Annotated in this window: 43 protein-coding genes (2 of these 43 only partly in view); 12 read left to right on the top strand and 31 right to left on the bottom strand. The window is 62.3% G+C overall.

The features are described from left to right. The 10 genes from AC3WTO_RS26415 to AC3WTO_RS26370 form a co-directional block, all read right to left on the bottom strand. Positions 1-1,413, bottom strand: partial view of a chromosome segregation protein SMC gene (locus tag AC3WTO_RS26415; RefSeq protein ID WP_492463911.1) — the 5' portion only. The gene continues 447 nt to the left of window position 1, outside the view; only the first 1,413 of its 1,860 coding nucleotides appear in the window; its start codon is at positions 1,411-1,413; its stop codon lies beyond the left edge, outside the window. A 106-nt stretch (positions 1,414-1,519) separates the two neighbouring features. Next, entirely contained in the window at positions 1,520-6,337 is a 4,818-nt protein-coding gene (locus AC3WTO_RS26410; RefSeq protein ID WP_492463910.1) for an Eco57I restriction-modification methylase domain-containing protein, read from the bottom strand. After that, on the bottom strand, positions 6,337-9,123 hold the full coding sequence (locus tag AC3WTO_RS26405; RefSeq protein WP_492463909.1) for a DEAD/DEAH box helicase: 2,787 nt from the start codon (positions 9,121-9,123) through the stop codon (positions 6,337-6,339). The genes AC3WTO_RS26410 and AC3WTO_RS26405 overlap by 1 nt, the downstream gene beginning before the upstream one ends. Beyond that, the gene (locus tag AC3WTO_RS26400) at positions 9,123-14,270 is read right to left on the bottom strand and encodes a DEAD/DEAH box helicase (protein WP_492463908.1); all 5,148 of its coding nucleotides are present in this window, start codon (positions 14,268-14,270) and stop codon (positions 9,123-9,125) included. Before AC3WTO_RS26400 ends, AC3WTO_RS26405 begins: the two co-directional genes overlap by 1 nt. Positions 14,271-14,310: 40 nt before the next feature. After that, positions 14,311-15,195 (bottom strand): nucleotidyl transferase AbiEii/AbiGii toxin family protein, encoded by an 885-nt coding sequence (locus tag AC3WTO_RS26395; RefSeq protein ID WP_492463907.1) that lies wholly within the window; start codon positions 15,193-15,195, stop codon positions 14,311-14,313. Further along, positions 15,188-15,805 (bottom strand): type IV toxin-antitoxin system AbiEi family antitoxin domain-containing protein, encoded by a 618-nt coding sequence (locus AC3WTO_RS26390; RefSeq protein ID WP_492463906.1) that lies wholly within the window; start codon positions 15,803-15,805, stop codon positions 15,188-15,190. Before AC3WTO_RS26390 ends, AC3WTO_RS26395 begins: the two co-directional genes overlap by 8 nt. Before the next feature lie 45 nt (positions 15,806-15,850). After that, a complete protein-coding gene (locus AC3WTO_RS26385) occupies positions 15,851-18,943 on the bottom strand; it encodes a helicase-related protein (protein WP_492463905.1) in 3,093 nt (1,030 codons plus the stop codon). Continuing rightward, entirely contained in the window at positions 18,940-20,790 is a 1,851-nt protein-coding gene (locus AC3WTO_RS26380) for a hypothetical protein (RefSeq protein ID WP_492558444.1), read from the bottom strand. The genes AC3WTO_RS26385 and AC3WTO_RS26380 overlap by 4 nt, the downstream gene beginning before the upstream one ends. Beyond that, positions 20,787-22,016, bottom strand: a complete 1,230-nt coding sequence (locus tag AC3WTO_RS26375; protein WP_492463903.1) for a DUF6361 family protein — start codon at positions 22,014-22,016, stop codon at positions 20,787-20,789. Before AC3WTO_RS26375 ends, AC3WTO_RS26380 begins: the two co-directional genes overlap by 4 nt. Before the next feature lie 95 nt (positions 22,017-22,111). Next, positions 22,112-22,705, bottom strand: a complete 594-nt coding sequence (locus AC3WTO_RS26370) for a DUF6088 family protein (RefSeq protein ID WP_492463925.1) — start codon at positions 22,703-22,705, stop codon at positions 22,112-22,114. Positions 22,706-23,030: 325 nt separating this feature from the next. Here AC3WTO_RS26370 and AC3WTO_RS26365 point away from each other — a divergent pair, with 325 nt between their 5' ends. Further along, positions 23,031-23,666: a DUF6088 family protein gene (locus AC3WTO_RS26365; RefSeq protein WP_492463902.1), complete on the top strand. Its 636-nt coding sequence runs from the start codon at positions 23,031-23,033 to the stop codon at positions 23,664-23,666. Positions 23,667-24,094: 428 nt separating this feature from the next. Here AC3WTO_RS26365 and guaA read toward each other — a convergent pair whose 3' ends face one another. Continuing rightward, positions 24,095-25,651: a glutamine-hydrolyzing GMP synthase gene (guaA, locus tag AC3WTO_RS26360; protein WP_492463901.1), complete on the bottom strand. Its 1,557-nt coding sequence runs from the start codon at positions 25,649-25,651 to the stop codon at positions 24,095-24,097. Positions 25,652-25,705: 54 nt separating this feature from the next. After that, a complete protein-coding gene (locus tag AC3WTO_RS26355) occupies positions 25,706-26,356 on the bottom strand; it encodes a 5'-methylthioadenosine/S-adenosylhomocysteine nucleosidase (protein WP_492463900.1) in 651 nt (216 codons plus the stop codon). 513 nt (positions 26,357-26,869) lie between these two features. Here AC3WTO_RS26355 and tdh point away from each other — a divergent pair. From tdh to AC3WTO_RS26335, 4 genes are read left to right on the top strand one after another with little or no spacing between them, the layout of a single operon-like run. Beyond that, entirely contained in the window at positions 26,870-27,952 is a 1,083-nt protein-coding gene (tdh, locus tag AC3WTO_RS26350; RefSeq protein ID WP_492463899.1) for an L-threonine 3-dehydrogenase, read from the top strand. A 2-nt stretch (positions 27,953-27,954) separates the two neighbouring features. Beyond that, positions 27,955-29,040: a GNAT family N-acetyltransferase gene (locus tag AC3WTO_RS26345; RefSeq protein WP_492463898.1), complete on the top strand. Its 1,086-nt coding sequence runs from the start codon at positions 27,955-27,957 to the stop codon at positions 29,038-29,040. Between the two features lie 42 nt (positions 29,041-29,082). After that, the gene (locus tag AC3WTO_RS26340; protein WP_492463897.1) at positions 29,083-30,120 is read left to right on the top strand and encodes a methyltransferase; all 1,038 of its coding nucleotides are present in this window, start codon (positions 29,083-29,085) and stop codon (positions 30,118-30,120) included. Continuing rightward, positions 30,117-31,556: an FAD-binding oxidoreductase gene (locus tag AC3WTO_RS26335; RefSeq protein ID WP_492463896.1), complete on the top strand. Its 1,440-nt coding sequence runs from the start codon at positions 30,117-30,119 to the stop codon at positions 31,554-31,556. Before AC3WTO_RS26340 ends, AC3WTO_RS26335 begins: the two co-directional genes overlap by 4 nt. A 25-nt stretch (positions 31,557-31,581) precedes the next feature. Here AC3WTO_RS26335 and AC3WTO_RS26330 read toward each other — a convergent pair whose 3' ends face one another. Further along, positions 31,582-32,040 (bottom strand): PaaI family thioesterase, encoded by a 459-nt coding sequence (locus AC3WTO_RS26330; RefSeq protein WP_239364530.1) that lies wholly within the window; start codon positions 32,038-32,040, stop codon positions 31,582-31,584. A gap of 312 nt (positions 32,041-32,352) precedes the next feature. Further along, positions 32,353-33,642, bottom strand: a complete 1,290-nt coding sequence (locus AC3WTO_RS26325) for an RsmB/NOP family class I SAM-dependent RNA methyltransferase (RefSeq protein ID WP_492463895.1) — start codon at positions 33,640-33,642, stop codon at positions 32,353-32,355. Between the two features lie 176 nt (positions 33,643-33,818). Here AC3WTO_RS26325 and AC3WTO_RS26320 point away from each other — a divergent pair, with 176 nt between their 5' ends. Continuing rightward, positions 33,819-34,496, top strand: coding sequence for an MIP family channel protein (locus AC3WTO_RS26320; RefSeq protein WP_492463894.1), 678 nt, complete (start codon positions 33,819-33,821; stop codon positions 34,494-34,496). Positions 34,497-34,634: 138 nt separating this feature from the next. On the opposite strand, the gene katG is transcribed toward AC3WTO_RS26320, so the two are convergent. Then, the gene (gene katG, locus AC3WTO_RS26315) at positions 34,635-36,818 is read right to left on the bottom strand and encodes a catalase/peroxidase HPI (RefSeq protein WP_492463893.1); all 2,184 of its coding nucleotides are present in this window, start codon (positions 36,816-36,818) and stop codon (positions 34,635-34,637) included. Between the two features lie 230 nt (positions 36,819-37,048). Between katG and AC3WTO_RS26310 the strand changes: the two genes are divergently transcribed. Further along, positions 37,049-37,960: a hydrogen peroxide-inducible genes activator gene (locus AC3WTO_RS26310; protein ID WP_492463892.1), complete on the top strand. Its 912-nt coding sequence runs from the start codon at positions 37,049-37,051 to the stop codon at positions 37,958-37,960. A gap of 75 nt (positions 37,961-38,035) precedes the next feature. On the opposite strand, the gene AC3WTO_RS26305 is transcribed toward AC3WTO_RS26310, so the two are convergent. From AC3WTO_RS26305 to rocF, 3 genes are all read right to left on the bottom strand, one after another. Continuing rightward, entirely contained in the window at positions 38,036-38,428 is a 393-nt protein-coding gene (locus tag AC3WTO_RS26305) for a RidA family protein (RefSeq protein WP_492463891.1), read from the bottom strand. Positions 38,429-38,548: 120 nt separating this feature from the next. Further along, on the bottom strand, positions 38,549-39,610 hold the full coding sequence (gene ocd / locus AC3WTO_RS26300) for an ornithine cyclodeaminase (protein ID WP_492463890.1): 1,062 nt from the start codon (positions 39,608-39,610) through the stop codon (positions 38,549-38,551). Positions 39,611-39,612: 2 nt separating this feature from the next. After that, a complete protein-coding gene (rocF, locus tag AC3WTO_RS26295; RefSeq protein ID WP_492463889.1) occupies positions 39,613-40,533 on the bottom strand; it encodes an arginase in 921 nt (306 codons plus the stop codon). A 181-nt stretch (positions 40,534-40,714) separates the two neighbouring features. Here rocF and AC3WTO_RS26290 point away from each other — a divergent pair, with 181 nt between their 5' ends. Beyond that, entirely contained in the window at positions 40,715-41,152 is a 438-nt protein-coding gene (locus AC3WTO_RS26290) for an Lrp/AsnC family transcriptional regulator (RefSeq protein WP_492463888.1), read from the top strand. 4 nt (positions 41,153-41,156) lie between these two features. On the opposite strand, the gene AC3WTO_RS26285 is transcribed toward AC3WTO_RS26290, so the two are convergent. The 5 genes from AC3WTO_RS26285 to hisS form a co-directional block, all read right to left on the bottom strand. Further along, positions 41,157-42,908: an AMP-binding protein gene (locus tag AC3WTO_RS26285; protein ID WP_492463887.1), complete on the bottom strand. Its 1,752-nt coding sequence runs from the start codon at positions 42,906-42,908 to the stop codon at positions 41,157-41,159. 89 nt (positions 42,909-42,997) lie between these two features. Continuing rightward, entirely contained in the window at positions 42,998-43,699 is a 702-nt protein-coding gene (hisG, locus tag AC3WTO_RS26280; RefSeq protein ID WP_492463886.1) for an ATP phosphoribosyltransferase, read from the bottom strand. Next, positions 43,696-44,820: an ATP phosphoribosyltransferase regulatory subunit gene (locus AC3WTO_RS26275; RefSeq protein ID WP_492463885.1), complete on the bottom strand. Its 1,125-nt coding sequence runs from the start codon at positions 44,818-44,820 to the stop codon at positions 43,696-43,698. The genes hisG and AC3WTO_RS26275 overlap by 4 nt, the downstream gene beginning before the upstream one ends. Then, positions 44,817-45,185 carry a VOC family protein gene (locus AC3WTO_RS26270; RefSeq protein WP_492463884.1) on the bottom strand — a complete coding sequence of 123 codons (369 nt, stop codon included), beginning with the start codon at positions 45,183-45,185 and terminating at the stop codon, positions 44,817-44,819. The genes AC3WTO_RS26275 and AC3WTO_RS26270 overlap by 4 nt, the downstream gene beginning before the upstream one ends. Then, a complete protein-coding gene (hisS, locus tag AC3WTO_RS26265; RefSeq protein WP_492463883.1) occupies positions 45,182-46,681 on the bottom strand; it encodes a histidine--tRNA ligase in 1,500 nt (499 codons plus the stop codon). The genes AC3WTO_RS26270 and hisS overlap by 4 nt, the downstream gene beginning before the upstream one ends. 300 nt (positions 46,682-46,981) lie before the next feature. On the opposite strand from hisS, the gene AC3WTO_RS26260 reads away from it, so the two are divergent. Then, positions 46,982-47,227, top strand: a complete 246-nt coding sequence (locus AC3WTO_RS26260) for a hypothetical protein (protein WP_492463882.1) — start codon at positions 46,982-46,984, stop codon at positions 47,225-47,227. Positions 47,228-47,442: 215 nt separating this feature from the next. Here the strand turns inward: AC3WTO_RS26260 and AC3WTO_RS26255 are convergent, their stop codons facing one another. Continuing rightward, entirely contained in the window at positions 47,443-48,078 is a 636-nt protein-coding gene (locus AC3WTO_RS26255; RefSeq protein ID WP_492463881.1) for a DNA-3-methyladenine glycosylase I, read from the bottom strand. Positions 48,079-48,311: 233 nt separating this feature from the next. On the opposite strand from AC3WTO_RS26255, the gene AC3WTO_RS26250 reads away from it, so the two are divergent. After that, complete coding sequence (locus tag AC3WTO_RS26250) at positions 48,312-49,136, top strand: L,D-transpeptidase (RefSeq protein ID WP_492463880.1); 825 nt, start codon at positions 48,312-48,314, stop codon at positions 49,134-49,136. 296 nt (positions 49,137-49,432) lie between these two features. Continuing rightward, positions 49,433-50,359 carry a bifunctional 5,10-methylenetetrahydrofolate dehydrogenase/5,10-methenyltetrahydrofolate cyclohydrolase gene (locus AC3WTO_RS26245; RefSeq protein ID WP_492463879.1) on the top strand — a complete coding sequence of 309 codons (927 nt, stop codon included), beginning with the start codon at positions 49,433-49,435 and terminating at the stop codon, positions 50,357-50,359. A 106-nt stretch (positions 50,360-50,465) separates the two neighbouring features. Here the strand turns inward: AC3WTO_RS26245 and AC3WTO_RS26240 are convergent, their stop codons facing one another. Continuing rightward, entirely contained in the window at positions 50,466-50,789 is a 324-nt protein-coding gene (locus AC3WTO_RS26240; RefSeq protein ID WP_492463878.1) for a putative quinol monooxygenase, read from the bottom strand. Positions 50,790-50,886: 97 nt separating this feature from the next. Further along, complete coding sequence (locus tag AC3WTO_RS26235; RefSeq protein WP_492463877.1) at positions 50,887-51,450, bottom strand: TetR/AcrR family transcriptional regulator; 564 nt, start codon at positions 51,448-51,450, stop codon at positions 50,887-50,889. An 81-nt stretch (positions 51,451-51,531) separates the two neighbouring features. Here AC3WTO_RS26235 and AC3WTO_RS26230 point away from each other — a divergent pair, with 81 nt between their 5' ends. Next, positions 51,532-52,452 (top strand): SDR family oxidoreductase, encoded by a 921-nt coding sequence (locus AC3WTO_RS26230; RefSeq protein WP_492463876.1) that lies wholly within the window; start codon positions 51,532-51,534, stop codon positions 52,450-52,452. 7 nt (positions 52,453-52,459) lie between these two features. On the opposite strand, the gene glcF is transcribed toward AC3WTO_RS26230, so the two are convergent. The 5 genes from glcF to AC3WTO_RS26205 form a co-directional block, all read right to left on the bottom strand. Continuing rightward, positions 52,460-53,779: a glycolate oxidase subunit GlcF gene (gene glcF, locus AC3WTO_RS26225; RefSeq protein WP_492463875.1), complete on the bottom strand. Its 1,320-nt coding sequence runs from the start codon at positions 53,777-53,779 to the stop codon at positions 52,460-52,462. Between the two features lies 1 nt (position 53,780). After that, the gene (gene glcE, locus AC3WTO_RS26220) at positions 53,781-54,983 is read right to left on the bottom strand and encodes a glycolate oxidase subunit GlcE (RefSeq protein ID WP_492463874.1); all 1,203 of its coding nucleotides are present in this window, start codon (positions 54,981-54,983) and stop codon (positions 53,781-53,783) included. After that, positions 54,980-55,564: an ASCH domain-containing protein gene (locus AC3WTO_RS26215; RefSeq protein ID WP_492463873.1), complete on the bottom strand. Its 585-nt coding sequence runs from the start codon at positions 55,562-55,564 to the stop codon at positions 54,980-54,982. The genes glcE and AC3WTO_RS26215 overlap by 4 nt, the downstream gene beginning before the upstream one ends. A 2-nt stretch (positions 55,565-55,566) precedes the next feature. After that, positions 55,567-57,063: an FAD-linked oxidase C-terminal domain-containing protein gene (locus AC3WTO_RS26210; RefSeq protein WP_492463872.1), complete on the bottom strand. Its 1,497-nt coding sequence runs from the start codon at positions 57,061-57,063 to the stop codon at positions 55,567-55,569. A gap of 160 nt (positions 57,064-57,223) precedes the next feature. Further along, positions 57,224-57,671 carry the 3' portion of a DUF3422 family protein gene (locus tag AC3WTO_RS26205; RefSeq protein WP_492463871.1) on the bottom strand. It continues 875 nt past the right edge of the window, so only the last 448 of its 1,323 coding nucleotides appear in the window; its start codon lies off the right edge, out of view — the gene reads right to left on this strand; the stop codon is at positions 57,224-57,226.

The following is a 57,671-nucleotide window of genomic DNA, read 5'->3' as shown; positions in this document are numbered from 1 at the left end:
TTGTTTGTCACGAAACGCGCCTAGCCGCTCCCTCTCGGTCTCGAGTTTTGTACCCAATTCGCGCAGACGCTTGATACCCGCCTCCTGCGTCTCGAAGAGTTCGGCAAGGCGCTCAACATCATCCTGGAGCCTGCGGGCGCCGTACCAAGTGGACTCTCGGGCATCGCGGGCTTTCTCGATGTTCGTGACGTGATCGACGGATCGATCAAAGCGCTGCTTGGCCAGAGCAATCTGGGGCAAGAGCTGCGTCTGCTCTTGCCGCAGATCCCCAACTCGCTTCGCTTGGGCGTCGTGATCCGCCTGTCGTTGATTCCAACGCTGCCGGCAGGCGTCTGCATCAGGAATTTTGTGCGAGAGCTTGCATCCCTCTGCTAAGGCCCGGTCGATGGGGACTTCACATATTGGGCAGATCGGGCTTTCGGCCTCGACTTTCGAATAGGAAAGTCCCGGCAACTCCCCGCGTATCATCGCCAATGTGCGTTCTTCAGCGGGTATCAGAGCGCTGATCCGGATACGTTCGCCGTCGAGGCGCGCCCATTCATTTCTCGCGGACTCTCGTTGCTCGCGTGCTGCGACGAGCTCAGCGTCGCCGCCAGTTGGAACCTTGCTTGCCGATGCCAAGCGCGCGCTGGCGGACCTGCGCATGACGTCAATGAGCAATGGCATCTCGGGGAGCGACTGACTCTCAAGGTCGAGACCCGTAACGAGCCGCGTTTGCGTGCGTTCGATTTCCCACCGGCGATGGCCAATCTCTTGGTCCAGGACCCGGCGCTGTTCGCTGAGGCTATTCACTTCACCACGCGTGGCTTGTTCCTCAGGCGTGATCGCCATCAGAAATGAACGGAGCGCCTCAAGCCTTGGTCCCTTCTCCTGCCCGCTGGCGGGCATTGGTGAGTCGGAGTCCGACGTCGGCGACCGCCAGTCCAGGACATCGTCAAATCGACACTCCTGGTCCCGCGTGAGCCAAGCGAGCGCGATCGGCCAAATCGCTCCGCTCGCCTGCGGGCGAACCAACTGGGCAAGGGCAGTAGTAATGATTTGCTGGTCTATCGCTTCGATGAACGGCTCCATTCCCGTTGAAGCGCCTTCACCAGCGGCGATCTCGTCGAGATTTCCACCCGGAACAGCCATATGTCTGCGGCGCAGGCCGAGCGGGCGCACGATTGCCCAGCAGACTCCATCAAGCACGACCTCGGCACCTACGATACCATTCAGGAATGCAGTGCCGATCCGATCACGCTGTGGCTCGGTGGCGAAGCGATCCTCGCCAAGGCAATAGCGGATAAGCCGGCAGAAAAGCGTTTTGCCACTACCATGCCCGACGGCATTTGTTTGACCCGCCAAAGCGGCATCATCTGCTCCATCAGGTGACCAAACGATGTTCAGGCCGGGGCGAAGCTCGATGTCCCGCACCTTCTCCCCACCGGGCTCTTTCCATATGACAAGTCGTCGAACCCAAAGCCGCGGCCCTTCCGACCCTTCAGCGGGGCTTACCGTCAGAAGCTGCGGGTCGAGAAGGTCAGGCTGCTGCGGCATTGATCACCCACTGCTGTATGTCAGCGGGCAGCGAATCCACCGCCGCGTCTAGGTTGATGTTCTCCAGAGCACCGAACACGAAGCCTGCACGACCGTCAGGCCATCCGGAAGTGTCGATGGCGTCCAAACCGGGGCCAGATGCCCATGTCCCGTGCTGGAGATCCTCAACCAGTCGTCCGTTGCCGCGGTGGTTTCGCAGAGCGGCGCCCCACGCTGTGTTGTTCCTCGCGACGAATGTCGCGACATTGCCGGCAAGGGGATTGGCTTCCGCCCCTACCAGGCGCTGCCATTCCGCCGCCTTGGCAGTCGACAGGAGCGGAGCAAGTAGGCGCGGCTCGATGGCGAAAGCGGCGACAAGACGTACATCACGGATTGGCTTAGGACCGCCCATTGTCTTTAGAATCGCAGCCAAGACGGCGCCAACATCGCCTGGCTGCGATTGCGCCGTCCGAGCCCAGGCGTTGTCGGGTAAGGTATCTACAAGCAGCCTTGCACGAGATGTTCGAAGCTCGATCGGATTCGCCACTAAATGCGCATTAGACAGCCGATCGTAGGCGTCAAGCACGAGACGCTGAGTACGAAATTCGTTAAAGCAACGCTCTTCATTGGCTTTAAGCACACGAAAAGTCTCTGAGGGATAATCTCTACCCTTCGCGTCGCCTGGATCGAGCACATACCTCAGTTCGTCTCGAGAGAGGCCGTATTTAAGCGCATAGAAAGCATCGAGCTCTGCTCGCAAATCCATGCGGCGATCTTCATGCCAACCGAACGCCGGTCCATCATACCCGAGATCCTCGGCCCAAGGACGCATCGCATGACTTGTATACGAGAGTTCCAATACCCGTTGAGCCACAAAGTCCACGTGCTGGGATGAGAACGACGAGGGCGGAAGGACTGGAAACTGCTGAACGAAGTAGAAGCTAAGATTAGTTCCACCGACTTTCTGCCTTGCTGCGAAGTCCGCTGTTAAGGACGAGGCGTTGGCTAACAATACAGCGGCCACCTTCGGATCGGCGACAACCGTGTTCCATAGAAAGATACTATCGCCTACGCCGACCTTGGGCAGGACGCTCGGTATCCACGTTCTCTCGTCCGCAGTCCTGGCATTTCTGCGCCATCCCATGAGCCAACGTGGCTGTTTGCGAGTAAGTAGCGCAGCGGCAAGAGCGAGCGGATCACGCGAACCGTGACTCAGGAACTCGATATCTTCGGCAGTCAGCGGCGTTTCTCGCTGCATCTCCCTTCCGTTCCCAATCGTTTTTATTTCCATTGCGAAGCGATCGGCAGAGCTTCCTAAGATTGATCGCCAACTGTGGTGACCCAATATCCGCGCTAGCTCGGATTCATGGAGTCTCTCCCCACTCGCGGCCCAATATCCCACCAACCATTCTGTAAGGCTCTTAAGGACGCGATCCGCATTACCCTCCCGAAAGCCTCGCTTGAGGCTCGCAGGAACCCGAGCCAGGCCAACCCTCACATGCTCCTCTGGTACCCAATAACGTGGCGTGGTCTCGAAGTTTGGATTCTGTTTCTCAGCCGGCGTACAATCCCGGGCCCCCTCCTCGTCATCAACCGATCCGCCGGCATAGGTTGCCCAGCGGTGATCGAAAAGATGAGTCATCTTAGCTTCGTAGAGCGGAACACGACGTTCGCTTGGAGGGCCGCCGCGGCGAATCCAATCCGCTCCGTCGCGAATCCAACCTTCAGCTTCCAAGGCCTGCGCGGTCGCAAATAGATGCGAGTCGTTGGACATATGGAATAGCGTTTGGAACGTGATCCCCCATGGGTTCGCATCGCCGCCGCTCTCTTCACTCCGTTGTTCGATTAGCACCGGCGCTCGAACATAGAGCTTTGCCGTTATGTCTGCATCCGCACGCGACCGAAATACAGGTGCCGTCCTTGTGTTCGGATTTATACGAGCGATCTGACTAGATGTGAGTTTGAAACTCCGTCGAGGGTCATCGATGTCTTCAATATTCTCGATATCAAAGCAAAAGTCGGCGGCTCCCTCAGCCTCACCGATCATCAAGATACAGAACGCCTTCCGATCGTCTGTACCTTTGAACCAGCGCCGAATCTCGTAGAAGCTCAGAAGTTTCACCAAGCGGGAGCGCTCGACAAGCTCACCAAAGAAGGCCGAAGTCGAGAGATCAGTCGCAATGCCCGTAGGCACTATGACGCCGGCGAAGCCGCGCGCGTTGGTCAATTGAAAGAAAAGCTCAGCAAAAAGCGCATAAGTGTTGACATCGCCTTTCCCCGTGAGGGGATACCTGCCGGCCGTCCGAACAAACTCGCTGCTTGCCTCTGCTGTACGCTTGGCAAACTGAAAGTCGGCCCAAAGTTGGCCGTCAGGCGAATCTGGTTCAGCCTTCTCCAACTTCTTGATGAGCTTCTCACGCTCAGCCTTATTGCGAGCACCAGCGATGTCTGGTGAACGGGCTGCAAAGAACTCTTGCTCCTGTAGCTTTATGCGCTCCCAAGGCGGATTACCGATAACAACGTCAAACCCACGGCGGCCAGGGTCTGGGGCGTTGAAGATTCTTGGAAACTCGATGTGCCAGTGAAACGCGCGCACCACGTCAGAGGTCTTCCTCGCGCCATCCACTAGATGCTGGGGCACGTCCCGGCCTCCCGCCGCATTCCACACGTGTCCGGTGATTGGCAGATCGTCGAAACTCGACGCAGCTGAGGATTTGCGAGCAAAGTACGCAGCTGTATAAAGATAAGCTGCCACATAAAGATCGCTCGCCGACTTCAGTCGCTGCCAATCGAGCGATGCGCGCAATTCGTCAAATCCACGACTTTTCGCTTCTACCTGTCTCAGATCGTCCTCTGGTAGAGCGTGAAGTCTTTGGTCGGCGCGGGACAGGCTTTCCGGAGGCCGTAGTTCGGACAGCAAGCCAGTCGCGCCTTTGCCATCTCGCTGCTGCTTATTGTACCGTCCGTATGCTCTGGCGGTTTCCTTGTCATCGCCCGTAAGTGGCTTGTACGCCTCGTCAGGAACCCCTCTCTTCAACATTTCGATGTCAAAGACGCCGATAAGGCTGTCTCCACAGCGAATATTACTGTCGAGGAAAGTAAGCGGCTTACCGGGCTCTACGCTTTCGATCCACATGGCGACCTTAGCCAACTCCACGGCCATTGGATTGCGATCCACCCCGTGGATGCAGTGGCTAGCGACATCGCGCATGGCTGCTGGGTAGTCTGGCGCTTCACTGCTCCGCAGGAGCGCAACACGGCTTGCCATTCTGCGCGCCGCCCCAAGAAGAAAATGGCCGGAACCGCATGCTGGATCGATCACGGAAAGAGCGAGGATCGCCTCTGCACCGCCTTCGGCCTCGGCGCGTTCGAGAGCCGGATCGAGCACGCCATCAAGTAATGTCTGGACCAGGCCATCTGGCGTGTAATAGCTACCGCTCGTCTTTCGCGCGTTTCCGCGGGCCTCTGCACCGCCTACAAAGGAAAAACGACGACCGTTGTCTTCCCGGGTAGGCACCAGTTCAAGAAGACCCTCATAAACCGATCCCAACTCCTCCGTCGCCATGTCGCGCCAGTTGATGCGGAGGCGCCGGCCGTCCTCAACCAGCCAGCTCAGCTGGAATATCGCGCGCAGAAATGCTCGATTTGGCAGCTTCAAATTATCTAAGTCGGATGTTCGCCCTTGAGCAAAAAGCGCCCCGAGAGGCGGCAAGCCCAAGAGTTGCTCCCCCCGCTGCAATCCTCGGAAGACGATCTTGGCTGCTTCCCACGCATCATGATGATGGTCGTGCGCCGATCGCCGAGTAGAACGTTCCCTCATGTGATTGAAGCTGTAGGCAGAGGTGTACAGTTCTCGCGATGAGACCGATGCGTCGGGCGCATGAAGCAGATCACGATCCTCCGCCACAGCGAGAAAGATCAATCTATATACAATCCGCAAAAGCTGTTCGAACCACCCGTGGATGTCGAGAACACCATCATCCAATTTGCTGCGGAGCTCAGGGTTGGCATCGAGAAAGCCTTGCCCAAAGGCTAGCAACGCCTCCTCAACGTTCTCTCTAAGTCTCTCACGCGCGGCGGTGCCCGCTTTAAGTCCGCTTTCACGCCACCTTTCTAAGGCGCAGTCTACCGAAGAAGCCCCCTCGGCTCCAAAACGCGTTGCATGGATGAGTAGCCACGTTGCGGTGAAATCCGAGAACATCTCATCGCGGAAAATCGCGCCCAGGTCCGCTTCGATGTAGGTTGGGCGGGTGAAGCTGGCATTGTCCCGCATCAGACGGAGGCGGTCGCCAGCAAAGACCAGACCCCATAAGAACTCGGAGTTCGCGTTGAGCCAGTCTTGGAGCAACACGCTCGGCGAACGCCTCGGGATCGTGCCGCCATGATCGTCGCCAAGGTGCGGAAGCGATTTAGTGAACGCATCTGCTTCAGACAGAGGTGCGGCCACGACGACGGGCACCCTGCCGCCCTTTGCCTCAAGGGTGATACGATAAGTATGACCATCCTGCTGGTGAAGATTTGGGCCGTGAAGGCCTTCAAACCCGAACGCCTCCTCAAGCAGGCTCTTAACAAAGGCGGTGGTCTGAATCTCGGTCGGCGCTGCTAATCTGGCATATGCCTGCCAATGCGCTTGGCCGATCCTGAAATAACGCGTGATCTCATCACGCAGGTTCGTTCCTTTGGGGCAGCCGTATTCCGCGGCCGCTTTCTGGTCTGGAGCAGTGGCGGCGATCACTGCAACCTGATCGGGAGAGATCAATCCTCCCTCGATCGAGACGGCAGTGAGCCCGATATTGGCAGCGCGCTTGAGATGCCGGGCCATCACTCGCCCTCCGGTAGGAGGACATAGAGACCTATGACGTCCGCTGGCAAAACAGGAACGACCTCGACCGTCGCCCCGCCGCGCGCGGCTTCCGTCAGCCGAAGATGGTCGGCAGAAAGCGCCGCTCCGCGTTCGGCTGCGAAGGCCTCTATCGCCGATTGGTAGCTCACCAGTCGTTCGTGAGCTCTCTGGAGCTGACGCGCGGCGGCGAGTTCATCAAGATTTCCGGCCGCCTCCGCCTCGAGAAGCTCAAGGGCAGAATGTCCGTCGAGAATCGGCGCCGGAGCCAATCCGCCGAACGCGATCCCCGTCGCTTCCTCAGCCAACAGCAGGCGGTTTGTACGGCCGCTGGTGATGAGCTTGAAACGAAGGCGCAACAGCATCAGTGTTGTCATCTGGGCGACGGCGCGGGTACGCCAGGCGCCGCACCGGCCAAGAGGACGGAATGCTGCCCCTTCCGGATCTAGCGCCCCCTCGGCCAAGCTTTCTGCCAAACTTGCAACCAGGGCGTGGACACGCCCGAGGTGCGTCACCCCCGGCGCCGGATCATCCTCAAAGCCAACCCTTCGCGTCCCACGCAGACCGCGCGCTTCCAAGCGTTCCTTGATGGCGTCAGGCATCGCATCCAGATGCACTAGATGATGTTGACCGGCCTCCTGCAGTGGCGCACCGGCGCGCTTCAAAGCACGTTCCGTGAAGCGCGCCACTTCGGTAGGGCCGCCGTTCAGCGCGCGCATCTGCCGCCACTCCGGCAGCACCTCATCGGGTTTCAGCGCACCTTGCGCATAGCGCGCGCGGCTTGCTTTCGCGTTTTCCTCAGCGTCGCGCCATTTGCTGTCGAGGCGCTCGCTCGAAAGGCCGAAATCGAAAGCCAACTGCTTTCGGTGTCCGCCGGCGCGAAGCAAGAGTGCTTGCATGAGCGCGGAGGTCACGCCTTCGCTGTCTTCGGGCATCGGAACCGAAATGCCCGTCGCCTTACGAATGGCGTCCGCTTTCCGCAAGATGACCTGCAAGACTGCGCCATCGATCGCACTGTTGTCGCCGAAGATCGTCACGGAGCGGACGACCGGCGAACGCTGACCAAATCGATCTACACGCCCTTCGCGCTGCTGATGACGGGTCGGATTCCAGCTCAGATCGTAATGTACGACGGCATCGAACAGCGCTTGCAAATTGATGCCCTCGGACAGGCAGTCCGTCGCGACCAGGATTCGGCTCTCGGAGTTTTCAAGCCGATCGATGCGAGTCCGCCGCTCTTCAGGCGGCAGGCGTCCTGTCACGACTGCCACGTCAGCCTTTGGCCAGGCGCGCTTGATCTCTTCGCCCAGCGCCTCCGCCGTTGCGATGAACCGGCAGAAGATGACCGATTTGGCTCCTTCCTGAAGCAGCCCTTTTAGAACCTTCAGCAGCCGTGCCACCTTGGGATCCTCGCCACGGCGGCGATCAAGGGTCTCTGCGATCGCGATCAGCTCGGCGAGTTCACCACGCTCTTCGGCGCTCGCGCTGGCCGTGCCGGGCTCCACGTCGCCTTGGTCGAGCAGGCCTTCATCTTCGTCGAAGACAACGGGCTGCATCGCCTCTTCGTCCGCCACTCCGGACAGGCGATTGCGCAGTGCATTTATTGCAGCCGCCGGCGAGGAGCCGACACATCGCATGAGCGCGAGCGTCCCCCAGAAAGCGAGCCGTCGACTGCGCTGGTCAGCACCAGCGCGCTGCGTAACAGCGAGACAATAATCCAGAACGCGATCATGGAAGGCGCCGAACTCGCCGCTGAGACTGAAAGGCTCATCCTTCACCTGGTGAACAGGGAAAGTCCGTTTCTCGTGCCAACCGGACTCCGTGATATCGGGTCGGCGCCGCTGGACATAATGTTGAGCGAGGCGGCGTGCATATCGCATGCGCGCATTCTCATCGCCTTGGGGACCTCCCGCGAAGTCCAGGCTAATGAGGCCCAGCAGACGATCGAACGCCGCTTCATCACCACTGTGCGGCGTTGCCGTCAGCAGCAGCATGTGGCGTTCCTCATCGGAGGCGAGGCGTTCGAGAAGCTCGAAACGCTGATGTCTGCCGCGATCTCCGCCGATGCAGGCATGCGCTTCATCAACGATCACAAGGGACGGGCACGCCCGGGCAAATTCGTCGCGGCGGCTATCAGCCTTGATATAGTCGAGGCTGACGACAGTGTGCGGATAGGCTTCAAATAGGCTTTGAGCCGCAGGAAGACCACGCTCTAGGCTGCGCGCCCTGGCCGAGGTCACGGCCACGGCGTCAATGTCGAACTTCTCTGCAAGCTCACTCACCCATTGCTCGACGAGATGGGGCGGACACAGCACGGAGAAGCGGTCGATCAGGCCACGGTCGAGCATCTCGCGAACGATCAATCCCGCCTCGATCGTCTTGCCGATCCCCACATCGTCGGCGATCAGCAACCGCACCACCGGCAGCTTCAAAGCCATCATCAGCGGCACGAGCTGATAGGCGCGCGGCTCCACGCCGAGATGCGCAGCGCTCCGGAACGGGCCTGCGCCTCGGCGAAGCGACAGACGCAGCGCATCCGCTAGCAACCGCGCACCGTCCTGGGTGTCTCGCCGCTCGGGTGTTGGTGGTGCAAATCGCGCAGGCCTGACGGGATTGACTTCAAGCGCTAGCGCAATCCGTTGCGCATCGGCCTCCGAACCCGACAAGGGCCGCACATTGAGGATGTCATCATCCGGGGACGGAAGGACGACCCACTCGCGTCCCCGCGCCTCGACAAGATCTCCCGGTGAAAATTTGACCGCTTCCACTACGCCGCCCCCAACAACTCAACCAATTCCCTCGGCGCAGCCTCGCCAGGCACCTCCGGAAGCTCGACGACATCCACCCCCAAATCGGCGCATGCCGCAGCAAGCCTGTCCGGTACACGACCTGACACCGCGAGCACCTGAAAGCTTGGCCAATAGAGCTCGTATAAAGTGCCGTCGACCTTGCGCGGGGATGGTGCTGGTAATCCCCAACGGCCTATCGCACTAAGCCAGCCGCTTGCGGCCTCCACTGGCTCTGCCTGCACGGCCTCAGGCTCTGCAAGCTGGCAGAGGAAGGCCGTGACCTCCGCGTCGCGACGATCGATCAGATTATGGTCGGGCTGGTTGAAGTAGGAGAGCAGGCAGCGGTAACAGCCAGCGACACAAGCATCCGACCGCTCCTTGAGGCCAGTCCCATCCGGCGCGAATTCATAGTGCATGAGATCCAGCGCCTGACGGGCAATCTCCGCCGTTCGGCGCGGATCGGAGACAAGGCGGTTCAGAACACCTGCTCCCCCCTCGGTCGCCTCGTAAAGCAGGATTGCCTTGCGGTCCTCGCGCGCAGGCAACGGCTCGCCTAAGAGTTCGCCTTCTTCAAGCTCGGCAACAATCTGAATGCCTCGCAGAAGAGCGTGCTGCAGGGTTGCCATCTGCCGCTCGTCAAAATTTGCAAGCGGCCGTACCAGAAGCGCGTTCTTATGGTCCTCGACGATCGGCACGATCCGCTGCGACTTCGGAATCGTGACATCCATGTCATCATCATCCCCACCGTTGAGCGTATCCTTTACCCATCGGCCTGACGTCGGATCGATGCAGAACCCGTTTATCGACTTGGACTTCCGACGGCGAAGTCCCTTGTTGACGCGCGATAGCTTCGCGCGCGCGCCATAATCGAGAAGCAGCAACGGCCCTGCTTCCGAACGCAAGGTGAGCGTGCGGATATCGGGAACGCCCTTTTCGAATTGCCACTGGAAAACGGTCTGGATCTCAAAGCCTCGCCTTTGCCGGTCTTCATCATTCGCCGTGATCCGAGACGACGGCGCGGTTTCGACATTGTCGATCCGATAGACATTGTCGAGCCGATCCACACCGGCCAACGACGCGCCGCACGCGTGGCATCGCTCGAGCTTGTCATCAGTGTGAGCCGCTCCGCACTCGCCGCACAGGATGAGGCTGGTGGTTGCCAGCTTGCCATCGTCGAGGCGACCGTGCGCCGGCAGCTTCGCTCGGACAACCCGGTAGGCGCGCCCCTCGTGATAAATCAGGCTGTTGGGACCGAACTCGGAAATGGCGAGAAAACGCGGCCTTTGCAGCACGGCCGCACGTTTGGTCGCAGGGATGAAAGCATAGAGCGGGAGACGCGGGAAGTTGTATCCCGGCAGAAATCCCTCGGTCGCCAGATATCGATAAGTGTAAAAATCGGAGCCGTTCGAAGCCTGTCCGCGCTCGAGCATGTCAAGTTCTTCAGTCGCCCGGAAATGACGGCGCGCAGCCTCTTTGCGTTCGCCCGGTTTGAAGGACGTCTTCTGCTGGATTTGATGCGCCTCATCCTGCTCTCGGCGTGCGCTTCGATAGAGTTCACGCCACCGATTGAAGCTGCCTGCGAAATTCTGCGCAGCTTCACGGTTGGTTTCATCGACGAAGGCGTCGATATCGGCCAGCCACGGCGCGTCGGCCAACTCGACCGCGCTGACAGTCTGATCAAGAAGGCGGCGCATCGTAGGCTTTGCGGCTCCGCTTGCGGCAAGCTTTTCGAACGCCGCTTGGATTGGATCGGAGATCGGCATCTCCGGTGTTGCCATGTTCAAGTTTTCAGGGATGGCTGGCTTCAGCGGCACCACGGCTGCCGCCAGCCATTCCGCATAGAGGTGGCTCCGCAGCAGATCGCGATTGGCAAGATCGAGGGCTGGCGGTTTCACCACGCCCGCGACAAGTCCCTGCCGATTGTTGAAGTAATATTGGTCGTGAGGGGACTGCGCAGCACAATAGGTGACGACCAGCGCTGCTTGACCACTGCGGCCAGCACGGCCGGCTCGCTGCACGTAATTTGCCGGTGTTGGCGGTGCATTCCGGAGAAAGACAGCGTTCAGCGCACTGATATCGACGCCGAGTTCCATGGTCGGAGAACAGAAGAGCGCCGGAAGGAAACTGGCGGGTTCGCCTTCCTGGCGCATTTCGTCCCGATTCTGGGCGATCCTTTCGATATCTGACTTCCCGAACCGAAACCGATCTTCGCGCCAAGCACGAACTTTTTGATCGACTTGGGCAGTGTGCTCCCGAGCCTCGAAGGCGAAGGGCAAGTTACCTTCCTGCCCAAGCATCTCGGCGACATCCTCGTAGAGCGCACGGAAAAATGGATTTTCGCGTTTCCCGTCGGCCCTCTTGATGGCTGGAAAGAGGCGCAAGGCGGTCGACGACAGGCGCCACGCAGGAGCTTCTCCGCCGGTGACCACCCGCCGGACGACCTGGTGGTTTTCGGCCGCACGCAGGAGCGTGGCGATCACATCGTCATACTCTTTGACTGGAAGCGGCTCCCCCCACAGATCCTTGCTGCGCAGGGCCTTACCCAACGCCGTCCGCCAGCCGGCTCGTACAATCAGTACATCTTCCGCCGCGCTGATCTCCGCCTTGCTCGGCGGATCAATCATCAGGAATCCGGCCTGCCGCAGTTCCTGTTCTTCGTTTTGATCGATCAGCCAGGGATCGCGCAGGTGATTTCTGGACGTCTCGGCGACCTGCAATATTCGCTGGCGATCCAACGCTTCGGTGGCAATCGCAAGGCCGCGACGCATATAGTCGAAAAGCAGCGTGAAGAGCCGGGCTCGCAATTGGGGCGTGCTGGCCGCCAGCCGCTGATTACCAGCGAACTCTTCGTCGTCGCCCGCCAGTTCACCCAGTCCGGGAAACCGCACCTCCACGAGGCCTGCTTCTTCGAGATTAGGATTTGTGAAGCGCCAACCCTTCCGAAGATCCGCCCATACACGATGTGCCAAGATCGACGTCAGCACTTCCTCGGCGGCCTGCCGGTTGTGGAATCCCTTTACGCGCGGATCGGCCATCCAATCGGAGAGCCGCTCGGACTCCTCCAAATCGAAACCAAGCGCCTTGCGAACAGCCTCCCCGAACCGAACGTCGGCGAGGCCCTTCTCACCTGCGTCCCGCACGGCACGTAAGATACCGCCACGGAGCAAGCTGACGAAAATGAAGTCGTTGAAATGCCCCGCCTGCAGGGCCGCATCTTGCCGATTGTCTGTGAAGCCCAGCAGCTTGCGGGTGCTTTCCTCAAGCGTTCCGTCGGCCTCCATCCAAGCCAGGATTGTCGAGACGATCAGCGTCGTCGCCGAACTACGGCCTTCAGCCGACAGGCCCGCAAGCTTGTTGATGTCGCGTGCCTGTTGAGGCGGCTGATGGCGGCAATGGGGGCAGAAACGATATTTGCCGCTGAAGAACCAGGCTGGCACCCCATCATCGCCGAGCGATCCATCAGGCTTCACAAAAAGAATTTGCCCCTCATGCTTGCCGCGGTGCCCTCCTTTAAGGCGTTCCTGGCCTGCCGGCGTGGTCTCCTGCCAATCGTCCGGATAGTCAGCGACAGCGCCGCCGAACTGAAAGTCGGCATTGACCGCGGGAATTAGGAAGCCGGTTCGCGAGCCGTCTGGTTCTGGGTCTTCACTCGCCGGCTCGTCGATAGCCCGCGCAAGAACCCGGAAACCATCGAGCGCATTATCAATGCGGACGCTATGATGTTCTTGGCCACATTCTCGGCAAAAGAAGACCGGATATAAGCGCGCATTCGGATCGGAGGGATGAAAGACCTGCCCCTCCAACACGACACGCCGGCCGTTGGCAGATTCGATCGTTGCGTAGGCATGCCCCGCTCCGGAAATAAAGCGATGAAGCTTGAACGCCAGAAATGCACGATCGCTGATGCCGCCGCGAAGGTCTTCGCGACGCCCCATCAAAGACAGCATCCCGGCAAGAGCGTTCCTGCATTCCCCAGAGGGAATCTTCGTCTGGGCTGCTAGTTTGGAGGTCGCGTCGCTCAACGTCATCGGGGGGCGACGACGCAGTTTTTCGCCTTCAGCAAGTCCAATCTCGGTCTCGATCCAGCAGGCGAGCGGATTGCTGTACAACTCCTTGTCGCTGAGGCCTGTGGGAATTGGCGCCCGGACGGCATCTACCAGTGACGCTCCTAGACTCGTACTGTTGATACGAGGATCCGTCGCCCGGGCAAGATTTTCGTCGATGATCGAGGCCGGGCTCAGTTCTTCCCCGAAAATGAGCTTGCCGACACGAGCAACGGCACTTGCTCGCTCGACCTCATCCTGCGCGCTCGACATCGTCGCCGAGGTGCCGATGCAGAGCAGCTTGCCCTCTTTGACGAGGCGGTCCTTGACGCGCCGCACTAGCATCGCAACGTCTGCGCCCTGTCGGCCGCGATAGGTGTGTAATTCGTCAAGCACCAGGAAATCCAAGCCGCCTGCATTGGCGATGACAGCGCGATCGAGCTCGTCCTGACGCGTCATGAGCAGTTCGAGCATCATGAAGTTCGTGAGCAAGATATCGGGCTTGGCCTTGGCGATGGCCTGTCGCTCCGCATCGCTTTCCTGGCCCGTGTAGCGACCAAAGGTCGGGCGTAATTCCTCTTCGAGTCCCGAGCCGCCGATGAACTTTTCAAGCTCTTCAAGTTGGCTGTTGGCCAACGCGTTCATGGGATAAATGATAATCGCGCGCGTCCGCTGCGCCTCGCCTGCGCGCCGCGCGCGCACGACTGCATTCACGATCGGCAGGAAGAAGCAGAGCGATTTTCCGGACCCTGTACCGGTTGTAACGATGAAACTCTCACCATTGCGCGCTTTCGCGACAGCACGCTCCTGGTGGCGGTGAAGCTTGATCGGCGCCCGGTCAGGACCGCTGGCGAATATCTTGCTGAGAGCCGGATCCAACACACCTTGAGCGACAAGCTGATCGATAGAATGACCGGCCTCGAAATGCGGATTGATGGTAATGAGGGGCTCTGGCCAAAAACGCTGTTCATTATATGCAGCATCGACCTGAGCGCGAATTTCCGGCGCATGGATCTCCGAAAAGGAGCGCGCGAACGATTCGTATCGCTCTATCAACGCCTGATCGAGATCGAATATATCCACGACGCCCCCTCTTCAGTCATCTCCAAAAGAGATATCCGAATTACAACTTTGAACCATTATTATTTGAAGAGCGCGCTTGTATAGCGTGCGGCATCAGAAAATCAGCCAAGCTGGTCACGACATCTTCCAAGCTTCCTGGATTAGCGGAAACATCCCTGACAAAGGCGTTCCACTGTCGCTGTTTTTGTTCATCGTTGGCGAAAGCCGGCGTTAGCGCATCGGGCAAATCGACAGGGATCGCTGTTTCGCGCCGGGCGAATGTTGCAGCGATTGCGCGAGCGAGCCTGTCGCCGGAAAAATCGAACGACTTGCTGAGGATCCAGATGTCGTAAAAATCCTTCATGCGACTGTTCGCCCGTCCAAGTGCGACCATCGCCTGAAACTTCTCAGCAATAACAGTTTCGCGCGCGTAGGCACGCAGACGCGGTGCGGGAAACGCTAACATGGAGGGATAGTCGAGCATCTCCGCACCGGGTTCCATCGCATCGCCGAAGCCAATGTCGATCGTCAGATTGATCCTGGCGCCGCTGATCGAGGCGGTTGTCCGCAGCCTCAGCCCGCCATATTCGAGCTCTTCGCGGATGCGATCGACGCGAAGAGCATCGACGTCAAATTCCACACCATCATCATCGTTGACCGCCAGGATGTCCCGAAATGTCGCGAGCATCGCCTCAGGTTCAGGGTCGCCAAACCCCAACAGATCGAGGTCACGCGTGCCGCGATGTGGATCCTCAAACCAACTCATCATCAGCATCGCGCCTTTCAGAACGAAGCGGTCCGCATGCGGTGATTGGCTGAGCCGGAAGAGGAGTCGTTCGAGCGCAAAGCGCGTTAGGACAAGATCAAAGCTCTGGCCGCTTGCCTTGGCGACCTGCAGGAGGCGGGCGCGCACCGAAGCGCCGATATTCTTGAGCTCCTTAGCCATTGGCGGTCAGCGCCTCGAGATAGGGTCGAATGACCGTCGCGATCGCTCCTCGCTCGGCTTGCCTGACGATTTCGCCAGGGGTTGTCTTGCGTTGACGCAGCGCCTCCTGGAGGCCCTCAATCGCCACCGACAGGCCGATCTTGTTGCGATACCGGAAGCAGTCGGCGACCGTCTTGGCGACCCCAAAAACCTTTACGGACACCCCTTCGACGGCGTGGGATTCGACGCCTTCCATAAGGAGGCGATCCGTGAAGCGCACGAGCCGAACTGATGCCCCATCACCCTTGGGAGCCCAATCCTTTTGGCCGATGGCGATCCACACCTGCCTTGGGAGCTGATCGGTAAGTTGATGGAACGCGAGGGCCGAGACGAGGCAGACCACACCCTTGGGCACCCGTTTCGCTGCCTCGGCCAGACTGTGATGAGCATCGAGCGGCGCATCGGGGAGTTGATAAAGTCCTCGCGCAAGTCGGAGCACCTCGCCATCCCGCTCCATGCGGCTCATAGTTGCCGCGGTCACTCCCGCGGCCCGCAGCTCGGCAAGACGCGCAATACCGCGCGCTTTCAGCACGGAGCGAGCAATGTGGCGCTGGGACGCGGCTTCGGGCACGATACGTAGGCTCGGAGTGTGGTGTCTATTATCCGAGGATTTGTATCACCCCACTTGTTCCAGGGGAAGGGGGAACCGTGAGGCACCGCGACAATCCGGGTCGGCCGGTTCGGGTGCCTGACGTAGCCCCATAGCGGAGAGATCCAGCACAAGCGGGCTCAGCAATACGCGGGTTGCCTCGCCGCCGCGCGCAAGAATCTCGATGAAATCCTCCTGGTTGGGCTGGCCCAACGCCAATCGGTAGATCATGCGCTGCTCGCGAAGCTGGGCGAAGCGGCTTATATCCCGGCCAAATGGACGTTCGAAAACGTGGCGGCTGATCTCAGCATTCTCAAGCACCCACCAAGGTCGAAGGCCGCTCACATCAACCAGCTTCTCCGCCTGACGCTGCAGGTGATGCCAAGCAGAGCCCCCCGACACAACCGCGTGTCCAAGAGCTTCTTCGCCCAACATATTCGAAAGTCGCCGCCTCACCGCCAGCCCGGCATAGCGCTGAACGCGACCTTCGCGCTGCTCAAGGTCGAGCGGGTTGGCGGACAAATCCCAATGCACGACATGCGAACACCAGGGATGGAAATCCAGACCTTCCTGTCCGACCGACGTCGTTGCCAGCACGTGCGGCCAGAACGGCGTATTGAAACTCCGGCGGACTTCGTCCGGCCGCGCTGGCGCGGATGGCGCGAGTGCTCCATTCACCTTGCCGGCTGGTTCCGCCTCGGCGTCGCCGAACGGGACAGCGACATGGGACCGTACCGGTATCTTGTGCGCTGGACCGCCAACACTGTGAAAGCTGAAACTACCCGCCCGCAGGCCGAGCGAAGATTGCAAATCCTTGGCGAGGCCCGCCGCTCCCTCTGGAAGATTCTGCGCGCGAAGCCAGAAATGCTCGTCGAGGACACTTTCGAAACCGCCATCGACGACGGCGCCCATCACCTGATCGACCGCGTTCTTGCCCGGCAGGGACGACAGGATCACCGGATTGTCGAGATACGCGCGCAAGCCCTGCCAGCTCAATTGAACGAGTTCACCATAGCGCGCCGGATCAAGGACTGTTGGGTCATGCCGCAATAGCGCCCGGCCAAGCACCACGCCCGGCGCGCCAATGGCATAGTCGACGAGATCATCGAGTTCGGCCGGCGAGAGGCGCTCGATCGTCGGCGTCTGTCGCCATTTAAAGACAGCGGACCGGGCGGCGCGATCCGCACCGACGGCGCTGCTCCAAGCAGCGGCAGACTGTTCCGACAGCCCGGCCGCCCGCTCTATCGCGGCCAAGGTCCGGCCGATGGATCGGTGCCGTCGACGGGCCTTCACCGTGTCCTTCTCGATGATCCCCTTGGGAAGTGCCGCGAGAATCTGCCGTCTCACCTGCTTGCGGATAGCACCGACCGTCTCTCCCGCCTTCGCGAGCGGATCCGTATGCCGGATGAGCCATGGAGACGGATGAAAGGCGGCCATGACCGGTCCGGGAACGGCCGCCAGTTTGAAGCGACGCCGCCGATAGGCCTTCTCGTAGCCGCCGCGCTGTTGGGGAAGGCATGACGCTTCGACGCCGAAACTCAGGAGCGCCGCCACGCTCGGCGGAGTCGCCCGAAACCGGCTGAACATCAGCAGTTTAGGGTCGGCGATCATACCCTTCCAGCCGCCGGCAAGCGGCCACCACGGTAGGGACGGCGCGACCCACGGCAGGGATAGAAGTTTCGCCGGTGCTGCGGCGCTGAGCGCCCTGAGCTTCGCGTCAGGCCACCTCGCTGGCGCATCCAGCTTGTTGCGGCGCTCCCGTGTCATCTTCGTGAGCCTCGGCGCGGCCTTGATGGTTGCGCGCTTCCAAGCCGCGTACCGAGGCCCCAGGGATTGGGCCGGCAGTGGGACAGACGACCAATAGGGCAGCGCTTCGTATCGCACGTCCTCAGGAAAGCTGTCCGCCAGATGCCGATAGATTTGAAAGTCCTCGGCTATCGGCTCCGCCGCGAGGAACTGCGTTCCAGCCAGCGGATCGCCTGAGGCGACGCTGTCCCGCTCTGTCCTGGACATGACTGGTGTCAGCAGTGCGCGAAGAGCATCCCTGAGTCCGGCAGCCTCGTTGATCTCGATCTCCAGGCTGGGATCGGTCGCCTCCGCATGCACCGCGATGTCCCGCAACTTGTCGCCGAAATCAGAAAACAGAGTCTTTGCGCGGTCACGGACATCGCGGCCGGCGAGGAACTCGATCAACTCCAGCAATTCGGCGTGCGCGAGTGCGCCCTGGGCTTCCTCCCATCGCGTACTGAGCAGCCGGTAGGGTGTCGCGCTGAGCAGCAGGATGGCTGGCCGAGCCACTGACCCGTGCGGCTCCAGCAGCGCCTTGAGGAGCGGATCGGCGTCCTTTTCGTCCAATAGCTGCCTGTAGCGCTGAAACTCATCCAGAATGACCAAATCGGGCGGCTGGTGACGTAGTGTCGCCAGCGCCAGAGCGCGGCGAAGATGACCGACGAAGGTGGTCGGCTTGAGCGGCTTTATCTTTCGCTCCCCGTCACCACACAGAACTTGCTCGAGCCTTTCGCGCACGGGCTCTCCAAATTCAGCCGCCAGCGCCTCGCGAAACCGCCGTGTCAGATGCGGTGGCGCCGCGGCGAGCTTCCTCTCGGCATCCTCGACCAGCCAATCCCAGGAATCGCCAACGCTCAGGCGCAATATGGCCGGATCGAGATCGCGAGCGAACGCCGGGTAAGCCCGGTCCAGCAGCACCTTGAGAAATGCCCGCTCCTCTTTTCTTCCGCCGGTCAGGCGAGCACGCGCGCCGGGGAAGGACGTCGCCGGCGTCAGCGCATAGATCAGAACCGGCTTATCGGGCCGCTTCGAGACCGCGATCAGGGAAAGGCGATCCGGCGTCGCAACGGCCGCCTTACGTTCCGGCTCGTCGAGGAAGCTGACGACGCGCCCCTTGTTCTGGTGGGAGACCGCATGGCCGTTGGCGACGTAATAGATAACGAGAGGCCGCTCGCCGTCTTCCGACATACGGCGCGCGACTTCCTTCGCGACGATAGTCTTTCCCAGACCGACTTCATCGGCCACCAGAAAGCGTCGGCGCCCGCCTTGATTAGCAAAGGCCGACAGCGCGGCATCGACGGCCGCTGCCTGGAACGGCTTGGGGGCGCTCACCGACGCTTCCCTTTGCGCTCTTCGCCGAGGCCGATCCGCAGCTTGCCCCACAGCTCCTCGAAGCGCCGCAGCATCGCAGCGGTTTGCGGGTCTTCCTGGCCGGCCTGTTCCAGCACGGCCGGCAGGTATTCTGAAACGCGGCGTTCGATTTCGCGAAACTTGTTCTGATCGCGCGACCAGGCCGCGAGCATCTCCTCCAGCGTCGGCAGTGCTGGATCAAGCGCTGGATTTACACCGGGCGCTGCACGATCCTGTTGCTTCTCGATCGTCCAGTCATCCTCCCGATCGCGGCCGTCATCAGCCAACAGTCCTGCCAGCCAGAGAAGGAAGCCCCTCGCTCCCAGAAATCGCACGAAGGCCGCACGATCGCGCTCTTCGCCGAAAGGCGGGTCGGCAGGGGCGCGCTGCAGCCAGGAAAGCCCCTTCTCACCGCGGCTGACACGCAAGCGCACGAACTCGCTTCGTTCGGCAGGAAGCGTCGGCCCAAGTGCCACCATCGTCTGTCGCCGCGGCCATGCTTTGAGTTCGCCGTGCAAGGCGCCGACTTCAAGCAGGATGTCGGCTTCCTCGGGATGCGGTCCATCGGGATAGAGATCGGAACCATGGACAAGACGGATCTCATCCCCGTCGATGCTGAGCGTGCTCGCCCACCGCGCTGCAACCTGCGCCCGAGCCCGCTCGAGCGCTTCTTCTTCCAGCGCCGCCACGTCGGGTTGATATTCGGTGTCCGGCGCCTCGACGATCCGCGCCGAGTCGAGCAATGCCTTCAGACCTTTCTCCAGAGCCTCGGTGACATGCAGCTCGGCTGTGACCTCGGCGTTGCGGCCCGTCCACGCCCGCATGGTGGCGTTGGCGCTTCCGAGCCATAAGGTCCGCTTCCGTCCCGCGCGCACGAACAGCAATTTGGCGTGGAGGCCTCGGCCGATCTCTTCCTCCTCGTCGTTCGCAGTATCTGCCTCGGATGCTGAGACGGGGTGCGCCTGCTTCGGCTCCAGATCGCCGATGGGATAGTCCGGCGCATCCAGCGCCAGCAAATCATCGAACGACGAGAGCGACGGGCCGATCCGCTCGATCTCGCGCATGGTCGTTAGCAGCACGCGCTTTGCCGGCGTCGGCCCCTTCGATACTTGTCCGGCCAGGAAGTTCTTGTCGATGAACGGGCTAACGACGACGACTTCATCGGCCCCTGCCGGTGGGACTGGAGCTTGCAGGCCTCCTGTCCCTGTAGACCAGCGAATCCGCTCGACGCGCACGCCGGCCGGCGCACGCCACGGGATCTTCGTAACCGCGGTCGCGAGGGAAGCAGGCCGGACTCCCTTCAGCTCGGCACGTTCGGCCAACGCACGCGCCAGATCACCTGCCCCTGTGATCGGGCCTCCGCCGCTCTCTCCCGAAACAAGGAGAAGGCCGATGTCGCGATTGACGCACTCGGTGAGATTTCGGCTTCCGATCCAGAGCCGCCAGCCGGTCTCGCCGCCTTCGCTCCGTGTCCGTACCAACGCAGCCTTGGGATGCCAGCTATGGGCAGCTTCGTCGAACTCGACCTCCCGCACGAATTGGTCCAGCACCGCCGCGATCCGCGGCGTTCGCCGCATCTTCGCAAGCCGGCCGCGCTGGATGATGATCCGCACCTTCCCGCGCAAACGCTCAACGGCATCGGCGAAATCGGAAGGACTGCCTCCCCCTGCCTCATTGTCCTTGCCGGCGAGGGCGAGCAAAGCAGCGCCGATCGATCCAAGGTCTGCCGAATAAGACGCCAGCAACGCCAATTCGACATTCCCGTCAGGGCCGGGGCGCAGGCCTTCCAGAAACGAAAGAGCTGGCCAACTGTCGACCGCGCCGCTCATTCGGCATCCGCCAGGTCATCGAGAAGTGTACTGACCTGTTGCCAACGGTAATGCAGGGGCCCGGCCAAGCCGTGCTCGTCGCTCGACCACTCAAGTCGCCGGGCTCGTCCATTGGGGGTCGGCGCAAGCCGCGCGCGCGGTCCCTTGCGCGCCTCTGCCGCGGTATAAACGTCAGAAAGCGCGACCGGATTCCCCGATCCCGCAGCGATCCAGTCTCTCGTCGTCGTTACCACGGCAAGTAATTTCGCCGGCAGAGACCCGATGTCCGCTTCGAGCGCCGCTACATCGAGCCCGGCTGCGATCGGACCATGCTCCGCGAGGGTAACCTCGAGATGCTCGCGGTGACGGGCTGAGATTTCTCGCTTGTCGTCGATCTCGATGATCCGCTCCAGCAGCGCGTCGTAGACGGCGCGGCCAATGCCCGCGAGACTGGCTGCCTGCCGCGCGCGGACGAGCGGGCCCCGATCGGCGCCGGCGATGGCGTATGTTTCGTCGGCCCACATCTCGGCAGGAGCAGCTGCCTCGGTTCTGACCAGCCTTGCCAGCAGCGACAGTTCACGGCCGCCATTGCCGCGTAGCTGCGCCAGGCGCTCGCGCAGGAACCCGGCCTCCGCCTTCTTCAGACGAAGCGAGATGCCTCCGCTCTGCCAATTGTTCGGACGATCGGGAAGCCGCACGAAAGGTGGCTCGAAGCTCAAGAGAGGCTGACCATCGTCGTCGGTGGGCGAGCCAACGGTCTTCAGCAAACGATGCGCCTGTCCACGAGAAATCGTCCGACCGTCCAGCCGCGGACGCAAGATCCCCCAAACCGCAAGCGCGTTCCAATAGACGGTGGACGGCGGTTGGCTTGAGGCCTTCGGAAAGACGCGGCCGCCGATCACCTGGGCTTCGCCCGCGTCTCTCAGCCGTCCGGCGAGCAGTCTCTCGCGTTCACGCAAGGCGCGCTGCGCGGCCGGTCCGATTATGCCCGCGAGATCCTCGAACAGCCATGGTACGAACAACGCGTAGCGCGCGCGGGTATGCAGGACCGACGTACCGGGAAAGAAGCGATCGGCGTATCGCTGGTGGATCGTCAGGAAGCCGATCTCGTCGCGCACGCCCATGGACTCTTCGTCCATCTGCGCCTTCGCGCGAGCGAGCGCTTCACGCGAGAGATAGGTCCAGCCAAGCGCGGGTTCGATCGCCGGTGCGCGTCTTGTTCGGGATCGTTTCACCGCCTGTCGCAATGCCTTAGCTCCGGAGCCAGGACAGCGGCGCGGCGGTCAATTTGTTGCCGAAAGGCACGACATCTGCGAACTCGATCCCGGCGAGTTGGAAAGCATCAGCCATGCGCGACCTTTCCGACACTGCTCGCAAGCCATGTCGGAAACTGCGGCGCTGCTGCGACCAACTCGTCGAAAGCAGCAGGCGGAAGCTTCCGCTTCAAGGTCCGCAGGGCCGCCTCGGCTCTGTCGGGGCCTAACCACGCCAAGGCCCGTATCGCCTCGCCCACGGGCCGCTGAGCCAGCGCGAGTTGCCATCGTGGCGCGTGGCGAAGCTCGACGATCTGCTCTCCAAGCCTCATCTTCCTGGAGTGCCCCGACGTCATATAGACTGACCGGGCTGGCACCTGTGTGGTAAGCCCAAGACGGTTCGCGGCGGCCGCACCGCTCGAGACGATGACCTCACCGCGCTGGGCAGCGATCGCCTCCACTGCTAGCTCCACGGACGGAGCCCTCGCACCGAAGCGACTCGTAACGGGCAGCAGGTACACACCCCGTCCAGCCCGAAGCAGTTGCCCCCGCTCGGCAAGGCGCGACAGAGCCTGATCCACCGCCGCCCGGTTTCCGAGATGGAGCAAGCTCTTGGCCGCGACGGGCGTGCCTTCAGGCAGCCCCTCCGCGTACGCAAGAATCTGTTCGGTCAAGCGTTGCATGTCTATTCCTCTGTCAGAAATATGCTCAGTTTTCTGACATTTTTTCAACCTGATGGTGTCTCCCGACTTGATGAGCGGCGCGCCTTGTTGAAAAAATGTTCGATGACAAAGTAGACCGGTTTGGATGGCGAGGATCGACGCTTCCCAAAGAGATCGGACCATCACCCGCTCCTCGGTGGAAATCATTCTCGTCAGAGCCGTCCAAGAAGGCACGCTCTTGCGGCGCAGGCCCGAGCGCACGATGAACGGCCGAAGCAATTCGCTGATACAAGAACACTCATTCTTGCTCGCTTTTCGTCAGAAAAAAATACAATAATATCTGACAATGAAAACAGCGAATGCGTCGACCCCTGACCGGATCATGAAGCAGGTCCGGGCCTCTGGGCGCGGAGGTGTCTTCACTCCCAGCGACTTCCTCAACCTAGCCAGCCGGGCAGCGATCGATCAAGCTCTTTCCCGGCTCGTGAAGAGCGGAAAACTCCGTCGCTTAGTGCCGGGCCTGTACGACTTCCCCAAGCTTCACCCCAAGCTTGGCCATCTATCTCCCACTCCCGATGACGTCGCGCAAGCACTCGCGCGGGAGAGCGGTTCCCGAGCCCAGATCGCTGGCGCACGGGCGGCGAACGAACTTGGCCTCTCGACGCAGGTGGTAGCAAAGAGCATCTATTTGACCGATGGCCCCTCCCGCCGTGTCGTACTCGGCAGGCGCGTAATCGATCTACGTCACGCCTCTCCTAAGCATCTGATTGCTCCGGGCAGCTTGGCTGGGACTGTCGTTCAGGCGCTTCGTCATATTGGGCCGACGCGCGCGGCCGAGCTTGCGCAGGTCGCGGCACTTCATCTTTCCGCCGATGACAAAAAGACGCTCGCATCCACCGCGATTCAAGCTCCTGCTTGGATGCGGCCAACGCTTCTCTCCATCGCAAATCCAGCAGCAGTTGGGACAACATCTGACAGGTGATGCGAAGGTGCCATCTGATGGCATGCGATCGGGTCCGAAACGTCGACCGGTCCGCAGTCACAGTCGGAACTATGTATGTCGATAACTAAAGTACCGTCAGTGCGGAAACGTCATGCGACAGGCAATTTTCGTCATATACTTCAGCGTGTTGACCCGAAAAAAGTACCGTCAGATCCTAAAAACACATGACGGTACTTTTTAGAATGCCCTGCTGAATACGAAAAACACCGTCAGAAGTACCGTCAAATTGACCCGCTACAAGTGACGCGTCGCGCCAGACATCATAATAAATCTAACTATTTCAATGACTTAATATGATCGTCATTTCCGCCCGACGATGCGCCCGAGGCAGCAACTTACCGGCACCGCAAATCATTGTATTTTCTACGAAATTCTACGCCAAGGCCGCCGATTACCGCCATTTCCCCTCACTCCCACTCGATCGTGCCCGGCGGCTTGCTGGTCACGTCGTAGACGACACGGTTGATGCCGCGCACCTCGTTGATGATGCGGGTGGCGGCGCGGCCAAGGAATTCCATGTCGTAGTGGTAGAAGTCGGCGGTCATGCCGTCGACCGAGGTGACGGCGCGCAGGGCGCAGACGAATTCATAGGTGCGGCCGTCGCCCATGACGCCGACGGTCTGCACCGGCAGCAGTACTGCGAAGGCCTGCCAGATGGCGTCATAAAGGCCGGCCTTGCGGATCTCGTCGAGATAGATCGCATCGGCGTCGCGCAGGATTTCCAGCTTCTCGCGGGTGATGCCGCCCGGGCAGCGGATGGCAAGGCCCGGTCCCGGGAAGGGATGACGGCCGATGAAGCTGTCGGGCAGGCCGAGCTCGCGGCCAAGCACGCGCACCTCATCCTTGAACAGTTCGCGCAACGGCTCGACAAGCTGCATGTTCATGCGCTCGGGCAGGCCGCCGACATTGTGGTGCGATTTGATGGTCGACGAGGTGGCGCCGGTGAAGGACACGCTCTCGATGACGTCGGGATAAAGCGTGCCCTGCGCCAGAAACTCGGCGCCGCCGAGTTTCTTGGCCTCTTCCTCGAACACCTCGATGAACAGGCGGCCGATGGTCTTGCGCTTCTTTTCCGGGTCGCTTTCGCCTTCTAGCGCGGAGATGAAACGATCCGAGGCGTCGACCAGGATCAGCGGCAGGTTGTAATGCTCGCGGAACATGGCGACCACGTCGGCCGCCTCGTTCTTGCGCATCAGGCCGTGGTCGACCAGGATACAGGTGAGCTGGTCGCCGACCGCCTCGTGGATCAACAGCGCGGCGACGGAGGAATCGACACCACCAGAGAGCGCGCAGATCACCTTGCCCTTGCCGACCTGCTTGCGGATCGCCTCGACGGCGTGCTCGCGATAGGCCTTCATGGTCCAGTCGCCCTCGATGCCGGCGATCTTATGCACGAAATTGCGCAGCAATTTGGCGCCGTCCGGCGTGTGCACCACTTCAGGATGGAACTGCACGGCGTAGAACTTGCGCTCTTCATCGGCGATCGCCGCGAACGGTGCGCCGGTCGAGGTACCGACGACCTTGAATCCCTGCGGGATGGCGGTGACGCGGTCGCCGTGGCTCATCCACACCTGATGGCGGGTGCCCTTTGCCCAGACGTCATCGAAAAGCGCGCAGTCCTGTTCGACCTCGAGGAAGGCACGGCCGAATTCGCGGTGGTGGCCGCTTTCGACCTTGCCGCCGAGCTGGGCGCACATGGTCTGTTCGCCGTAGCAGATGCCGAGCACCGGGATACCCGCCGTGAAGACCGCCTCCGGCGCGCGCGGGCTGCCGATGTCGACGGTGGAATGCGGGCTGCCCGACAGGATGACTGCCTTGGGATTGATCCGCCGGAAGGCTTCGTCGGCCGACTGGAATGGCACGATTTCGCAATAGACGCCGGCTTCGCGCAAGCGCCGGGCGATCAGCTGCGTGACCTGGCTGCCGAAGTCAATGATGAGAACGGTGTGGGGATGTGTCGTCATGGCGAGCGTTTAAAGAAAGAACCGATTCGACGCAATGGGAGGATTGTCACGGTGTCAAAGTCGCAAAGTACCGTTGGAAACTGACGCGCCCAGCAGGTCGACCGCCGTTGCCAGCTTTTCATCGATGACGTGGAGGTATTCGGTCCAGTCGCCGACATGCTTCAGTTCGGCAGCACCATCGGAAATGCCGCGCAGCGCGATCAAAGGCAGGGAGAACAGCTGGCAGGCGCGCAGCACCGCGAAGGTCTCCATGTCGACCATGTCTTCGGCGACGGCATCGTAGGCGGCACCCGAAACGATGTCGGCACCGGTGGAAAGCGAAGCGCCTTCGATGCCGGCGATACGGTGGCCGAGCGGCAAGGTGGCCGGCAGGTCGAGGAAAGGCGTGACGCCCTTTTCGAAACCGAGCGCGGAAGCATCCATGTCACGATAGGACACCGAGGTCGCCTGGTAGATGCCGGTCTGCTCGAGCCGGCGCGAACCGGCCGAACCGAGCGACACGACAAGGTCGGGCAACCGGCCGGCCACCTGCAGGCGCGCGAGCTCGGCGCCCAGCCGCACACCTGCCTCAACCGGACCGACACCAATCATCAGCGGCTTGAACAGGCGCTGCAAATGCGGGCCGTATTCGGCATCCGCCGCCATGACGAAGAGCACCTTGCGGTCAGCGATATCGACAAGCAGGTCTGCGGAACTGGGGCTCATCGGCTAAACACCTCGGGCTTTATGACAGATTCAAGCCTACCTATCGTCTGGTCGTGTCAGTTGCACGACCAAACATTCCGGAGTTGCCGCTGCGCTGCCCCAAGCGGTTGCGCCCAATACAGTCCACTGGATTCGCCCGGATCTACGGCCGCAGCGGCAATCGTTGCATACACTTCGCGTCCGAAATGATCTGAACAGAAAAATATTTGAGAACAGGGGGATTTCGTGCCGGCTTCACGAAAGCAAGTACATGTATGGACAAGGCGAATGAAGCGAAGCCATCAACAAAATTTGTGTGGTTTTTATTGTAAACAATTTTTCCACTGGGTGGAACATCGTTTCAATATCAAAAATTAACCAGTGAAGTCTTTGTTTTTTGTGCAGTTTGCTAAAAATGACAAATACATATTTTTTATATATTGTATATTAGAAATACATAAAGTAATGTGCACTTCTCTCAAGATCACACTTCTGGAACCTGCGAGCCAAATGGCTCACGGAAAGCGAGGCGATATGAAAGCGCTCGTAAAGGCAGAGTCTTGTGAAGGCCTTTGGCTCCGCGAGGTGCCCGAACCGAAGATCGGTCCGAACGACATCCTCATACGCATCCATCAGACCGGCATTTGCGGAACCGATCTTCACATCTGGCTGTGGGATGACTGGGCACGACGGACCGTCGCGGTTCCAACGATCACAGGCCACGAATATTCGGGCGAAATCGTCGAGGTCGGACGTAACGTCAGCAATCTGAGACGGGGGCAGCGTGTCTCTGGCGAGGGACATGTCGTCAGCCTGCAGAGCCTCGCAGCGCGTGCGGGCCGCATGCACCATGACCCGGACACCAGGTCGATCGGGGTGACATTGCCGGGCGCATTCGCCGAATTCCTTGCCCTGCCAGCCTTCAACGCCATCCCCCTGCCCGATAGCATCGATGACGAACTGGGTGCGATCCTCGACCCTCTGGGCAATGCGGTGCACACGGCGCTGTCCTTCGACATTGTCGGTGAAGACGTCCTCATCGCTGGCGCAGGACCGATCGGCATCATGGCTGCGGCGGTGGGGCGACAGGCCGGTGCACGACGCATCGTCATCACCGACATCAATCCCGAACGGCTGGCGCTCGCCGCCCGGGTAACCGACGTCATGCCCGTCGATGTCGGCCGGGAAACCCTGCAGGATGTCATGTCCAGGCTCGGTATGCGCGACGGATTCGCTGTCGGCCTCGAAATGAGTGGCGCACCTCCCGCCTTCGGTCAGATCGTCGACGCGATGGCGACTGGCGGAAAAATCGCCTTCCTCGGTCTGACGCCGCGTCCGGTCGAAGTGGACTGGACCCGCGTCGTCCTGAAGAGCCTTCTGATCAAGGGCGTCTATGGCCGCGAGATGTTCGAAACCTGGCGCAAGATGTTGGCCCTGCTCGAGCAGGGGCTGAACGTCAGACCGGTGATCACCCATCGCCTGCCGGCAGCGCGGTTCGCGGATGGCTTCACCGCCATGCGTACGGGCGCCTCCGGCAAGGTCGTTCTGTCCTGGTCGCAGCACGGATTCGGCAACAAGGCTGACGCCAACGCCGCCCAGTTGACGGTCGAGGCCTGACCATGAACGACATCGCCATAGACGTCCTCTCATCCATCGACGAGATCGACGGCGCAGCCTATGAGGCCTTGCATCGCGACTGTGGGGCACCGGCCTTCTACGATCGCCGCTTTTTGCAAGCCGCCGAGCGCGCTCCACTGCTGCCTTACGAGCGGTGCTGGTATCTGGTCGCCCGCAATGGTGGCCGCCTCCTCGGTGTGCTGCCGACCTACCTGCAGTCTGCCCGGGTGGTCGATCCGTTCGGCCTGCTCGCAAAAAGCACTTCGGTCCGCTTCCAGCCGCAGCAGATGGGGCTGTTCAGCCATGTCATGCATTGCTCGGATACAAGGATCCTGGCGCGCGAACCGATCATGCCGGTCTACCACGCCCTTGTCGCGCGGCTGGCTCAGCTCGCCGCCGAAGTGGATGTCTCACATTTCGCGATCATGAATGTCGCGGACCCCCGCGTGCTTGCCATGGCGAACATGCTCGGACTCGAAGTCAGCCACATGGTCGACCGTTACTGGATCGACCTGTCCCCGGTCACCGACCTCGAAGACCTGATCGACAGGCACCTGCCCAAGGATGGGCGTTACGAGATGCGGCGCCAGTTGCGCAAATTCGGGCAGAGCGACGCAAGGCTCGTTTTCGAGGAACCCCCGTTCGACAATCTGCAGGAATTCGGGACCCTGTGCCACGACACGACCGCCCGCAACGGCACCCCCGACTACCTTCCCGCTGCCGCACTCGCACGCTTCGTCGATATCTGTGGCGGACTGGCGCGCCTTGTCTCGGTCTATTCCGGGTCACAGCGGCTGGGTACCTGCGTGCTGCTGCTCGAGCGTGATGTGCTGCACTACTGGCTGTGCGGGATGACCTACACGCCTGGCGAGTTCAGTCCCTACACGGTCACTTTCGCCGAAGTGTATCGATACGCCCTCCAGAACGGCTATTGCCGGGTCGAGGCGGGACGGTTGAATGTCCGCGTCAAGGAACGCCTCGGTCTGCGCCCGCTGGCGCTGCACGCCATCGTCAATTCCCGCCCCGGCTCCATGTACCCTCGCAACATCGCGGCCGCCGCGAGCTCGTCAATCGTATCCTTGCAATGAAACGTCGGGCCGGCACTGCCAGCGCAAACGGAGAGGATCGTCATGCTCAACCAATCGCCAGCCATAACGAGTGAACCGCGTACGGATGATCGTGCTTTGTGGGATGCCATCTTCGGCATCTATGGTTTCCCGGCGCTGTTCATCGCGCACCGCCTCGATCTGTTCCGGTTTGTCGCCGACAATCAGCCGACCCTGGCCAAATTGTGTGAAGGCCTGAAACTGCAACGCCGCGCCGCACAGATCCTCGTCAGCATTGCAACAACCCAGGGATTCCTTGAACTCGACGAAGGCCGTTTTCGTCTAACGCCACTGTCCGAGGACTACCTGCTGGAAAACAGTCCGAATTATTTCGGGCACTATTGGGATCTGCTGATCGACAATCACGAGGTCTTTTCCTTCGGGGCCCTGACGACGTCGATCACGAGCGGCGCCCCGCGGGCTTACGGAGTGGACGACATCTACGAGGCACATCGCGAGGACGCCGAACGAACCCGGCAGTTTACACGCGCCATGCACTCGATCAGCCAGTCGTCGGCACTCGGCTGGACACGCAAACTAGACCTAAGCCCCTACCGCAGAATGCTTGATGTCGGCGGAGGATCGGGCGCGCATGCACTCGTCGCGGCAAAGATCGCGCCGGAACTGCACGCCACGGTGTTCGACCTCGCAACCGTATGCCCTGTGGCCGAGGAATTCATTGACCGATACGACCTCGCCGATCGCGTCGACGTTCATGTCGGAGACATGTGGGTCGATCCCTTCCCACCAGCCGACCTGCATTTCTATTCCCACGTCTATCATGGCTGGGCGCCGGAAAAATGCCGGCTGCTGAGCAAGAAGAGCTTTGACGGCCTCGATCCGGGCGGCCAGATCGTCGTCCATGAATTTCTCTATGACGACGCTGGCAAAACAGGTCCCTTCCCGGCCGCGGCAATGAGCATGGTCATGCTGGGCTGGGGCGAAGGAGAGCAGTATTCCGGCGCTGAAGTTCACGACTTCCTTGAAGAAGCCGGCTTCCGTGACATCCAGATCGTCCCGACTTTCGGCTACTACAGCGTCGTTACGGGTCAAAAGACATGAGCCGGCTGCGCAGGAACCTGACCACCGAACAGGTCGAGCAGCTTACCCGGGCCATCACCGGAGACGTCTGCAGCCGTCTGGCACCCGAGTATGAGGCGCGTCGGCGTGCGCTGGTCTGGAACGGGCGCCCACCCGACATCTTCCCCTTCCTGATCGTCATCGCAAATTCGGCTGAGGAGGTCGCAACCGCCATCGATTTCGCACAGCGTTACAATCTTCCGGTGAGCACCCGCGGCACGGGCCATAGCTACAGCGCGATTTTCATGTGCGACGACGGTCTGCTGCTCGATGTGTCGCGGTTGAACAATGTGACGATCGATCGGGCGGAACGCAGGCTGAGCGTCGGCCCGGGCGCAACCAGCGGTCAGATCAGCGCGCTGCTCGAACACGAGGGTTTGGCCTTCCCTGTCGGCCACGGCGCGCCCGTAGGGATCGGCGGATTTCTCCTGGGCGGCGGTCTCGGCGTCAACTGCGCCGCCTGGGGCGGGATGAGCACTTTCAACATACTGGCAGCGGACGTCGTGACAGCCGACGGCACCCAGCACCATGTCAGCGCCGGTGAGAACGCCGATCTGTTCTGGGCGCTGCGCGGCGGCGGCCCCGGACTACCCTTCGTCGTCACCCGTTTCCACCTGCAATGTTACGACCACCCAGGGGCGATAACGAGCAACAACTACCTGCTTCGTTTCAGCGAGCTGCCTGTTCTGGCCAAAGCTCTGGACGAAATCGCTCCCAGCCTCGACCGCCGGCTACAGGTCATGCTGGCGGTGATTTCCGCACCGCCGGAACTGGCGAAACACTGCTCCGCCGAGGATCACGGCCGTCTCGCGGCGGTAACCGCCATTGCCTTCGCTGACGATGCCTATGCGGCACGTCGGATGCAGTCGGCCCTGGCCAGGCTGCCGATCCTGTCGACAGCGCTGTTGCGCGTCGAGGACCAGGCGACCAGGTTCAGCGAAATCCTGGAGCAGACCGAAACCATTCTGGTGTCGAAACGCTTTCGCACCGACAACATCCTCACGGATGAGCTGGGCAGAGCGGTAGAGATCATCATGCGCCATGCGCCGGCCTCGCCTTCCGCGGCCAGCCTTCCACTCATCGTCTGGCGTGGACAACACACACTGCCGGATGCCGCCTACTCGATTTCAGGCCGGTATTTCATCTCGACCTATGCGCAATGGGATCTGGCCGCGGACGACGCCGTCAATGCAGCCTGGCTGCACAACTTCTACGACGAGATGGCGACAGTCGCGACCGGCGCCTACATCAACGAATTCGACCTGGAAGCGCGGCTGACTGCCGTCGGCCGTTGTTACTCACCCTCGGCCCTGAAACGCCTCGACACCCTGCGCCGGCAGCTTGATCCGGACGGCGTCTTCCACAGTCCATTTCCGGGTTCGCAGCCCTTGGAAATCAAAAGATCCGCAACGGCATGAGGAATTCGCTTCGCGAGCCGGCTGCTCAACCTTCGATGCCTTCGCGACCGGTCACCGTCATCATGGTGCCGGTCATGGTGGCAATCAGCTTGGCCTCACCATCGGCGGCAAAGGCATAGGCCTGGCCGTCGGCGACGATGATGGTACGACCGGGCTTGGTGACCGAACCGCGGAACAGGAAGCGTTCGCCCTTGCCCGGCGCCAGGAGGTTGACCTTGAATTCGATGGTCAGCACGCCGGAATTTTCCGGCATCAGCGAATAGGCGGCATAACCACAGGCCGAATCCAGCGCCGTCGAGATCACGCCTGCGTGCAGGAAGCCGTGCTGTTGAGTAAGCGCTGCCGAATAAGGCATCTCGATCTCGATGATGCCCGGCGTCACCAGCGTCAGTTCCGCACCGATGGTGGCCATGGCCTGCTGGCGCGAGAACGAAGTCCTGACGCGTTCTTCGTAATTCGGGGCCGGTACGATCTTGGCTGCCATGGCGCTCCCCAAAAGGTGTCGGCGGATTGCGATCCGCCCATAGCCCAAAAAGTCTGCAACTTTTCGGGATCATGCTGTGAGCCTATCGCATGATCTTTTCCGAAAAGTCTGCAACTTTTTCGGGATCATGCTGTGAGCCTATCGCATGATCTTTTCCGAAAAGCCTGCAACTTTTTCGGGATCATGCTGTGGGCCTATCGCATGATCTTTTCCGAAAAGTCTGCAACTTTTTCGGGATCATGCTGTAGCCGGCTTACCGCAGAGCGCGCACGCAGGCAATGTCCATGCTGCATTGCAGCATAGGCCAGTCGATCACGCAACCTTGCGCAGGGCGCAGAAATAGAAGCCGTCGGTGCCACTCAACGCCGGCGACAGCGAGATGCCGAATTGCGGGCCGAGGCGGGCCGCAGCGTCATGGCCGGGGAAACGGGCATGCCACAGCGCCGCATGGTCAACCGGCGCGAAGCCTTTGTGACGCGCCAGGAAGGCAGACACCTGCTCGCCGTTTTCATCCGGGAAAACCGAGCAGGTGATGTAGACGAGCAGGCCGCCGGGTTTCACGAAGCCCTTGGCCACGTCGAGGATGGCAGACTGTTCACCCTTGCGCGTATCCAGCTGACGGCTGGTCAGCCGCCATTTGGCATCGGGCCGACGCCGCCATGTGCCGGAACCGGTGCAGGGTGCATCGACCAGCACGATATCCATGTGACCGGTCAGCGGCGCCAGTTCCTGCTCGCGCGCAACAACCTGGATGTTGCGGTTTTCGGAGCGGCGCATACGGTCGAAGATCGGCGCCAGACGCTGCTTTTCAGCGTCATGCGCGAAGACCTGGCCCTTGTTCTGCATCGCCGCCGACAAGGCCAGCGACTTGCCGCCTGCACCGGCGCAATAGTCGAGCACCTGCATGCCGGGTTGTGCGTCGGCGAGTTCAGCGGCGATCTGCGACCCCTCGTCCTGCACCTCGAACCAGCCCTTCTGGAAAGCCGGTTCGGCCTGAACGTTCGGATGGCGGCCGTCGCCAGCGATCGGCGCGATACGGATGCCCAGGGTGGCGAGGCGCGCCGGTTCGGCCCCGGTCTCGGCGAGTTCCGCCAGCACCTTGGCGCGATCGGCCTGCAAGGTGTTGGTGCGCAGGTCGAGCGGCGGGCGGGCAGCAAGTGCGGCCCCTTCCTCCACCCATGCCTCACCGAAGGCTTCCTTCAGCAAGGGCACGCACCAGTCGGGGCTATCGGCCCGCACTTCGTCCGGGGCGTCAGCGAGTTTGCGCGAACCGACGGTCGCCAGCTCGGCATCGCTCAGCAGGGCCGGTGCAAACTTGTCGCCTTCCAACGCGGCATTCAGCGACTGCGCCGTCTGCCCCCACTCCAGCAGCAGCGCGCCGAAGCCGACGGCGCGCGGCGTCTCGTCATCGAAAAGCCAGCCGGCGCTGCGCCTGCGGCGCAGGGCGTCGTAGACGATGTTGCCGATCGCCGCGCGATCGCCGCCACCGGCAAACCGGTGCGACAATCCCCAGTCGCGCAAGGCATCCGCCGCCGGACGGTGCCGACGATTGATGTCCTCCAAAACTTCGATGGCTGCCGCCAGCCTTCCGCCCAGTCGCATTCGTCCGCCGCACAGGATTGATTTCGTCCTTGCTCTAAAGGGCGCAACCCGAATGCACAAGCTCTTGAACTGGCGCAATATCCGCCGCTTTCAAACGCTTCGGCCAGAGCTTACGATTCTGCTTGCGATTCGTGGCTCTGCCAGGAGCTGGCAGGGCCCTTTCGAGGAGAGGGACTATGAAATCTTATCTGGCTGAAGTTCTGGGTACATTTCTGTTGGTGTTCATCGGCACTGCCTCGGTGGTGACCGGCGGGTTCGGCGGCGCCCTGCCGCTGGGCCAAGAAGGCATCGGCCTTGCTTTCGGCATCGGCCTCATCGCCGCCGCCTACGCGATCGGACCAATTTCCGGCGCGCATCTCAACCCGGCTGTGACGCTGGGCGTGTTCCTGGCCGGGCGCCTGCCGGCCAAGGACGTGATCCCCTACTGGATCGCCCAGATCATCGGCGCCATCATCGCTTCGCTGGCGCTGTGGGTCATCGTTTCGGGACAGACCGGCGGCCACACCGGTGGCTTCGGCGCCAATGGCTGGGACGAAACGAAATGGGGTGTCAGTTCGGCATTCCTCTGGGAACTGATCGGCACGTTCACCTTCGTGACGGTTATTCTCGGCGTCACCAGCGGCAAGCATACGACAGCCTTTGCCGGCCTCGTCATCGGCCTGACGCTGGCGGGCCTGCACTTCGCCATCATTCCGGTGACCGGAACCTCGCTCAACCCGGCTCGTTCGATCGGCCCGGCGCTGTTCAGCGGCGGCGCGGCCATCAGCCAGCTCTGGCTGTTCATCGTGGCTCCGCTGATCGGCGGCGCCATCGCCGGCATCGTCGCCAAGACCGGCGTCTTCGAGAAAGACTGACGAAAGCCATAAGGTGCGGCGCTTGATGGCGCCGCACCAAACCTTCCGGCAACAAAAAACAGGCGCGGATCACTCCGCGCCTGTTTTTTTGCTGGAGTGTTTCCGTTCCTCACGGACACTCCAAACTCTCGCATGACCTCAGACGAGGTCGAAGCGGTCGGCGTTCATGACCTTGTTCCAGGCGGCGACGAAATCCTTCACGAAAGTCGCGTTCGCATCGGAACTGCCATAGACCTCGGCAAGCGCGCGCAACTGGGCGTGCGAACCGAAGATCAGGTCGACGCGGGTGCCGGTCCAGCGGGCTTCGCCGGTGCTGCGGTCGCGCCCTTCGAACACACCCTCGGTGGTGGAAGGCCGCCACTCGGTACGCATGTCGAGCAGGTTGACGAAGAAGTCGTTGCTCAGTGTCTCCGGCCGGTCGGTGAACACACCATGCGTGGACTGGCCTGTGTTGGCGCCGAGGACGCGCAGGCCGCCGAGCAGCACGGTCATCTCCGGAGCCGTCAGGTTCAGCAACTGCGCCTTGTCCACCAGCAAGGTCTCCGCCGAAAGGCGCTGGGCGCCACGGAGGTAGTTGCGGAAACCGTCGGCGACCGGCTCAAGCGGTGCAAAGGATGCGACGTCAGTATCTTCCTGCGAGGCATCCATGCGGCCGGGCGTGAACGGCACGGTCACCGACTGACCTGCATCCTTGGCTGCCTTCTCGACCGCGGCGGCACCGCCGAGCACGATCAGGTCGGCGAGCGATACTTTCTTGCCAGCAGGCTGCGCGGCGTTGAACTCCGCCTGGATTGCCTCCAGTTTCTGCAGCACCGCACTCAGTTCGCTCGGCTGGTTGATCGCCCAATCCTTCTGCGGCGCAAGCCGGATGCGCGCGCCGTTGGCACCGCCACGCTTGTCGGAGCCACGGAAGGTCGAGGCCGAAGCCCAGGCAGTCGACACCAGCTGCGCCACAGAGAGGCCTGAAGCCAGGACCTTGGCCTTCAGCGCGGCGATGTCAGCCTGATCGATCAGGCCGTGATCGACGGCCGGGATCGGATCCTGCCAGGGCAGCACTTCTTCGGGAACGAGCTTGCCCAGATAGCGGGCGCGCGGACCCATGTCGCGGTGCGTCAGCTTGTACCAGGCACGCGCGAAGGCATCGGCGAACGCGTCCGGATCCTCATAGAAGCGCCGCGAGATCTTCTCATAGGCCGGGTCGAAACGCAGCGCGAGGTCGGTGGTCAGCATCGACGGAGCATGACGCTTGGACTTGTCATGCGCGTCCGGCACGGTGTTGGCGCCCATGCCATGCTTCGGCGTCCACTGGTGGGCGCCGGCTGGGCTCTTGGTCAGTTCCCACTCATAGCCGAACAGGTTCCAGAAGAAATTGTTCGTCCACTTGGTCGGCGTCGTCGTCCAGATGACTTCCAGGCCGCTGCCGATGGCATCGCCGGCCTTGCCGGTACCATGGGCATTCGCCCAGCCCAGGCCCTGCTGCTCGATGCCGGCGGCTTCCGGCTCTGCTCCAACCAGCTTCGCGTCGCCGGCACCATGCGTCTTGCCGAAGGTGTGGCCGCCGGCGATCAGCGCAACGGTCTCCTCGTCATTCATCGCCATGCGAGCAAAAGTGTCGCGGATGTCGCGCGCCGAGGCGAGCGGGTCCGGCCTGCCGTTCGGGCCTTCCGGGTTGACGTAGATCAGGCCCATCTGCACGGCGCCAAGCGGATTCTGCAGGTCGCGATCGCCGCTGTAGCGCTCGTCGGCGAGCCAGACGCCTTCGGGCCCCCAGTAGAGCTCTTCCGGTTCCCAGACATCGGCACGGCCGCCGGCAAAGCCGAAGGTCTTGAAGCCCATAGATTCCAGCGCAACGTTGCCAGTCAGGATCAGCAGATCGGCCCAGGACAGCTTGCGGCCGTATTTCTGCTTGATCGGCCACAGCAGGCGACGGGCCTTGTCGAGATTGACGTTGTCCGGCCACGAATTCAGCGGAGCAAAACGCTGCTGGCCGGCTCCGGCGCCGCCACGGCCGTCGCCGATGCGGTAAGTGCCGGCGCTGTGCCAGGCCATGCGGATGAACAGCGGCCCGTAATGGCCGAAATCGGCCGGCCACCAATCCTGCGAATCCGTCATCAGCGCCTTCAGGTCGGCAATGACCGCATCGAGGTCGAGGCTCTCGAATTCCTTGGCATAGTCGAATGCTTCGCCCATCGGGTCGGACAGCTTGGAATGCCTGTGCAGGATCTGGACGTCCAGTTGGTTTGGCCACCAATCCTGGTTCTTCGGTCCATGGCCGCTGAACGGGCATTTGCCTGCGTTATTGTCGTCGGTCTTTGCGTCCATTTCTTTCTCCAACGCTGATCTTCAAACGATGCCAGGTGCCATAGACCCTAAAGGGTGCACGGCAGACCTAGGTCTGGAGAGAGGCTTGTTATGGCTGCCTCCCTCGTGAATGGGTGGGTTGCCGAGGAGCTGCCCAAAGGCGCCCGCCGAATTGTGGAACAGCGGTAGCCTAAAAGCTCCTTTCTATAAAATCAAATTGCCTTTTCTGTTTTTTTCGATAGTTTTTTCTTATGATAAAGCTGACACTGCGGCAAATGCAGTATTTCGAGACGCTCGTGCAGACACTGCATTTCGGCCGGGCGGCGGCGCTGTGCGGCATCAGCCAGCCAGCGCTTTCCGCACAGATCGCCGACATGGAGGAAAAGCTTGGCTGCAAGCTGTTCGACCGTTCCGGTCGCAACGCCATCCTGACGCCGGAAGCAACGACACTGTTGCCACTGATCGCACGGACACTGGCGGCGGCGCGTGACGTGGACGAGGCCGCCCTGGCGGGACGCAAGGCGCTGGAAGGTCGCTTCCGGCTAGGCATCATTCCGACGGTGGCGCCTTACCTGCTGCCTTCAATCCTGCCGGAACTGCGGCAGCGCTATCCAGAATTGCGGCTCGAACTGCGCGAGGCGGTGACCGACACGCTGGCTGAAGAGGCAGCACTCGGCAACCTCGACGCTTTTGTCGCGGCATTGCCGCTCGATCAGCCGGGCCTGACTGCCGAGCCCCTGTTCGAGGACCGCTTCTTCCTGGCGGTACCACGCGCGGAGCCCGACCTTGTCGCCCCGCCAGTGCCTCCGGAGAGCCCGGTGCTGGAGAGACTGATGCTGCTCGAAGAGGGACATTGCCTGCGCGAACAGGCATTGCAGCTGTGCGGCAGCGTTCGCCCCACCGCCATGGCGAATTATGGAGCGACCAGCCTGACCACACTTCTGCAGATGGTTGGGCATGGCTTCGGCGTGACGCTGGTTCCGGAGATGGCGGTGGCGCCGACCGCAGCGCTGCCTGACCTTCGCGTCGTGCCCTTCGCCGAGCCGATGCCCTCGCGAACCGTCGCGTTGGCCTGGCGCCGCAACGGTCACCGCCAGGCGGAATGCATGGCGCTGGCCCAAGTTCTGAAAGGTGTGCGTGCCGAACCTGCACGCCTTCATTAGAGCGGTTGCGTTTTTTACGAAAGCGCTCGATACGAGCGTCTCAGATGCTGCTCAGTGCCAGCTTCCGACGCCTCCTCAAATGACCGCTATCGCATCGACCTCTATGAGGTAGCCTGGAGACATGACCGCCACCCCGACGATCACATTCGCCGGCTTGTGATCTCCGAAGGCCGAGATCTGCGCTTCCTCGATGATCGGAACATGTTCATCGCGGTTGTAGCCGACGATGTAGACCGTGATCTTGCAAACCTGCTCCGGTCGAGCGCCCGCTGCCCGGAGCGCGCGGCCGAGGTTGCTGAATGTCAGGCGCGCCTGCACCGCGAAATCACCATGGCCAACAAGCTTGCCGTCCCTGCCCTCGGGCTGCTGGCCGGAGATGAACACCATCCGGGTCCCGGTCGCGACGACAACCTGCGTGTACATCTCGGGAACAGGCAGGTCATCCGGATTGATGAGTTCGAGCGCCATTGAACCTCCTCCTGTCTCGTTCCGCAAAAACGAGAGCGCTTCCATCTCTCACGGCAGCGCTCCAGCTCTTTCTTTTTACGCAATCCGAATGGAAAGGCGCTACGCCCTTCCTGGAATTCCCTAGGCCTGAGCGCCCTCTTTTGCACCGGCCCTCAACAACATGCCGAAGAGGTCGCGCGGTTCGTCGGGATCGGCAAGCAGGTCGAGTTCCTCATAGAGGCCGGTCGCCTGCAACTGATCGCGCACATAACGCAGCGCCGAGAAATCCTCGGTGGCAAAGCCGACCGAATCGAACAGCGTGATCTGCTTGTCGCTGGTGCGACCGGCTGCCTTGCCCGCCATCACCTGCCACAGTTCGATCACCGGATGATCGCCATCCAGTTGCTGGATCTCACCCTCGATGCGCGTCTGCGGCGGGAACTCCACGAAGATGTCGGAGCGCAGCAGGATGTCGCGATGCAGTTCGGTCTTGCCCGGACAATCGCCACCGACCGCGTTGATGTGCACGCCCGAGCCGACCATGTTGTCGGTCAGGATCGTCGCATACTGCTTGTCGGCCGTCACCGTGGTGATGATCTCAGCGCCCTCCACCGCTTCCTGGCCGGAAGTGCAGACGGTGATGTCGAAGCCCATGCCGGCGAGGTTCTTCGCACAGCGCTGCGAAGCCGACGGGTCGATGTCGTAGAGCCGCAGCCGGTCGATGCCGGTGATTGCCTTGAAGGCGACGGCCTGGAACTCCGACTGCGCGCCATTGCCGATGATGGTCATGGTGCGGGCACCTTTCGGCGCCAGATATTTGGCCACCAGCGCCGAGGTGGCGGCGGTGCGCAGCGCCGTCAGGATGGTCATTTCGGTGAGCAGCATCGGATAGCCGGAGCCGACATCGGCGAGAACACCAAAGGCGGTCACCGTCTGCAGGCCTTCGCGGGTGTTCTTGGGATGACCGTTGACATATTTGAAGCCGTAGAGCCGGCCATCGCTGGTCGGCATCAATTCGATGACGCCGTCATGGCTGTGCGAGGCAACGCGCGGCGTCTTGTCGAACAGTTCCCAGCGGCGGAAGTCCTCTTCGATATAGGTGGCGAGCTCGGTCAGAAAGCGTTCGACGCCGATGGCCAGCACCAGCTTCATCATGGAATCGACGCTCACGAACGGAACGATGTTCAGCTTCGCTGCGGTCATGATCAGAAGCTCCTCGTCGGACGGTCCATGATGCGGCGGCCCATCAGGCTCGCCGTCAGGTCGACCATCAAGGTGGCGGTACGGCCGCGTTCATCGAGGAAAGGATTGAGCTCGACGAGATCGAGGCTGGTGACGAGCCCGCTGTCGGAGAGCATTTCCATGACCAGATGCGCCTCGCGCAAGGTGGCGCCGCCCGGCACCGTGGTGCCGACCGCCGGTGCAATCGACGGGTCGAGGAAATCGACGTCGAGGCTGACATGCAGCAGGCCGTTCTCGTCGGCGACACGCGCGAGGAAGGCGCGCAGCAGCGGCGCAATGCCGTGTTCGTCGATGGCGCGCATATCATGCACGGTCACGCCGGCTGCCTTGAGCGCCTCACGTTCAGGCGCATCGACGCTGCGCAGGCCAAGCGTACAGATGCGCGTCGGCTCCACCCGCACGGGCAAATCCGGGAAGACACCGTCGAAGCCGGGCAGGCCGCTGACATAGGCAAGCGGCACGCCATGCAGGTTACCGCTCGTGGTGGTGTCGAGCGTATGGTAGTCGGGATGCGCGTCGAGCCAGAGCACAAAGAGCGGACGGCCGGTCTCGGCGGCACGGCGGGCAATACCAGCCAGCGTGCCGGCGGAGATGGCATGATCGCCGCCAAGGAAGATCGGCATGGCATCCTTGCTGGCCTGATAGGCTGCCTCGGCAATCGCCGCCGTCCAGGCAACAATCTCCGGCAATTTCTTCAGCGCCGGATTGCGATGTGTGACCGGCTGGGCCGCGGCCGGCTGAACGGTGCCCAGATCCTCGACCTCGTGGCCGAGTTCGGTCAGCGCTGAAATCAACCCTGCCGTGCGCAACGCACTGGGGCCCATCTCACAACCCAGATGCCCGGCGCCATCCTGCTCCGGCGCACCCACTATCCTGCAACGCATGGTGTTCCTTCCCTGCCCAATTTCTATGTCCTGGAAGTGGACACATCCAGGACACCGTTATTTTCCGGCATTGAAGCGCAACTGACTGGCGGAATGAACAAACTGATTTGGCAGATATCGCTCATTGCCTTATCATTTCGGCAATATCGAATGCCAATATGGTCAATCATGGATATCCGGCATGGATTCGCTCGACGAAAAGCTGGTGACGCTGCTGAGGCATGACGGTCGCCGCTCCATTTCCGACCTTGCCGTCGATCTCGGCGTATCACGGGCAACGGTGCGGGCCCGCATCGAGCGGCTGGAGCGGCAGGGCGAGGTCCTCGGCTACACGGTCATCCTGCGCGCGGACGCGCTGGAGCAGCGCGTCCGCGGCATCATGATGATCGAAGTCGAAGGCCATGCCGCCGACCGCGTGGTGCGGGCGCTGGGCGGCTTCCCGGAAATCTCGGCCATCCACACCACCAATGGCCGCTGGGATCTCGTCGTCGAACTGAACACCGAGACGCTGACGCAGCTCGACGCCGTGCTGCGCAAGGTGCGGCTCATTCCGGCCATCACCGGTTCGGAAACCACGCTGCTGCTTGCAACGCCGCGCTCGACCCGGGCACGGCTATAACACGCTAGAGACCGAGTTCCTCGACCATGGCATCGCGCATGACGAACTTCTGCGCCTTGCCGGTCACTGTCATCGGCAGGCCATCCTTGAAGCGGATGTAGCGCGGCACCTTGTAGTGCGAGATCTGGCCGGCGCAGAAGGACTTCACCTCCTCCTCGCTCATCGTCTCACCCGGCTTCAGCACGATCCAGGCGGCGATCTCCTCGCCATATTTGGCATCGGGTACGCCGAACACCTGCACCTCCTTGACCTTCGGGTGCCGGTAGAGGAATTCCTCGACCTCACGCGGATAGACGTTCTCGCCGCCGCGGATGACCATGTCCTTCACGCGGCCGACAATGTTGCAGAAACCCTCCTCGTCGATGGTGGCGAGGTCACCCGTATGCATCCAACCGTCTGGGTCGATCGCCTCGTCGGTCTTTTCCTGGTCTTCCCAGTAGCCTTTCATCACCGAATAGCCGCGCGTGCACAGTTCGCCGCGCTCGCCGACCGGAACGGTCTCGCCCTCGGCGTCCACCACCTTGACCTCGACATGCGGATGGATGCGCCCGACCGTCGAAACGCGCTTTTCGAGCGGATCATCGACACCGCTCTGGAAGGAGACAGGGCTGGTCTCGGTCATGCCGTAGGCGATCGTCACCTCCGACATGTTCATCAGCGCGATGACCTTCTTCATCACCTCGATCGGGCATGGCGAGCCGGCCATGATGCCGGTGCGCAACGACGACAGGTCGAAGCTCTTGAAATCGGGATGGTCGAGCATGGCGACAAACATCGTCGGCACACCGTAGAGGCCGGTGCAGCGCTCCTCGGATACGGCCTTCAGCGTCACCCCGGGATCGAAGCCCTCGCCCGGAAAAACCATGGTCGCGCCCTTGGAGACGCAACCCATGGAGCCCATCGACATGCCGAAGCAGTGGTAGAAGGGCACCGGAATGCAGAGCCGATCCTTCGAAGTCAGCCGGATGGCGGCGGTGACGAAATTGCCGTTGTTGACGATGTTGGCATGGGTCAGCGTCGCCCCCTTCGGCGCACCCGTCGTGCCGCTGGTGAACTGGATGTTGATGGCATCGTCGGGCGTCAGGCTCGCGCTGATGCGGTCGAGCGCCGCCCGGTCGGCACCGGCGCCCATGGCGAGCACGTCGCCGAAATTCAGCATGCCGGGCGAGACCTCCTCGCCCATGCGGATGACAGTCTTCAGCGCCGGCAGTTTCTTCGAAGCGAGTTTGCCGGGTTCCGCTGTGTCGATCTCGGGCGCCAGTGTGCGGATCATGCCGAGATAATCCGAGGTCTTGAACTGCGCCGCCGTGACCAGCGCCTCGCAGCCAACCTTGTTCAACGCATATTCGAGTTCGGCGAGCCGGTAGGCTGGATTGATGTTGACGAGGATCAGGCCGATGCGGGCGGTGGCGTATTGCGTGACCAGCCACTCCCAGCGGTTCGGCGACCATATGCCGACGCGGTCACCCTTCACCAATCCGAGTTTCGCAAGCCCTGCAGCAAAGTCGTCGACAACGCCCGCCAGCTCATCCCAAGAGAAGCGCTTGTCCTGGCTGGGAAACACCGCGGCGTCACGCGCCCCATAAGCGCGCACCGTGTCGGCCAGCAGTTGTGGAATGGTCTTGTCGAGGAGTGGCTGCTGCTGGCGTTCGCCCGAAACATGCGACAGCCCTTCCTTCGGGGCAATGAAGACAATGCCCGCCTGAGCGGGATTTGACGGTCGCGTGCCTTTCAGTTCGTCCGGGTTGATCGCCATGGCCTCCTCCTCCGCTAGCGATGGAAGGCTAGCAGCCTGCCACCGATCCGAAAATCAGGCCAAAAGTCTGATGATGCAAGCAATAGCCGCTAGGAAACTGAAGCGGCGACTTTGGCGCCGATGTCGGCGACAAGGGCGGCATCGGCCGGCTTGCGCTCCTTCCTGGAGGCAACGAGACAGGCCTGCGACTTCAACACGATGCCATCGGACAGGATCTTGAGATGGTTCGCCTTCAGCGTCGAGCCGGTGGTGGTGATGTCGACGATGATGTCGGCAGAGCCCGCTGCCGGCGCGCCTTCGGTCGCACCGAGACTCTCAACGATGCGGTAGACCTGGATGCCGTGCTTGGCGGTGAAGAACTGCTGCGTCAGCCGCCAGTATTTGGTGGCGATGCGCAGCCGGCGGCCATGACGCTGGCGGAAGTCGGCGGCGACATCGTCGAGATCTGCCATGCTGTCGACGTCGAACCAGATGTCTGGAACCGCCACCACGACATCGGCATGGCCAAAACCAAGCCGTGCAGCGATCTCAGCACGTGATTGCCAGTCCGCCAGGTTCTCGCGCAGCAGATCTTCACCCGTGATGCCGAGGTCGACGGCGCCCTGCCCGATCTCGCCGGCGATTTCCGAAGCCGACAGGAAAGCCACCTCTATGTCGTCGCGGCCGGCAATGCGGGCGTGATATTTGCGGTCGTCTTCCGGCAGGCTGACGGCAAGACCGGCCCTGGACAGCACTTCCAGCGCCTGTTCCTTCAACCGGCCCTTGGACGGGATCGCCAGCGTCACGGTCATGATGCGTCCCCCCGCAGCGCCTCGATGCGATCGAGCCAGACCGAGAAACCCACCCCCGGGATCTGGCCCTTGGCGCCGAGCAGCGTCAGCAACCGGTCATAGCGGCCGCCGCCGACCAGCGGACGTTCGCCGTCACCGGACGCGATCTCGAAGACGAGACCGGTGTAATAATCGAGCGGACGGCCGAAAGCGGCATCGTAATGGACCGCATCGCCCGTCAGGCCATGGCTCGCAACAGCCTCGGCACGGGCGGCAAAGATGTCGAGCGCGGAGCCCAGCGCCAGCCCCGCATTCGAGGCAAAAGCCTGCAACGCCTCGGCGGCCTGCGACAGCGGCGCATGAATGGCGAGAAATGTCTTCAGCGCGGCGAAAGCTTCGTCGGAGAGCCGTACCGAGCGCAGTTGCGCCTTCTCGATCAGCCGGCGCGCGATGTCGGCGGGCGTGCGGCTGGCGGACGCGGAAAAGCCGAGCTTTTCCATGTCGGCCGCGATATGCGTCGTCAGGGCCTCGAGATCGGCGTCCAGCGCCAGCGTGGCCACCGCCGGTGACAGCTGGCCGTTACGAGGCGGATTGGCGAGATCGGCAAGTGCAGCTTCCAGCATCGCCTTCGAACCGAAGGCGCGGGCAAGCCGCATGCGCCAGCCGCGCGGCAGGCCAAGCGCCGCCAGCACGGCCTCGAAAATGGCCTGGTCGCCGAGCGTCACTGAAAGCGCACGCTTCGGCAAAACCAGCGACAGCAAGGCGTGGGCGTCGGCAACACTGCGGGCGTCGGCGGCGGCGGTATCACCGTCGCCGAGATCCTCGATGCCGGCCTGGAAAAACTCGTTGCCGCCCTCGCGGCGCTGGCGGAAGACCTCGCCGAGATAGCCGTAGCGGCGCGGCGTGCCCGCCTGGCTGGCGATATGATCGAGACAGACGGGAATGGTGAATTCAGGACGCAGGCAGAGCGTCTGCCCGGTCTCGCTTTCGGTCAGGAAGATGCGGCGGCGCAGATCCTCGCCGGCCATGTCGAGGAACGGGTCGGCAGGCTGCAATACGGCGACGTCGACAAGGCCGACGCCGCGCCGCTCGAGCAGCGCCACCACTTCATCCGCAAAGGCCGGAGGACGGGCGCCTCTCATGACGTCACCTTCTGCATCAGTTCGATGCGGTTGCCGAACGGATCATAGACGTGGATGCGCTCGTAGCCCGCGAGCGGCACATCGGTTGCGGTCCGGTAGCCGGCCTTTGTCGCCGCAGTCTCCAGCCGCTTCACGTCATCGACGAGGAAGGCCGGATGCGCCTTGGCGGCGGCATGAAAGTCGGGATCAACGCCGAGATGCACCTTGACCGCAGCGCTTTCGAACCAGCAGCCACCACGCTTGGCAAGGTCATCGGGTTTCGCCACCTCGGTCAGTCCCAGTATGCCGGCATAGAATGCACGCGCATCGGGCTCACGCCCTGCCGGCATGGCAAGCTGGACGTGATCGATGGCAAGCAGGGTCATTGGCGCTCGGCGGCCTGCGCAGCGAGAACCTTCTTCACCTCGGCGACCAGATCGGCTTCCTTCACCGTGACCTGGCCCGGCCGTGCTTCCTTGTATTCGGCATGATCGGCGATCGCCGCCGCCTGCCTGGCGCCTTCGATCAGGTCCTTCAGCTGGATCTCGCCGGCTTCGCGTTCGCTCGAGCCCTGGATGACGGCGACCGGCGAGCCGCGGCGGTCGGCATATTTCAGCTGCGCCTTCATGCCGGCGCCGCCGAGATAGAGCTCGGCGCGGATCCCGGCCTGGCGCAGATCGGACACCATCTTCTGGTAACGACCGAGGCTTTCCGTGTCCTTGTCCATCACCAGAACGATCACCGGTTGGAGGATGTCGGAGGTGTCGAGCTTGCCGAGGTTCTTCAGAGCAGTCATCAGGCGCGAGACGCCGATGGAGAAGCCGGTCGCCGGCACCGGTTCGCCACGAAAGCGCGAGACCAGCCCGTCGTAACGCCCACCGCCACCGACCGAACCGAAGCGCACGATCTTGCCTTCGTCGTTTGGGATCTCGGCCAGCAGTTCGGCCTCATAGACCGGGCCGGTGTAATATTCGAGGCCGCGCACGATGGAAGGATCGATCTTGACCCGTGTGTCGAGGTAACCGGCGGCGGCAACCATCGCGCCAATGTCCTGCAATTCCTGCACGCCTTCTGCGCCGCGTTCCGATCCGGCGACGGCCTCGCGCATCTTGGCCAGCGTGTCGGCAAGATCACCGGTGCCGGGCGCGGTCAGCAAGAGCACGCGGTCCGACTGCGCGGCATCCAGTCCGGCGCCTTTGGTGAAGTCGCCGCTCTCATCGAGACGGCCCTTGCCGAGCAGCGCACGCACGCCGTCAGGCCCAACCTTGTCGAGCTTGTCGATGGCGCGCAGCACAGTGAGCCGGCGGCCGGCATTGTCGTCACCGCCAAGCCCGATCGCTTCCAGCACGCCGTCGAGCACCTTGCGGTTGTTGACGCGGATGGCGTAGTCGCCGCGCTTGATGCCCAGCGCTTCCATCACGTCGGCCATCATCATGGCCATTTCGGCATCCGCAGCCACGCCCGGTGTGCCGACAGTGTCGGCGTCGAACTGCATGAACTGGCGGAACCGGCCAGGACCCGGCTTTTCATTGCGGAACACCCAGCCAGAGCGGTAGCTGCGATAGGGCTTCGGCAGGCGCTCGTAATTCTCAGCGACGAAACGCGCCATCGGCGCGGTCAGGTCATAGCGCAGCGACAGCCACTGCTCGTCATCGTCCTGGAAGGAGAAGACGCCCTCGTTCGGACGATCCTGATCCGGCAGGAACTTGCCGAGCGCGTCGGTGTATTCGATCAGCGGCTGGTCGACCGGCTCGAAGCCGTAGAGTTCATAGACGGCACGGATGGTCGCCATCATCTTCTCGACGGCGCGAATGTCCTCGGCGCTGCGGTCGACAAGGCCGCGCGGCAGCCGCGCCTTCATCTTTTCCGGTTTGTCGGCCATGGTCGTGAACTCGCTGTCGGATCTTCGCGGACGGTAAAATAACCGCTTTCGCGGCGCGGTTGTCCTAACCGATGCAGGCAGGTGCGGCAAGGCGTTTGCCGGAGACAACACTTTGCAGCAAGGCAGCGGTTTCGAGACGACGAAACCACCGCAACGCCGGCCGGAAACCCTGCCCGGCTAACCACTCGTCAACCATTGCGGCGAAATGCGCTCAAAACGCACCAATTTGGCCATTATCGCAGCATCGTGCCGACATAATCGCTGCCGATAAGCGCGTTGAAACCAAGGACTTGCACTGAAATGGCCGCGGCGCACAAAATCGAACTGCTGGATGAACCAGTCATGACCGCGCAGGTGATCCCGCTGCGTCGTCCGGAAGTTGTCGCGCCCGCGATCAGCCAGCAGGCAGGACCGTTCGAGGTTCCCGTCTCCGAACGCAAGGGTTCGGGTGTCGGCGACATCCTGATCACCGGCCTGCTGGTGATCTATCCAGCACTTGCCACCATCACCGCCATCATCATCGGGCTGATGCTGTCACGCGGCTGATAGAGCCTGTTTAAGCACAACATGCTGATAAGATTCATTGCGTCCTTCGAGGCTCGCTTCGCGAGCACCTCAGGATGAGGGCCGTCGTCCAACGCCCCCTCGTGGTGAAACGCCGAGGAATGGAAACGCCTCAGCGCCAGCGTTCCTCATCCTGAGGTGCTCGCGAAGCGAGCCTCGAAGGACGCACCAAATTCCTGTTCCGCCGCAGGGCGGGGCTATTTGGGCCGCTTCAGCGCCTGCCGCTCGGCCTCGACCTCGGCACGGCAGAAGCATCCCTCGACATGGTCATTGACCATGCCCATGGCCTGCATGAAGGCGTAGACGGTGGTCGGGCCGACAAAGGTCCAGCCGCGTTTCTTCAGCTCCTTCGAGATGCGGGTCGACACCGCCGTGGTCGGGTTGGCGCGCAGGTGGGTTATGTCGACCACCGCAGGCCGATCCTGCGGGCCAGGCTCGAAGCTCCAGAACCAGGCGGCAAGCGAACCGGCCTCCTTGACCAGTTCCTGCGCGCGTCTGGCGTTGTTGATGGTCGAGACGATCTTGCCGCGATGACGGATGATGCCGGCATTGGTCAGCAGACGCTCGACATCGGCATCGGTGAAAAGCGCAACCTTATCGAAATCGAAGCCTGCGAAGGCCTCGCGAAAAGCCTCGCGCTTGCGCAGGATGGTTAGCCAGGACAGGCCCGACTGGAACCCTTCCAGGCAGATCTTCTCGAACAGCCTGCGGTCGCTGGTCACCGGCCGGCCCCATTCCCGGTCATGATAATGCTGATAGTCGGGCAGGTTACCGTGCCAGGCGCAGCGGGTGACGCCGTCTTCCCCGGTGATCAGACCATCATTGTCGCTCATCTGAGATCCATTCGTTAACGCTCGAAAGGCCTGCTTTACCGGCGCTTTACCAGATTCCTGAACCGGCCGGTAACCACACCAAAAGGTTTACTGACAAAGCGGCATTTTAAACGTTCGCGATTCACCATTCGCTTGCCGCCAGCGGACAACATGCCGATCGAAGCCGCGAGGAACACCCGTTTCCTGCGCGGTGCGACGATCGAGTTTGAGAGTGCGTCCCCATGCGAACAACCATGAGAAAGCTGTTTCTGCCCCTGTTCGGCGCAATCGGCGCGCTGGCAGCGGTTGCCACCCCTGCCCTTGCCAATGACCGCTATGCCGAGCGTCCGCCGGTGATGGTGAGTCCCGACCTTTCGGCGCCGTGGGTCACGCAGCTCGGCCGCGCGCCCGGCGTGGTCAGGGCCAGCCGCGGTTACGCCGTCCAGCCATGGGGAGAACCCCAGGTGCGTTATCGCCAGGCCGTCCCGCAGGATCAGTATTACGGCCAGGCCCAGCCGCGCGTTCAATACCGCCAGGCGCGGCCACAGGCCGGAACCGACCGCGTGCGCACCGCAGCATTGCCCGGCCAACAGGTCAAGCGGGCGGTAGCTCGCCCACAGATCAATCCGATCTACCTGCCGCAGGAAGTCGCTTTCGACGGCAAGGAAAAGCCTGGCACGATCATCATCGATACCACGCAGAACTTCCTTTACCTGGTGGGCGAAGGCGGCAAGGCACGCCGCTACGGCGTCGGCACCGGCAAGCCGGGCTTCGAATGGGCCGGCACGCACAAGGTCAGCCAGAAGCGTGAGTGGCCCGACTGGCGGCCGCCAAGCGAAATGATCGCCCGTGAGAAGGCCAAGGGCCGCTTCCTGCCGACCTTCCTGGCCGGCGGCATCGAAAACCCGCTCGGCGCCCGCGCGCTTTATCTCGGCTCGACACTCTACCGCATCCACGGCACCAACCAGCCCTGGACAATCGGCGGCGCGGTATCCTCCGGCTGCATCCGCATGCGCAACGAGGATGTCGTCGACCTCTATGACCGGGTGAAGGTAGGCACGACGGTTGTCGTGATGTAATGTTTGCGCATGAGTCGGCCTAACTCGCCGACCGACGAGATAACGGGGGACGGGCCTTGTGGGGACATGGCCAGTCCGGAAAGGGCAGCCGGCCATGCCGCGCTGCCCTTTCTGCTTTGTCCCTTTCGGCCGGTTTTCACTGCCAGTGACTATAATTGACCAAGGCAGGACGGATTCAGTCTCCCGCCGGCGGCATTCTCCTGCTATGTCGCCCGCAACCGGGAGCGCCGCGCGTCTATTCGGACGCGCAAAGGACGCTCTAGCACCTTGAAACGCTAGAACTCTGGAATCCGCCCATGTCCACCACCGACAGCCGCTACCTGAAAGGTGGCCCCGTCGCCCAGCGCATCATCGAAAGCGTTCGTATCACCGCCGCAGAGGCGCGTGCCGAAGGCTTCCCGGCGAAGCTGGTCTCGATCACTGTCGGCGACGTCGACGCTGTCGACGTCTATGTGCGCAACCAGCGCGCCAAGGCAGCCCAGGCCGGCATCGATTTCGAGGAACGCCGTTTTCCAGCCGACGTCACCGCGCGCGAGCTCGAGGCCGCCATCCACGGCATGAACGCCGACCCACGTGTCACTGGCATCATCATCCAGCGCCCGGTGCCCAAGCACATCCCGGTCAAGGCGCTGCAAAGCGCGGTGCATCCGCTCAAGGACGTCGAGGGCATGCATCCGGCCTCGATCGGCAACATCGTCTACAACCAGCTCGACCTGGCGCCCTGTACGGCCGCAGCCTCGGTCGAGCTGCTCAAGGAAACCGGGCTCGACCTGAAGGGCTTGGAAGTCGTGGTCGTTGGCCATTCCGAGATCGTCGGCAAGCCGATCGCCTTCCTGTTGATGAGCGAAGGCGCCACCGTCACCGTCTGCCATCACATGACGCGTTCGCTGGCCGTGCATGCACGGCGCGCCGACGCCCTGTTCGTGGCGGTTGGCAAGCCGCGCCTGATCAAGGCCGACATGGTGAAGCCGGGCGCCGCTGTCATCGACATCGGTATCAACTCCGAAACGTTGCCGGACGGCACCACCCGCATCGTCGGCGACGTCGACACCGAAAGCGTCAAGGAGGTAGCGTCCTGGATCACGCCGGTGCCGGGCGGCGTCGGCCCGATCACCGTTTCGATCCTGCTGCGCAACACGATGGTGGCGCTCAACCGCCAGCGCGAACTCTACCGCGCCAGCTATGCCGTCGGCGAACAGCCCGGCCAGATCGCCGCGGAATAAGGCTAGAGCGCCGCGCGTCCTTTCGGACGCGCAAAGGTCGCTCTACCATGTTGATTTGGCGCATGATCCTTTCCGAAAAATCGATTCCGATTTTCGGGGTCATGCGCTAGGCGAGATCGAAGGCGCCGCGGCTGTCGCTTCTGAGCGGCTGCCAGACCTGGATGTCGCGCGGGCCTTCCAGCACCTCCTCCAGCGCCGCGTGCCATTCCTCGCGATAGCGACGCTTGAGCTGCACTTCGAGCACGTCCTGATGGTCGACCCAGGTCTCGTGCAGCAGCAGATGCAACGGGTCTTGCGGATCCTGGTGCAAGGTCGCCGAGATGAACATCTCTTCGTGACGCATCGCATCGAGGACACCATCGAGCAGCGCCATGAACCGCTCCTGATGCTGCGGGCGCACGTGGAAGCCGATGATGTAGGTGATGGCCACTGTTCTTCTCCTGTCTGGTCTCGATGGTGCGCAAAATGCCAGAGCACGCGATGGCAGCAATGACCTCCCAGGTAATGAAATCTGGCAGTGGATCGGGTCAGCGTGGCAGCAGTGCTGCAACGAACTGGCGCAGGCTGGTCTCGACGAAATCCTCGACTCGCCCTTGCGGATCAAAGCCCCACCACAGCAGTGAGCCTTGCCATTGCGAGGCCATCAGCAGGCCGGTATCGCGCGGTGCATCGACGACATCGGCGAAACACGCGTCGAGCGCGGCCGAGAGACGTTTGCGCCAGGCAGCACCCCGCGCCCGCAGCACCGGGTCCCGCAGATCCTCGCGAAGCACCAGCAGGCCTTCGGCATAGGCCTCGATCTCGCCATAGCCGCGTGACAGGTCGACCAGCAACTCGACCGCGCCCTCCGGCGTTCTGGCGACGGCGGCGCCAAGCTCTTCGGTCCGCGCGTCCAGCCGGTCCCAGGCCGCCAGCAAGGCTGCCTGTTTCAGCCCGGCCTTGGTCCTGAAGCGCTGCACCAGTGTGGCCGGTGAAAGGCCGCAGGCGCGGGCAAGGCTCTCGAAGGTCAGCGCCTCGGGACCGCGCTCATGGATCAAGCCCAGCGCGATCTCCAGCACCTTCTCATCGGACAGCGTTTTCGGTCGCGGCATCTTGATTTCCAATTAATAAGTGAATATTCATTTATATATTATTTCACACCCCCATCAAAAGCGGAAGCCCAGGAGGTTTCAATGACATTTGCCGGATCTCTGACCGGAAAAACCGCACTTGTCGCGGGCGCAACGCGCGGCGCGGGCCGCGGAATAGCAGTGGAACTGGGCGCCGCCGGTGCCACGGTCTATGTCACCGGTCGCACCACACGGCAGCAACAGTCCGAATACCAGCGACCCGAGACGATCGAAGAAACGGCGGAACTCGTCACGGCCGCAGGCGGCAAGGGCATCGCCGTCCAGGTCGACCATCTGGTTTCGGAAGAGGTCGCGGCCCTCGTCCGGCGCATCCGCGCCGAGCGAAGCCGCCTCGACATACTGGTCAACGACATCTGGGGCGGCGAGAACTATGTCGAGTGGAACAAGCCGGTATGGGAACACGACCTCGCCAAGGGCCTGCGCATGCTGCACCTGGCCATCGACACGCATCTCATCACCGCGCACCACGCCTTGCCGCTGCTGATCGAAAATCCCGGCGGACTGCTGGTGGAGGTGACGGACGGGACGGCCGAATACAATGCCGACCACTATCGCCTCTCGCCCTTCTACGACCTCGCCAAGGTGGCGGTGAACCGCATGGGTTGGGCTCATGCCAAGGACCTCGCGCCGCATGGCGCCACCGCGATCTCGCTGACGCCCGGATGGCTGCGCTCCGAAATCATGCTGGAAACCTTCGGCGTCAAGGAAGAGAACTGGCGCGACGCTACCGCGAACGTGCCGCATTTCGTCATTTCGGAGACGCCGCGCTTCGTCGGTCGCGCCGTAGCAGCACTTGCGGCCGATCCGGACCGTGCGCGCTGGAATGGTCAGTCCCTGTCCAGTGGGGGCCTGGCCAAGGTGTATGGCTTCACTGACCTCGACGGTTCCCGGCCGGATGCCTGGCGTTACATCGCCGAGGTCGAGGAACCCGGCAAGCCGGCGGACGCCACCGGCTACAGATAATGCGGTCTCAGGCCGCCCTGCCGACACGCAGTTCTGCCGGCTGCTCGCCGCCATAGGCCCAGTCGAGCAGCTTCACCGTATGCACCACCGGCAGTTTCGCCGCCGAACCGATCTGCGTGATGCAGCCGATGTTGCCGGTGGCGACCACTTCGGCGCCCGTTGCCGTGATGTTTTTGACCTTGCGCTCGAGCAGGCGCGCCGAGATCTCCGGCTGCAGGATGTTGTAGGTGCCGGCGGAGCCGCAGCACAGATGGCCTTCGCGCGGCTCCTTCACCACGAAGCCGGCACGGGCAAGCAGCTCCTTCGGCTGGCGGGTGATCTTCTGGCCATGCTGCATCGAGCAGGCGGAATGATAGGCAACGACAGTACCCGGCCTGCGCGCCGGCTCCGGCAAGTCGAGCGTGGTGAGATATTCGGTCACATCCTTGGCCAGCGCCGAAACCGTCGCCGCCTTTGCGGCATAGGCCGGGTCCAGCCGCAGCATGAAGCCATAATCCTTGATCGTGGTGCCGCAGCCCGAGGCGGTGATGACAATCGCGTCGAGCCCTTCGCCCTCGATCTCCCGCATCCAGGCATCGACATTGCGGCGGGCCGAGGCGAGTGCCGCTTCCTCGCGCCCCATGTGATGGACCAGCGCGCCGCAGCAGCCCTCGCCTTCCGGCATCACCACATCGATGCCGAGCCTGTTGAGCAGCGACACCGTCGCCTCGTTGATGCCCGGCTCCAGCACCTGCTGCGCGCAACCGGTGAGCAAGGCGACCCGCCCTCGCCTTTGGGCTTTCGCGACGCTGCGCGCACCGGGCCTCGCCAAGGGCGAAGCCGCCGGGACGCTGGCGGGCGCCAGCTTCAGCATCGCCGCCAACGGTTTCAGCGTTTTGCTGTTTTCGAAAAGCCCGGTGAACGGCCGGCCAAGCCGCGCCAGCTTCAGCGCGGCGCGGAAGCGCGCCGGATGCGGCAGCACGAAGGCGAGCACGGAGCGGATCAGGCGGTCGGCCAGCGGCCGCTTGTAGGTCTTTTCGATATGGGCGCGCGCGTGGTCGACCAGATGCATGTAGTTCACGCCCGAGGGGCAGGTCGTCATGCAGGCGAGGCAGGACAGGCAACGATCGACATGGGTGACGATCTCCTTGTCGGCCGGACGCCCGTTCTCCAGCATGTCCTTGATCAGGTAGATGCGCCCGCGCGGGCTGTCGAGTTCGTTGCCAAGCGTCACATAGGTTGGACAGGTGGCGGTGCAGAAGCCGCAATGCACGCATTTGCGCAGAATCTTCTCCGATTCCGCGACATGCGGATCGGCAAGCTGGTCGGCGGTAAACGAAGTTTGCATGTTACGCCATCCGGCCGGGGTTGAGGATCTGCCTGGGGTCGAATTCGGATTTGAGCCGGTGGGCAAGGCCCGCCAAGGCAGGCGGCTGCGGCTGGAACACCGGCGTGGCGGCACGCACGCTAGGCGCAGCGCGGACGAGCGTCGCATGGCCGCCGCCGAAATGCTGCACCGCTGCCCGCACCAGCCGGTCTTCCGGTTCGCCCAGTTCCATGCTGAGCCAGATCAGCCCGCCCTGCCAGTCGTAGAACACTTCCACCGCCGACTGCATGCGCAGCGCCATCACCATGGCATGGCCGTCGGCGGGTGCCATAGACACGCGCCAGAGCGGCTTGTCGGAACCGGCGAACGGCATGCAGTCTCGGACATCGCGCCAGATCGCTTCGGATGCTTCGCCGGCGATCTCCTGCAGCGGTCCGGCATTGCGCAGCAGATCCTTGAGCGCAGCGATGCGATAGCTCACCGAGGGACCAAACCCCTCGACACGCAGCAAGGTCGCCGCCTCGCTGCCAAGGGCGCCATCGGCAACACGCGCCGCTATGCGTTCCGGCAGATGCGCCGCGCTCGACACTTCCGCGCTCGAGCCAAGCGCCAGCGACATGGCGGCGGCCGCATTGTCGTCGAGCAGGCCGCGCACGGCTAGCGTCACCTCGGTTTCCGCTGCCGGCAGGACCTTGAACGTCACATCCGAGAACACCGCGAGCGTGCCCCAGGATCCCGCCATCGCCTTGGAAAGATCGTATCCGGTGACGTTCTTGACGACACGCCCACCGGATTTGAACGCTTCGCCGCGCCCCGAGACGGCATGGATGCCGAGGATATGGTCGCGGGCAGCGCCAGCCTTCAGCCGGCGCGGGCCGGAAAGATTGGCGGCCAGCACGCCGCCGATGGTGCCTTTGCCGGGTTCCTGCCCGAGCAGCCGGGCATAATCCATCGGCTCGAAGGCAAGCTGCTGGCCGTTTTCGGCAAGCAGCTTTTCGATCTCATTCAGAGGCGTGCCGGCACGCGCCGACAGCACCAGCTCCGCCGGTTCGTAGAGCGTGACACCCGAGAGCTTCGAAAGATCGAGCGTGTGTTCGGTCTGCAGAGGGCGGCCGATCGCGCGCTTAGAGCCATGACCGACGATCTCCAGCGGCGCCTCTTCGGCAACCGCCCATTGCACCGCGGAAAGGACCTCGGCAGGCGAGGTTGGGGTGAAAGTGGTCACAGCCGATGCTCCCGCAGTTTCTCCAGCACGGCCTCGCCACGCGGCGAGAGCCGGTAACCGACTTCGAGGCTCTCCGTCAGGCCGAGTTCCTTCAGCCTGCGCACATCCTGCTTGAACTTCAGCTTCTCGACACCGGCAGCCAGCGCGAGTTCGCCAGCCGGCTTGGCCGGATGGGCGCCGATAGCGCTCAGGATCGACGGGAAGTAACCCGGCTTCGCCTCGTCCCAGCGCGCGAAGCGGGCCGCCAGCTCCTGCCAGTCGGCTTCGGAAAGCTCGCTCACGCCGCGCAGGGCAACTCGCTGGTCCGGCTCGATGCCATCGAGAGCGATCCGGTAAAGTGTGCGGTCGCCATCCGAACGCAGATCGGCCAGCAGTGCGGCGCGATCGGCAAAGCCGGCCGCCTTCGCCTCGGCATCGGTCAGATCGCGTTCGTCGATCGGTTCGACGGCGCCGATGCGCACCACGCCTGCAGCCGTGCGCAGGCCGGTTCCGGCTTTCACGGTCGGGCGCTGCCAACGCCGGAACGCCAGCGTGATCCTGCCCTGCTCGATACCGTCGAGGATGGCCTGCCTGAACAGCATGCTCAAAACCTCGGAATGTCGGGAAAGGCGACCTGGCCGCGGTGTACATGCATGCGGCCGAGTTCGGCGCAACGGCGCAGTTGCGGAAACACCTTGCCGGGGTTGAGCAGATGGTTGGGATCGAAAGCGCATTTCACCCGCATCTGCTGGTCGAGATCGGCCTCGTTGAACATCTCCGGCATCAGGTCGCGCTTTTCGACGCCGACGCCGTGCTCGCCGGTCAGCACGCCGCCGACCTCGACGCAAAGCCGCAGGATGTCGGCGCCGAACTTCTCGGCCTTGTCCAGTTCGCCGGGCACGTTGGCGTCGTAAAGGATGAGCGGATGCAGATTGCCGTCGCCGGCGTGGAAGACATTGGCAACCCGCAGGCCATAGGTCTCGGAAAGCTCACGCATGCCGGCCAGAACCCGCGGCAGCTCCTTGCGCGGAATGGTGCCGTCCATGCAGTAATAGTCCGGCGAGATGCGCCCGACCGCCGGGAAGGCAGCCTTGCGGCCCGCCCAAAAGCGCAGCCGCTCTTCCTCCGAATTGGAGATACGGCAAGTGGTCGAGCCATTGTTGATGGCGATCGCCTCGACGGCGCCGATCAGGTGATCGACCTCGACCGCCGGTCCATCCAGTTCGACGATCAGCAGCGCCTCGCATTCCAGCGGATAGCCGGCATGCACGAAATCCTCGGCGGCGTGGATCGCCGGCCGGTCCATCATCTCCATGCCACCGGGGATGATACCGGCGCCGATGATGTCGGCCACGCACTGGCCGCCCTGCTCGCTGGTCGGGAAGCCGATCAGCAGCGCGCGTGCCGTCTCCGGCTTCTTCAGGATGCGCACGGTGACCTCGGTGACGACGCCGAGCAGACCTTCCGACCCGGTCATCAGGCCGAGCAGATCGTAACCTTCGGCATCGAGATGCTTGCCGCCGAGCCGTACAACCTCGCCATTCATCAGCACCATTTCGATGCCCAGCACGTTGTTGGCGGTGAGACCGTATTTCAGGCAGTGCACGCCGCCGGAATTCTCCGCGACATTGCCGCCGATCGAGCAGGCGATCTGCGAGGACGGGTCCGGCGCGTAGTAAAATCCCTCCTGCTCCACCGCATGGGTGATGCCAAGATTGGTGACACCCGGCTGCGCGGTCACGGTGCGGTTGGGATAGTCGATGCCGAGGATGCGGTTGAAACGGCTCATCACCAGCAGCACCGCGTCTTCCAACGGCAAGGCACCGCCGGACAACGAGGTGCCGGCGCCGCGCGGCACGACGCGGATGTTGCGTTCGTTGCAGTATTTCAGCACCCGCGACACCTGCGCCACCGTCTCGGGCAGCACCACGACCAGCGGAAGCTGGCGATAGGCGGTCAGTCCATCGCTTTCGAAGGCACGCATCTCGTTGACGGTTTCGACGACACCTTCGCCCGGAACGATCGACCGGAGATCGGCGACGATGGTGGCGCGCCGCGCAAGGGTCGCCTCATCCGGCTTCGGCATGGCAAGACCGGACATGATGCCTCCCCTGCTTGGCAAAATACGCTGACTGGTAAAAGCTTTTTACCAATTTGACGCAATGCATGCAAATGATGCTTTCGGCGAAAGTCGGCGTGACGATGCGCGCACCTTCCCGCGCGTCAATCTGACGCTGGCAAACTGGATGGATGGTTCCGGACTATTCGCCCGCGTGGCTCGCCGGCTCGCCGTGCAGGCGCTGCACACGGCGCACGCCCCACCAGACCAACAGCACGGCGATCGGGACGGATGCAGCGGTGACCACCTCCGGCGCAAAGGCATGACCGAAGAAGGAGGCACCTTTGGCCAGATAGCCGATCAGCCCGACGACATAGTAGGACACAGCCGCGACCGACAGGCCTTCAACCGTCTGCTGCAGACGCAGTTGCAGGCGGGCGCGGTTGTTCATCGAGGCGAGCAGGTCGCGGTTCTGCTTTTCCACTTCGACATCGACCCAGGTGCGCAGCAGCGTGGTGGCGCGTGTCAGCTTGCGCGACAGGTTCGCCTGTCGTTCCTCGACCGAGCGGCATGTGCGCATGGCCGGCGCAACGCGACGCTGCAGGAAGCCGTCCCAGGTATCGTAACCCGGCACCACCTCTTCATCGAGT

The sequence above is a fragment of the Mesorhizobium sp. EU05-FHT14A09 genome, assembly GCF_058790995.1.
This window is presented reverse-complemented; position numbering and strand designations above follow the sequence as displayed.

Bases quoted from the DNA above. Each gene is read 5' to 3' on its own strand.
- AC3WTO_RS26410 (WP_492463910.1), bottom strand. From the start codon at position 6,337: ATGGCCCGGCATCTCAAGCGCGCTGCCAATATCGGGCTCACTGCCGTC.
- AC3WTO_RS26395 (WP_492463907.1), bottom strand. From the start codon at position 15,195: ATGGCTAAGGAGCTCAAGAATATCGGCGCTTCGGTGCGCGCCCGCCTC.
- AC3WTO_RS26380 (WP_492558444.1), bottom strand. From the start codon at position 20,790: ATGAGCGGCGCGGTCGACAGTTGGCCAGCTCTTTCGTTTCTGGAAGGC.
- AC3WTO_RS26370 (WP_492463925.1), bottom strand. From the start codon at position 22,705: ATGCAACGCTTGACCGAACAGATTCTTGCGTACGCGGAGGGGCTGCCT.
- AC3WTO_RS26365 (WP_492463902.1), top strand. From the start codon at position 23,031: ATGAAAACAGCGAATGCGTCGACCCCTGACCGGATCATGAAGCAGGTC.
- guaA (WP_492463901.1), bottom strand. From the start codon at position 25,651: ATGACGACACATCCCCACACCGTTCTCATCATTGACTTCGGCAGCCAG.
- AC3WTO_RS26355 (WP_492463900.1), bottom strand. From the start codon at position 26,356: ATGAGCCCCAGTTCCGCAGACCTGCTTGTCGATATCGCTGACCGCAAG.
- tdh (WP_492463899.1), top strand. From the start codon at position 26,870: ATGAAAGCGCTCGTAAAGGCAGAGTCTTGTGAAGGCCTTTGGCTCCGC.
- AC3WTO_RS26345 (WP_492463898.1), top strand. From the start codon at position 27,955: ATGAACGACATCGCCATAGACGTCCTCTCATCCATCGACGAGATCGAC.
- AC3WTO_RS26340 (WP_492463897.1), top strand. From the start codon at position 29,083: ATGCTCAACCAATCGCCAGCCATAACGAGTGAACCGCGTACGGATGAT.
- AC3WTO_RS26335 (WP_492463896.1), top strand. From the start codon at position 30,117: ATGAGCCGGCTGCGCAGGAACCTGACCACCGAACAGGTCGAGCAGCTT.
- AC3WTO_RS26330 (WP_239364530.1), bottom strand. From the start codon at position 32,040: ATGGCAGCCAAGATCGTACCGGCCCCGAATTACGAAGAACGCGTCAGG.
- AC3WTO_RS26325 (WP_492463895.1), bottom strand. From the start codon at position 33,642: ATGCGACTGGGCGGAAGGCTGGCGGCAGCCATCGAAGTTTTGGAGGAC.
- AC3WTO_RS26320 (WP_492463894.1), top strand. From the start codon at position 33,819: ATGAAATCTTATCTGGCTGAAGTTCTGGGTACATTTCTGTTGGTGTTC.
- katG (WP_492463893.1), bottom strand. From the start codon at position 36,818: ATGGACGCAAAGACCGACGACAATAACGCAGGCAAATGCCCGTTCAGC.
- AC3WTO_RS26310 (WP_492463892.1), top strand. From the start codon at position 37,049: ATGATAAAGCTGACACTGCGGCAAATGCAGTATTTCGAGACGCTCGTG.
- AC3WTO_RS26305 (WP_492463891.1), bottom strand. From the start codon at position 38,428: ATGGCGCTCGAACTCATCAATCCGGATGACCTGCCTGTTCCCGAGATG.
- ocd (WP_492463890.1), bottom strand. From the start codon at position 39,610: ATGACCGCAGCGAAGCTGAACATCGTTCCGTTCGTGAGCGTCGATTCC.
- rocF (WP_492463889.1), bottom strand. From the start codon at position 40,533: ATGCGTTGCAGGATAGTGGGTGCGCCGGAGCAGGATGGCGCCGGGCAT.
- AC3WTO_RS26290 (WP_492463888.1), top strand. From the start codon at position 40,715: ATGGATTCGCTCGACGAAAAGCTGGTGACGCTGCTGAGGCATGACGGT.
- AC3WTO_RS26285 (WP_492463887.1), bottom strand. From the start codon at position 42,908: ATGGCGATCAACCCGGACGAACTGAAAGGCACGCGACCGTCAAATCCC.
- hisG (WP_492463886.1), bottom strand. From the start codon at position 43,699: ATGACCGTGACGCTGGCGATCCCGTCCAAGGGCCGGTTGAAGGAACAG.
- AC3WTO_RS26275 (WP_492463885.1), bottom strand. From the start codon at position 44,820: ATGAGAGGCGCCCGTCCTCCGGCCTTTGCGGATGAAGTGGTGGCGCTG.
- AC3WTO_RS26270 (WP_492463884.1), bottom strand. From the start codon at position 45,185: ATGACCCTGCTTGCCATCGATCACGTCCAGCTTGCCATGCCGGCAGGG.
- hisS (WP_492463883.1), bottom strand. From the start codon at position 46,681: ATGGCCGACAAACCGGAAAAGATGAAGGCGCGGCTGCCGCGCGGCCTT.
- AC3WTO_RS26260 (WP_492463882.1), top strand. From the start codon at position 46,982: ATGGCCGCGGCGCACAAAATCGAACTGCTGGATGAACCAGTCATGACC.
- AC3WTO_RS26255 (WP_492463881.1), bottom strand. From the start codon at position 48,078: ATGAGCGACAATGATGGTCTGATCACCGGGGAAGACGGCGTCACCCGC.
- AC3WTO_RS26250 (WP_492463880.1), top strand. From the start codon at position 48,312: ATGAGAAAGCTGTTTCTGCCCCTGTTCGGCGCAATCGGCGCGCTGGCA.
- AC3WTO_RS26245 (WP_492463879.1), top strand. From the start codon at position 49,433: ATGTCCACCACCGACAGCCGCTACCTGAAAGGTGGCCCCGTCGCCCAG.
- AC3WTO_RS26235 (WP_492463877.1), bottom strand. From the start codon at position 51,450: ATGCCGCGACCGAAAACGCTGTCCGATGAGAAGGTGCTGGAGATCGCG.
- AC3WTO_RS26230 (WP_492463876.1), top strand. From the start codon at position 51,532: ATGACATTTGCCGGATCTCTGACCGGAAAAACCGCACTTGTCGCGGGC.
- glcF (WP_492463875.1), bottom strand. From the start codon at position 53,779: ATGCAAACTTCGTTTACCGCCGACCAGCTTGCCGATCCGCATGTCGCG.
- AC3WTO_RS26215 (WP_492463873.1), bottom strand. From the start codon at position 55,564: ATGCTGTTCAGGCAGGCCATCCTCGACGGTATCGAGCAGGGCAGGATC.
- AC3WTO_RS26210 (WP_492463872.1), bottom strand. From the start codon at position 57,063: ATGTCCGGTCTTGCCATGCCGAAGCCGGATGAGGCGACCCTTGCGCGG.